Origin of the sequence: Streptomyces spiralis, assembly GCF_014654675.1 — a bacterium.
Taxonomy (GTDB): Bacteria; Actinomycetota; Actinomycetes; order Streptomycetales; family Streptomycetaceae; genus Streptomyces; species Streptomyces spiralis.
In genome coordinates this window covers 1-41,298 of record NZ_BNBC01000018.1, presented here as the reverse complement: position 1 = coordinate 41,298, position 41,298 = coordinate 1, and the positions used below count along the sequence as shown (strand labels likewise).

Here is a 41,298-nt window from a genome sequence, read left to right as displayed (position 1 = left end):
GGGGACAGGATTTGAACCTGCGACCTCTGGGTTATGAGCCCAGCGAGCTACCGAGCTGCTCCACCCCGCGTCGGTGAATAGAACACTACGTGACCGGCGGGGAAAGAAGCAAATCGTTCACGGGGAGCGTCGCGCACATCACGCCGACAGCTCCTCCCGCAGCGCGTCCCTGAGCCGTGCGGCCCGCTCCGCGACCTCGGCCGGGCCCAGCGCCACCGCGCGGTCGGCCCACCGCTGCCCCTCCGCGAGCTCCCCGCGGCGCGCGTAGACGAGGGCCAGCCGCAGCGCCGCCCGCCCGTGGCCCGCGTCGGCGGCCCGGGCCCACCACACGGCGGCCTCCGGCTCGCTGCCCTCCCGCGCGAGCAGCAGTCCCAGGTTGAACGCGCCGTTGCGGGACCCGGCCTCCGCCGCCGTCCGGTACCAGCGTGCCGCCTCGACCACGTCCCCCCGGGCCGCGGCCAGCATGCCGACCCGCACCTGCGCGCGCCGGTGCCCCTGGGTGGCCGCCCGCTCGTACCACTCCTCGCACTCGGTCTTCTCGTGGATCACCGACTCCCCGAGCTCGTGCGCCGGCACCGGCGGCCGTCGCGCGTCGAGCACCGTCGCCAGCCGGTAGGCGGCCTCGGCGTTCCCGCCGCCGGCCGCGCAGCGCAGATGCCGCTCGGCCTGCCGCTCGTCGCCCGCACGCAGCCGGGCGATCCCGACCTGCAGTGCCGCCTCCGTGTGCCCGGCGGCCGCCGCCCGCTCGTACCAGCGCAGGGCCTCGGACTCCAGGTCCCGCCCGGCGTAGAGGATCCCCAGGTTGAACGCTGCGTCCACGCTCCCGGACTCCGCGGCCCGGGAGAACCACGGTTCGGCCCCGCCGGTGTCCCCGCTCTGGAGCAGCAGGACGGCCAGCGCGTTGGCCGCCTCCCGGTGGCCTGCGTAGGCGGCGCGCCGGTACCACTGCTCGGCCTGCGCGGTCCGTCCCTGCTCGGCGCAGAGCAGCCCGAGGTTGTAGGCGCCGTTCACGTCGCCGGCGTCCATGGCCGCCCGGTACCAGCGCTCGGCGGTCTGCGTCTCGCCGCGCTCGGCGTGCAGCGCGCCCAGCGCGTTCGCCGCGTTGCCGTCCCCCTCCTGGGCGGCCCGCAGCCACCACACGGCCGCGCTCTCGATGTCTCCGGCGTCGCGCAGCAGGAACCCGAGGGCGCAGGCGGCCCGGGCCTCGCCGTCCTTGGCGGACGTCAGGTACCAGCGGCCGGCCTCCTTCAGCTCGCCCCGCTTCTCCAGGATCGCGCCGAGGTGCAGCGCCGCGCGCCGGTGCCCGCGCGCCGCGGCCTGCCGGTACCACTGCTCGGCCTCCGCAGGCAGGCCGCTCCTTTCGGAGTCCGCGCCGTCGCGGTCCGCGCCGGTGGAACCGGCCCCGCGCGAGCCGGTGCCACGGGCGCCGGCACCGCCGTCCGCGGCGCACTCGTCCGCCGCACGCCGGTCGAGGGCCCTCGCCAGCCGGTACGCCGCCTCGCGGTGGCCGCGCTCGGCGGCGACCCGCATCCAGCGCTCGGCGCCGGCGTCCGCGCGGTGCTCCAGGAGGTCGGCGAGCGCGTAGGCGCCCAGCACATGGCCCTGCTCGGCGGACTGGCGCAGCCAGTACTCGGCGGCGGGCTCGTCGCCGCGCTCGCGGTGGTGCCGGCCGAGCGCGTGCGCGGCCGCGGCGGAGCCGGCGACGGCGGCGATCCGCCACCAGCCCGCCGCTTCGTCGGCGTAGCCACGCTGGTGGAGGAGGACGCCCAGGTTGTTCGCGGCGGCGCGGTCACCGGCCGAGGTGGCGGCACGCAGATGGGGTTCGGCTCCGTCGAGGTCGCCGCGGCGCAGCAGCATGGCTCCGAGAACGCTCATCGCGTCGATGTCGCCGGCCTCGGCGGCGAGCCGGCGGCGCGCCAGTTCGGCCATCTCGTCGGCGGCCTCAACGGTCTCGTCCGTGGTCGCGTCCCCGATCCCCTGCGGCCCCCGGGTCCCCTCGAGGCCCTCGGGCTCCCCGCCCGTCCCGGGATCGGAAGCCTGCACAAATCGCCCTGTCTCGAACAGAGTTACCTTGTCCCCCATAACGTTCATCGTCGCACCACCTGCAAACTGGGTACATCCGGTATACCGCAGCCAGTGAGGTCACTTCAGCGTTTTGTCGACATGCCCACAGAGAGACAAGTCAAACACAGATCGCCCAACTCCCCACGGCGGCACGGCGGTCCCTCCTGTCGGCACATGCGTTCGCAACCCCACCGCCCGTCGTACGCACACGTCGAGGGCCCGGATCCGCTCCCGGACCCGGGCCCTCGACTCGGCACGAGCGATCAGCTGCCCGTCGTACCGCTACCGCTGTCCTTCTTGTCGCTGCCGGCGCCGTTCTTGGCACTGTCGGTGCCGTTCTTGGCGTTGCCGCTCTGCTTCTCCGCCTGGGCCTGGGCATCGGCGGCCTGCTTGAGCGCGTCCTGCAGCTCCTTCTGCGCCTTGCCGTACGCCTCCCAGTCGGTCGGCTTCTTGTTCAGCGCCGTCTGGCCCTCGTCGAAGGCCTTCTGCGCGTCCTTCAGCGCCTGCTGGACCGTCGGGTTGCCCGAACTCGGCGGATTCGTGGTCCCGGTGCCGGGCGGGGGCGTCGAACCCGGCGCTCCGAAGATCTTGTCGAGGGCCTGGCCGAGCGTGTCCTCGAACGCGGTGGCGCCGCCGTAGGTCACCAGGACCTTCCGCAACAACGGGTACTTGAGCTGACCGCCGCGTACGTAGACCGGCTCCACATAGAGCAGTCCTCCGTCGAGCGGAATGGTCAGCAGATTGCCGTACTCGATCTCCGAGTCGCCGTTCCTGACCTGCCGGACGAACTCCGTGATGTTCTGCTGCGAGTTGGAGTTGAACTGGCTCTGGACCTGCTTGGGCCCGTCCGCCGTGGTGCTCGTCCGCAGCTTCAGGATTCTGATCTTCCCGTAGTCGGATGTGCCCGCCTGTGAGTCGACCGCCATGAAGGCGCTGAGGTTGTCCCGGCCGTTCGGCGTGTACGTCGTCGTCAGCGAGAACGCCTGGGAGTTCTGGTCGGGCATCTTCATGGTCAGGTAGTACGGCGGCACCGCGTCGCCCGACTTGTTCGTCGGGTCGTCCGGCACCTGCCACACCTCGCTGCCGCTGAGGAAGGTCTGCGCGTCCTGGACGTGGTAGCGGGTGAGCAGCTCGCGCTGGACCTTGAACAGGTCCTGCGGGTAGCGCAGATGGGACATCAGGTCCGGGGAGATGTCCGACTTCGGCTTCACCGTGTCCGGGAACGCCTTCATCCAGGTCTTCAGCACCGGGTCCTCGGTGTCCCACTGGTACAGCCTGACCTCGCCGGTGTAGGCGTCGACGGTGGCCTTCACCGAGTTGCGGATGTAGTTGACCTGGTTCTGCTGGGCCACCACCGCGCGCGAGTTGTTGGTCGCGGTCAGCGAGTCGGCCGTGGTGTCACCGAGGGTGGTACGGGAGGCGTACGGATAGCCGTTCGTGGTCGTGTAGGCGTCCACGATCCACTGGATGTGGCCGTCCACCACCGCCGGATAGGCGTCGCCGTCGATGGTCAGCCAGGGCGCGACCGCCTCGACGCGCTCCTTGGGCGTGCGGTTGTACAGGATCCGCGAGCCGTCTCCGATCGCGCCGGAGTAGAGGATCTGCGGTTCGCCGAACGCCAGCGCGTACGCGGCCCGGTTGACGGGGCTGGACAGGCTGACGCCGCTCTTGCCCCGGTAGCTGGTGGTCTTCTCGCCGTCGTTGTCGGAGTAGTCGATCTCCTTCTGGGGACCGCCGACGATCGAGTACGTGGTGGTCTTCTCGCCGTAGTAGACCCGCGGTTCGTACCTCGGCAGGTCACCGGCGGGCGGCAGGTTCTTCTCGGTGAAGACGGGCTCTCCGTTGTCCGCCTCGGTGCCCTTGGCCGAGACGACGCCATAGCCGTGGGTGTAGCGGAAGTGGGTGTTGATCCAGTTCTGCTTGACGCCGGAGAAGTTCAGCTCGCGCAGACCGACGACCGTGTCCTGGACCTTGCCGTCCTTGGTGGGATAGCGGTCGACGTCCAGATTGTTGGGGAATGCGTAGAAGCCCTTGACCTGCTGCAGTTGCTGGAACGTCGGCGAGACGATGTTGGGGTCGAGTATGCGGATGCTCGCCGTCTTGTCGACGTCGTCGCGCAGCGTCGACTTGTCCTTGGTCTTGCTCGTCCCGTCGTAGGGGGCCACCTCGGTGTCGTCGATGCCGTACGCCTGGCGCGTCGCCTCGATGTTCTTCGCGACGTACGGGGCTTCCTTGGCCTGCTCGTTGGGCTGGACCTGGAACTTCTGGACGATCGCCGGGTACAGGCCGCCGATGAGGATCGCGGAGAGCACCATCAGGCCGAAGCCGATGACCGGCAGCTGCCAGGTGCGCCGCCACAGGGTGGCGAAGAACAGCAGCGCGCAGATGACCGCGATGCAGAAGAGGATCGTCTTGGCCGGCAGGTAGGCGTGGGCGTCGACGTACCTCAGACCGGTCCAGTTGTCGGTCGCCTTGAAGTCGCTCGACTTGACCGCGAGTCCGTACCGATCGAGCCAGTACGCGATCGCCTTCAGGGACACGAAGACGCCGAGCAGCACCGACAGGTGACCGGTCGCCGCGGCCGTGGCCCGCGCGCCGGGGCTGGTGACCCGCAGCCCGCCGTACAGGTAGTGGGTCAGCGCCGCGGCGATCAGGGACAGGATCGTCGCGGCGAAGCCGAAGCCCAGCAGGAAGCGGTACCAGGGCAGGTCGAAGGCGTAGAAGGACACGTCGAGGTGGAACTGCGGGTCCGTCTTGTGGAACGGGACGCCGTTGACCCACAGCAGCCAGGTGCGCCACTGGCCGGCGGCGGAGGCGCCCGCGATCAGGCCGACCAGTGCGGTGATGCCGCACAGCAGCCACTTCTTGTACGGCGCGATGCCCATCCGGTAGCGGTCGAGGTTCTGCTGCTCCATCGACATGGCGCTGAGCGGGGGCCGCAGCCGGTGCGCGAGCCAGATGTTGAAACCGACGGCCACCGCCATCAGCAGTCCGAAGACGAAGAACAGTCCGATCTTGGTCCACAGGGTGGTGGTGAACACGGACGAGTAGTGCACCGACCGGTACCACAGCCAGTCCGTCCAGAAGCCCGCGAACATCGTGAACGCCATGCCGAGGACGGCCAGGACGCCCAGGGTCATGAGCAGGACACGGGCTCGCCGGGACGGGCGGCCGACTCTCATCCGCGGCCCGGACGGGCCTGAGCCGCGGTCCGGCATCTGGAAAGCCAAGGTGCGCACCTCGAAGTTCGCTGGTGGTTCGCTGTCGTTGTGTCTGGCCCCCGTGCCCGCGGACCGTACGGTGTGCCCGTGGTCGACGCGGGCACACACCTATGAAACTTACTGACGGTTTACTCGGTTCCCGATTCCGGCCGGGAACGAGGCAGGATTGTGACCATGTCCAACACTCCCATGGCAGCGAGCCCGCTCACCCGGGCGGTACTCGAGATCGACGAGTACGCCTCCGGCCTCGGCTGGGACCAGCCCGCTCGCCTCTTCGCCCTCGTAGACACCGCGCGGCTGCGGGCCGAGGAACCCGTCCTCGCGGCCCAGCTCGGCCTGGAGGACGAGCAGCAGACCTCCGGTCTCACCCCGATCGAGCAGGACGAGATCCCTGCCGATCAGCCGCTCGACGAGTTCCTCGGCACGATCGCCTGGCCCGACGCGGTGGCCGGCTGCGCGCTGACCGTGGAGCGGCTGATGCTGCCCCCGTCCGCCGAGACACAGGTCCCGCAGGGGCTGGACGAGGAGAAGCTGGCCCGGTGGGTGGCCGACCACCCCGAGCGTCAGGAGGTACGGATGACGGTGGCGGTGCTGCGCGACGGCGCCCGGGAGTCGGCCCTGCGGCTGCGCGAGAAGGACTCCTCCACGGAGGTGCTCACGGGCGCCGACCTGGTGCCGGGGCTCGCGGAGGCACTGACGGCGACGTTCGAGGACTGAGTACGTGACCCGGGGGCGCCCCTGATTGCCAGGGGCGCCCCTCGTCTCAGCCCTTGGTCGTGCACTTCGGCAGGTCGGCGGTCTTCCCGGAGCGGATGTCCTTCAGGGCGCCGAGGGCGTCGCCGATGGTGTCGACCTTCACCAGGGTGAGCCCCGAGGGGGTGTCCTTGGCAGCGGCCGCGCAGTTGTCGGCGGGGGTGAGGAAGTACTGGGCGCCCTTGTCGCGCGCGCCGACGGTCTTCATCTCGATGCCGCCGATCGGGCCGACCTTGCCGGCGTCGTCGATCGTCCCGGTGCCGGCCACGAACTTTCCGCCGGTCAGGCTGCCCGGGGTGAGCTTGTCGTAGATGCCGAGGGCGAACATCAGACCGGCGCTGGGTCCGCCGACGTCGGCGAGCTTGATGTCGATCGTGAACGGGAACGTGTGGTCGGTTCCGGCGGAGATCCCGACGATGGCGCGCTTGGCGCCGGTGTCGTGGGACTCGGCCGTGGTGATGGTGACCTTCTTGGTGGTGGTCGCCGTTTTGTTCTGCTTCTCCGCGGCGGCCTGGTCCTTGGCGGGCACGACGGTGAAGACGACGTCCTGGCCGGGCTTGTGCCGGGTGACCAGCTTCGCCACGTCGGAAGGCTGCTTGACCGCGGTGCCGTCCACGGCCTTGATCACGTCACCGGCGTGCAGCCTGCCCTGCGCCGGGGTGCCCTTGACCACCGTGGAGACGATCACCCAGGACCGCACCGGGATGCCGAGCTCCTTCAGCGCCGCCACCTTGGCGCTCTCCTGGGACTGGCTGAACTCCTCGGCGTTCTCCTGGGTCGACTGCTCCTCCGTCTTGCCGTCGGGGTAGAGCGTGTCGTGCGGGACGACCTTGTCGTCGTGCGCGAGCCAGCCGTAGACGGCCTCGACGAGGTTCATCCGGTAGTCCGCGCTGGTGACCCGGACGGTGGTCATGTTGAGGTGGCCGTCCGTCGGGTACGTCTGGTGCCCGGTGATCTGCAGCACCGGCTCGCCGTCGTGCTCGTCCAGCGTGTTGACCGTCGGACCCGGGGACATCTCCGAGTACGGCACGGGGAGGAAGACCCCCGCGCACAGGAGCGCGATCAGCATCAGGGTGGAGGCGAGCATCGTCGCGGTGCGGCGTGGCATGAGTCGACAGTACGGGACGCGCCTGTCAGAGCACCGTCAGGGCCGTCGTACGGAGTCCTGGCGCGCGGTCTTCGCGCGCAGTTCTCGCACGGCCTTACGTGCCGGACGTGGACCTCTCCATGGCCTCACGGAAACGGGCGTACCCGTCCAGCTCGGGACCGTCGCTGCGCACCTTGCGGGTCCGGTTCGCCCAGATCCCCCACAGTCCGGCGGCTATCGCAGCCACCAGTGGTATCAGCAACCAGGCGAGCGCCGCCATGCCGACCTCCCGACCCCAACCGAGCGACCCCAACTGACTGATCAGCAGATTAACCATCCGCACTGACAACGCTCGGGCCAGGGGGTCGGTTACGCAACCGGAGCCGTGACGGAAGGGTACGGCGGGGTCAGGGGGCCGTCGACGGTGGGGTCGGCGGCCGCCGAGGTCGGCAGGACGTGGCGTCAGCGGCCCAGGGGGCGGGGCGTCGTCGGCAGACCGCCGGGAGTGCCGTCAGCAGGCGCCGACCCACTCCTCGGTGCCGTCCGAGAACTTCTGGTGCTTCCAGATGGGCGCCTCGTGCTTGAGGTCGTCGATCAGCTTCCGGCAGGCCTCGAACGCCTCCGCGCGGTGCGGGCACGACACGCCGACGACGACGGCGAGATCCCCGACGCTGAGGTCACCCACACGGTGGACGGCCGCGAGCGCGCGCACCGGGTACTCGGCGGCGACCTTCTCGGCGATGCGCCGCATCTCGGCCTCGGCGCTGGGATGGCAGGAGTAGCCGAGCTCGTCGACATCGGCACCCCCGTCGTGGTTGCGCACGGTCCCCACGAAGAGCGCGGTGCCGCCGGCGGCGTCGTCCCCGACGGCCTTGAAGACCTCGTCCAGGGAGAGCGCCGTCTCGCGGACGGCGATCAGCTTGATGGGATCGTCGGCGGCGTGCTCGCCGGGGTGATCGTTGGTGGGTGCCATGCCTCCATCGTGCCGCACGCCCGCGAGCACGCGGAATAGCGTCATCGCCCGGCACGCGCGTGTGCCGGTTTGGAGCCTTCTACGATCCAGGACCCTGGCCGCGGACCTTCGTGCCCGCGGCGCACCCCGCCGGCCCCGGGCTCACATCCGCCGCCGGGCCTTGCGCGCCCGCCGCACCACGGCGGCCGCGCCCAGCAGGGCGACCGTCGCCCCCGCGGCACCCGCCGCCGTCGCGTCCTTGCGCCCCAGCCGCCGACCGGCCACCGTGTGCCGCCCGGCGACCTCCTCCAGCAGCTCGGCGAGCACGTCCTCATTGGTCCACTTCGGCCGCCACCCCGCGTCGTGCAGCCTGCTGCCGCTGACCACCCAGGGGTACATCGTGTACGCCAGATCCCCCGCAGGGGACGGGGTGAGCCCGATCCGGTGCAGCCGCGCCGCCGCCCCCAGCGCCACCGCCGAGGGGAGCTCCATCCGCCGGATGCCGCTGAGCTCCTCGACCTCCTCCTGCTCCAGCCATCCGTCGCAGCCGACGGCCAGCTCGCCGTCGACCTTCTCCAGCACGGCGTACTCCAGCGCACTGCACAGGTCCTCGACGTGGCAGAACTGCCAGGCGGGCCGCGAACCGGCCACGACCAGCAGCCGCGGCGACTCGAAGTACCTGGTCAGCGCGGTGTCGGTGCCGCCGACCAGCACGGCCGGCCGGACCACGGTGACGTTCAGGCCGGGGTGCGCCCGCGGCGCGCGGCGCGCCAGCCGCTCGACCTCCAGCAGGTCCCCGACGCCGGTCGCCTCGGCGGTCGCGCGCAGCTCGGCGTCCTCCGACAACGGCAGCTCGTTGTCGGGCAGCGCCCCGTACACCATCGAGGACGTGCACAGCACGACCCGGTGCACACCGGCCGCCGCGGCCGCGGTGAGCACGGTCTGCGTCCCCCGGACGTTGTAGGCCGTCCGGGCGGCGGGATCGGTCTCCAGATCGAGGTCGAGCGCCAGGTGCACCACGACGTCGGCGCCGCGCAGCTTGTCGGCGATCGCCGGGTCCCGCACGTCGAGGATGTGCCACTGCGCCGCCGCGCACTCCCCGCGTCGCTCGTCGATGGCGATGACCTGCCTGACCTCGCCGGACGCGGCCAGCCGCTCCGTGAGCAGCGCGCCGACGCCGCTCGCGGCTCCGGTGACCGCGACGACGGGCCCGCGCACGGCGGGAGTGCTTTCAGGGTTTCGCGCTGCGCGAACCTGCGGATCTGGGGAACTCACCGGGCGTCTCCAGCGGTTGTCTTCCATACGGGCGCGAATGACGCGTACGTACCAGGTGGCTCCATCCTGCCGCAGCCGCTGTGTCGGCGAAGCACCGAGGCCCGATGCGCCCGCGGTGTCTACGCTGGGTGGTGTTGTCGGGCAGCCGCGCCGCCGGAAGAACCGGTGGCCTTACCAGCCGAGGAACCCCGTGAGTGACACCCCATTCGGATTCGGCCTTCCGCCGGAGGAGCCGGACGACGGCGACGAGGGCAAGAAGAAGGACCAGGAGAGCGGTGGTGGGCAGGGACCGGCCAACCCGTTCGGTTTCGGGCTGCCCGGAGCCGGAGGCCTTGGCGGGCCCGGCGCCGACAATCCGCTCGCAGCGATGTTCGGCTCGCTGAACCCCACCGACCTGGGCGCCGCGTTCCAGCAGCTCGGCCAGATGCTCTCCTACGAGGGCGGCCCGGTGAACTGGGACATGGCCAAGCAGATCGCCCGCCAGACGGTCGCCCAGGGCACCTCGGACGGCACGAAGGACGCGAGCGTCGGCCCCGCCGAGCGCACCGCCGTCCAGGAGGCCGTCCGCCTGGCCGACCTGTGGCTGGACGACGTGACGTCCCTGCCGTCCGGCGCCGCCTCCGCGGTGGCGTGGTCCCGGGCGGAGTGGGTCGAGGCGACCCTGCCCGCCTGGCAGGAGCTCGTCGACCCGGTCGCCGAGCGCGTCGGCACCGCCATGGGCGATGTGCTGCCCGAGGAGATGCAGGCCATGGCCGGCCCGCTGATCGGCATGATGCGCTCCATGGGCGGCGCCATGTTCGGCACGCAGATCGGCCAGGCCGTCGGCGTGCTGGCCGGCGAGGTCGTCGGCTCCACCGACATCGGCCTGCCGCTCGGCCCGGCCGGCCGGGCCGCACTGCTGCCGGTGAACATCGAGAAGTTCGGCAAGGACCTGGGCGTCCCGCTGGACGAGGTGCGGCTGTACCTCGCCCTGCGCGAGGCCGCCCACCAGCGTCTGTTCGCGCATGTGCCGTGGCTGCGCTCGCACCTGTTCGGCGCGGTCGACGGGTACGCGCGCGGGATCAAGGTGGACACCGCCAAGCTCGAGGACGTGGTCGGCCAGTTCGACCCGCAGAACCCCGAGCAGCTGCAGGACGCCCTTCAGCAGGGCATGTTCCAGCCGGAGGACACCCCGGAGCAGAAGGCCGCCCTGGCCCGTCTGGAGACCGCTCTGGCGCTCGTCGAGGGCTGGGTGGACGCGGTGGTGCACGCCGCGGCCAAGCCCCGTCTGTCGTCCGCGGACGCGCTGCGCGAGACGCTGCGCCGCCGCCGGGCGTCGGGCGGGCCGGCCGAGCAGACGTTCGCCACGCTGATCGGTCTGGAGCTGCGTCCGCGCCGTCTGCGTGACGCCTCGCGTCTGTGGGCCTCGCTCACCGACGCGCGCGGGGTGGAGGGCCGCGACGGTCTGTGGGCCCACCCGGACATGCTGCCGACGGCCGCCGACCTGGACGACCCCGACGGCTTCGTGCACCGTGAGCAGCTGGACTTCTCCGAGCTGGACAAGATGCTCGGCGAGGCCGCGGGCGGCTCCGCGCCGAAGCCGGACCTGCACAAGAAGGACGACGGCGGCCAGGAGGACGACGGCGGCCGGGAGGACGACGGCGGCCGGGAGGACGGCGACGGCAAGGGCGACGACGCCGAGTGAGCCTCCACGACGACGCGGCCCTCGTGCTGAAGGGGTACGAGGGCCAGGAAGAGCTGCGCCAGACGTATCTGGACCATCTCGCCGCCCACCCGGACGGCATGTGGAAGGCCTGTACGGACGGGCACATCACGGCGAGCGCCCTGGTGGTCGACGTCGAGCGCGGCCGGGTTCTGCTCACCCTCCACAAGAAGCTGCGGATGTGGCTGCAGATGGGGGGCCACTGCGAGCCGGGCGACGCCACCCTGGCGGCCGCCGCACTGCGCGAGGCCACGGAGGAGTCGGGCATCGCGGGGCTGGCCCTGCTGCCCGGCGGTCCGGTCCGCCTTGACCGGCACCTCACGCCGTGCGCCTGGCACCTGGACGTCCAGTACGCCGCCGTCGCCCCTCCCGGGGCCGTGGAGGCCATCAGCGACGAGTCCCTGGACCTGCGCTGGTTCGCCCCCGAAGAGGTCCCGGACGTGGCCGACGAGTCGGTCGTACGCCTGGTGGAGGCGACACGCGCCAGGCTCTGAGCCGGGCGAACGGGTAAGGGGCGGCCGCCATTGCGGTCACCCCTTACCTCGGCTCTGGCTCCAGGCGCCTCGGCTCAGCTCCAGACGTTGCCCTGGTTCTGTCCCCGCGCGCCCTGCTGGCCCATGCCGAACTGCGCGGCGATGCCCTGCCCGATCACCGCGTTCTGCGGCGGCAGCAGCTCGCTGGGCTGGACGAGCGCGTAGCCGCTGCCCATGAAGCTGAGCTCCCAGCCCTCGCCGGTGTTGCCGCGCCGCCGCCACACCCCGGAGGAGTGCGTCTGGGCCTGCATCTGCACCCGCAGACCGGTGGACCAGGCCACGATCGCGTCGGCGTCGCAGTTGACGTACTTGTCGGGCGTCACCTGCATCATCAACGGAGCGCCGGAGGTCATCAGGGCGACCTTGCCGCGGCCGGTGATGTTCAGCTGGTACTTCCCGGAGCCGGAGATGCCGTACATGCTGTCGACGGCGATGACCTCGTGGTGCAGCGAGGAGTCCATCGCCAGCACATAGCTGCTGTCGACCGTCAGGCCGTCCTGCTCGATGTCCATGACGTGGACGTACTGGGAGAGGTTGGCCAGGTAGACCGTGCCCTGCCCGTGGCAGCGCATGAGGTCCAGGCCCTCCCCGGTACGCGCACGCGCATAGGCCTGGTTGCTGCTCTGGTACTCGGCGTCGAACTCGACCAGACCCTGGTAGGCGACCATGGTGCCCTTGCGGGCCAGGATGTCGTCGTGGCCCTCCATGGTGACGCGCAGCATCTGCTTGTTCTGCAGGCTCCAGCGCTCCTGGGTCTGGGCGTCGTTGAACGCGAAAAGCGGGCTCTGCATGGTGTTCTGTCTCCCCCTCAGCCCCGGATCCGGAGGCGGTCGGTGCTGTCCTCGCTGGGCTGCACGACGACGATGCCCTGGCCGGAGAAGGCCATCTGGTACGCCTCGCCGCTGCCGCGGCCGATCAGGGACTGCGCCTTGAAACTGCGCTTGCCCTTCACCTTCAGGTTCGGGGACCAGGCGACGAGCGCGTCCGGGTCGACGTAGGTCTCGTCCTCGCCGCTGCCGCAGTCGACGACGATCGGCTTGCCCCGGGAGGTGAGCGCGACCCAGCCCTGTCCGGAGATCTTCGTGTTCCACAGGCCCTGCCCGGCGAACTTCGCCAGGCCCTTGACCCGCTCGACGCCCCACTGGAGGTTCGCGTCGAAGGCCAGCAGGTTGGTGGCGTTCACCGAGATCGCGTCGCCGCCCAGATTGATGACGACGACGTTGGCGCCGTAGTCGGCGAGGTAGAGCAGGCCGTCGCCGGAGCACTTCATCAGGGGCGCGCCCTCGCCGGTGATCCAGTCGCGGGCGATCTGCCGCACAGCCGGCGGGTTGGGCTCGTACTGGATGAAGCCTTCGTAGGCGACCATGGATCCCACGCGCGCGAGGAGGTCGTTCCCGGTCTGCATGGCGACCTTCAGCATGTGGTTGCCGTGGTTCTCCATGCGGGCGGTGACGGGTGCGGGGGCGTAGCCCGCGAGCGGCTGGTTCATGACGGGCTCCCTCTAGACCTCGTAGGGCTGGACGACGACGAAGTTGCCGGGTGCGGCCCGGAACTGCAGGTTGACGCCCTCTCCGGTGTGGCCCGGGTAGGCGTTGCGGCGCATGCGCACCTGGCTGGAGACGATCACCTGCGCGGCGGCGGACCAGGCGACGACGGCGTTGGAGTCGACGAACGTCGTGGGCGTCACCGGCAGCACCACGGGCGTGCCGTACGTCTTGACGACGATGGTGCCGGTGCCCTGGAACTGCATCGTGAACAGGGCGCCTCCGGGGATGCCGTGTCCCTCGATGCGGCGGACCTCGTACTGGAGGCCCTCGTCGAAGGCGAGGACGTTCTCCGCGGAGACGCAGATCGCGTCGCCCTGCAGTTCCACGGGGTGCAGATGCGTGGAGTTCTCCGCGAGGAACACCTGGCCCTGGCCCGTGCAGCGCATCAGCTGCATCTCCTGGCCGGTGGCGTTGCCCACGATGCGGCCGGCGAAGCCCGCGCCCTTGTAGCTGAAGTCGACCTTGCCCTGGTAGAGCACCATGCTGCCCTGGCGGGCCAGCACGGGCTGGCCTCCCATGCCGAGATCGACCCGGATCAGCTTGCTGCTCTGCGGTGTCCAGCGCTGGCCGGTGGGCGTCTCCTTGAACTGGTGCAGCGCGGCGGCCACTCCGGTGCCCTGGGGAGCGCCCTGCGGGACTCCGTACGGCGCGGGCGCGCCCTGGCCGGGAACCTGTCCGTACGGCTGCGGGCCGTAGCCCGGGGGCGGGGTGGGCTGACCGTATCCGGGAGGCGGCGTGGGCTGGCCGTATCCAGGAGGCGGGGCGGGGGCCTGCGGCGCCTGGGGCTGGGCGTAGCCGGGCGGCGGGGGCGCGCTCGGGGCGCCGGCCTGGTGGCCGTACGGCGGCTGCTGGCCCGGCCGGCCGTAGGGTGCGGGGGCCGGGGACGGGGGCGGGACGGTGCCGCCCGGCGGGGCCATGGGCGCCACGATGGTGGGCGCGGCGTGCACCGAGGGCGAGGGCGGCGGGGTGGCCCCCGGGGGCGGAGCGAAGCCTTGCGCGGCGGGCTGCGGCGCGGGGGCCGGGGCGGGCGCAGGGGCGGGTGCGGGCGCCGGGGCCACGGGCGCGGCGGGTCCGGCGGGGGCACCGAAGGCCGGTGGCGGGGAGGTCTGGGCGGGCGGGGCGAAGCCCGGAGCGCCGCCCGTCTGCGGCTGCTGCGGGGCCGGTGCCGGAGCGGGAGCCTCCTCCTCCAGGACCTCGCCGCCGAAGTTCTTCAGCAGCGCTTCCAGACCGCCGTCGAATCCCTGTCCGACGGCGGCGAACCGCCACACGTCCTTGAGGTAGATGTCGCCCAGCATCACGGCGCGTTCGGTGGAGAACTCCGAGCCGCTGAACGCGTACCGGGCCACTTCCTCGCCGCCCGCCACGATGCGCAGGTATCCGGGGCCGATCTGCGACATCTGCCCCGCGCCGTCGACGGTCGCCGTGAACGACAGCTTCTGGATCTGCGCCGGGATCCGGTCGAGCGTGACCCTGAAGGACTCCGTGTCGCCCGCCTGCGCGCCCAGCAGCTGAATGGCCTCCTCGGGGGACTTCGGCTGGTTGAAGAAGACGAAGTACCGGTCGTCCGACAGCCGTTCGTCGGCGTCGAGGCCGAAGCAGCTGATGTCGAAGGTCAGTCCGGGGCCGGAGATCTGGACGCCTACGTACAGATCCGTGCCCGCGGTCAGGTCACTGATCCTGGCCTTGTGGCCGCGTTGGAATTCCCTGGGCATGCGTAACGACCGTCCCCCATCCCGAATACGAGTGCGTCGCGCCAGGCTAACGGCAAACTCCGACACCGGACCAAGCCGGTACAGACCCGGTACACAATCCCCGCCCGCCTGTGCCGTACGCGGACCGGTCGGCCGCCTCTCCGGTCTCGCCCCTCCCTGCCGCCTCGTGGGCCGCCGTTCGGATCGCCGGTGGGCTGCTCCCCCGCCGAGGGCGGGCGGTCACTCGCCGCGCGCGGCCGGCAGATGCGGCAGCCGACCCGCGGCGACCACCCCTTCGAGATAGCCCCGGGCCCGCTCGGTGCGCGGATAGGCCTCGAGGAGCCGCCAGAAGTCGGGACCGTGGCCGGGGACGAGCAGATGGGCCAGCTCGTGCAGGAGGACGTAGTCGACGACGTACTCGGGCATGCCCTGCAGACGGTGCGAGAGCCGGATGCTGCCCTCCGCCGGGGTGCACGATCCCCAGCGCGTGTTCTGGTTGGTGACCCAGCGGACCGAGGCCGGCCGTGCCCGGCCGTCGAAGTACTGGGCGGACAGCCGCTCGGCCCGCTCGGCCAGCTCACTGTCACCGAGCGAACGCCGGCTCTCCTGGGCCGCCAGCTTGTCGAGCATGACGTTCACCCAGCGCCGCTCCTCCGCCTCGGACATCCGGGCCGGGATGAGCACGATGGTGCGATCGCCCTCGCGGTACGCGGAGACCGTCCTGCGGCGACGGGTGCTCCGGCGGACCTCGATCGCGCTCGCCGCCGAGCCGCTCGGCGGCGGGCTCGTCTTGCTGCGCTGTGGCGCTCCGGCACGGTGCAGTGGGTCGGCGGACACGCCCCGACGTTACCGGGTGTACGCGGCGGAAGTCCCGGGTCCCGGACGGTTCCGCACCGATCCCCCACCGAGCGTCTGATTCGTACGACGAATATCCCCTGCCTGTGGACAACTTTCCGCGCCGGCCGGCCGGGCCGGGCATGCTGGCACTCGTCGGCGGAGCGATGACCGGCTCCACCGGCGCCCGGGGAACGCACCGGACCCTCTCCCCGGGCTGCTGTCCACGCTGTTTCCTTGGGTTTCTTCGGCTACGGGGGCCGCACATGCATCCGATGGTGAAGCCCGCGCTCCGGCGCGGCTGGCGCGATCTCAACACCGTGCAGTTCGGGATGACTCCCGCGCACGCGCTGACACTCGGCCCGGTCGACACGGCGACGGGCAGTTTCCTCGAGCTGCTCAACGGCACACGCGGCCTGCCCCTGCTGCGGGAGGAGGGGCGCCGCATGGACCTGCCGGAGGGCCATGTCGACCGGCTCGTGACCCGGCTGGCCCGCGCCGGGCTCCTGGACGACGCCCGCGGCGGGGGCGCGGCGGCCCGCGCGCTGCGGGAGAAGAAGGAGGTCTTGGACCGGCTGCGGCCGGATCTGGCCTCCCTGTCCCTGGTGGCGCGGGAACCGGGCGAGGCGATCGACCGGCTGGCCGCCCGGCGTGATCTGCGCGTACAGGTGCGCGGGGCAGGCCGGGTGGGTGCGGTCCTGGCGGCCCTGCTATCCGGCGCGGGCATCGGTGAGGTCGACGTGCTCGACGGGGGATGCGTCGAGCCGTGGGACGTCGCCCCGGGCGGGCTGCCCGTCGAGGCCGTCGGGGAGCGCAGGACCGCCGCGGCCCGCCGGGCCGTGCGCCGGGCGGCCCCGGACCGTCCGGCACGCCGCGGCCCCGGGGCGCCGCACGAGTCCCACGTGTCCCATGAGACCCGTGAGTCGCATGAGTCATACGAGTCCTACGGGGACGGCGAGCCGGGCCACTCGCTGGTGATCCTCGCCCCGCGGGACGACCTCACCGTGCACGCGCCCGACCCGGTCGCGGCGGCCGCGCTGATCACATCGGGCACCCCTCATCTGTACGCCGGTGTCGTGGAGGCCACGGGCGTCGTGGGGCCTCTCGTCCTGCCCGGTCAGACGGGCTGCGCCGAGTGCCTGCACCGGGGCCGTACGGACCGGGACGAGACATGGCCGCGCCTGGTGGCCCAGTGGCGGTCCGGCAGGCGGCGCCATGTGCGCCCCTGTGACCTGGCCCTCGCCACGACGGTCGCCGGGCTGGCGGCGGCCCAGGCGCTCGCCTTCCTGGACGGGGAGTCGCCCTCCGGCGTGGGTGTCCGCTGGGAGGTGTCCGCGCCCGGTCTGAACTGGCGCGCACGGCCGGTGTGGCCGCATCCGGACTGTCCGTGCGGAGCCGGGCGGAAACCCGTGGCGGAGGACACCTCAAACGAAGGTGCGTCACGCGAGACAATGGCTGGGCAACGGCCGTCATCGACGCCCTGCCGACGGGCAGACGCGGCGCGGCTTGCTGGGACTTGGAGGGCGCATGTCTGATCTTCCCCGGAAGGCGGTCACCCGGACCGCCAAGCTCGCCGCGCTCCCGCTCGGCTTCGCCGGGAGGGCGACCTGGGGACTCGGCAAACGGATCGTCGGTGAGTCCGCGGAGCTCGTCGGCCGGGAGCTGCAGCAACGCACGGCCGAGCAGCTGTTCAAGGTGCTCGGCGAGCTCAAGGGCGGGGCGATGAAGTTCGGGCAGGCGCTGTCCGTCTTCGAGTCCGCGCTGCCCGAGGAGGTCGCCGGCCCCTACCGGGCGGCGCTGACCAAGCTCCAGGAGGCCGCTCCGCCGATGCCGACCCGCACCGTGCACGCCGTGCTGGAGGAGCGGCTCGGCGCGGACTGGCGTGAGCTGTTCGAGGAGTTCGAGGACAAGCCGTCCGCGGCGGCCTCGATCGGGCAGGTGCACCGGGCGGTGTGGCACGACGGCCGGGAGGTGGCGGTCAAGGTGCAGTACCCGGGCGCCGGCGAGGCCCTGCTGTCCGATCTGGGGCAACTGAGCCGGTTCGCGCGCCTGCTGGGGCCGCTGATCCCGGGCATGGACATCAAGCCCCTGATCTCCGAGCTGAAGGACCGTGTCTCCGAGGAGCTGGACTACGGTCTGGAGGCGCAGGCCCAGCAGGCTCACGCGGAGGAGTTCGCGGGGGATCCCGACGTGGTCGTCCCGGCCGTCATCCATCAGCGCGACCAGGTGCTCGTCACCGAGTGGATCGACGGCATCCCGCTGTCGGAGGTGATCGCGGACGGCTCCCGTGAGCAGCGCGACCGGGCCGGCCAGCTGCTGGCCCGCTTCCTGTTCTCCGGCCCGGTCCGCACCGGTCTGCTGCACGCCGATCCGCATCCGGGCAACTTCCGTCTGCTGCCCGGCGGGCCCGAGGGCGAGGACGACTGGCGTCTGGGCGTGCTGGACTTCGGCACCGTCGACCGGCTGCCCGGCGGTCTGCCCACGCCGATCGGGGAGTCCCTGCGGATGACCCTGGACGGACAGGCCGAGGCGGTCTACGAGCTCCTCTGCGAGGAAGGCTTCGTGAAGGAGTCGATCGAGCTCGACCCGGACGCGGTCCTCGACTACCTGCTGCCGATCATCGAACCGGCCCAGGTGGAGGAGTTCACCTTCACCCGGAGCTGGATGCGCAACCAGGCGGCCCGCATCGCCGACCCCCGCTCCCCCGCCTACCAGCTGGGCAAGCGACTCAACCTGCCCCCGGCGTACCTGTTGATACACCGTGTGACGCTCAGCACCATCGGGGTGCTGTGTCAGCTGGGGTCGACGGTGCGGCTGAGGGAGGAACTGGAGGAGTGGCTGCCGGGCTTCGTCCTGGAGCCCGAGGACGTCCTGGACTCCGACGATGTCCTGGACTCCGAGGACGAGGAGTCCGCCGTCGAGGCCTGAGCGAGGCGCGGAGGCACGATCGAGGAGGGCCGAGCCGGGAGTCCGGCGGGTTCACCACCAGGCCGAGTCGAGCCGGCTCTCGATGGAACGGAGGTTCTCCCGGGAGCAGGCGTCGCAGAAGTAGCAGCGGACGCCGTTCTCCACGGAGCAGGTCCACGTGGGGGGAAGGTCCTCGGCCGGGGTGGCGCAGCGCGTGCAGACCACGGGCGGGCGCTGCGCGGTGGGGCCGCCGCGGCCGGGTTCTCCGGGAAGACTCGTCACCCGGCGACGATACCTCCGCCGCCCTGGAACGGCGCGTGCAACGCACCGCGGGGGCAGGTCCGCATCTCAACGGACCTGCCCCCGCGGGAGAGTTCACCTCCCGGCCGGGAGGCCACCGCCAGGCGGTGTGGGCGGTCAGTGCATGACCGCCATGGCGAGCGCACGGCGGGCGCGCAGCGAGGCACGCTCGGCGCGGCGCTGCATCCGGCGGGCAGCCACCAGACGCATGGCCTGGCGTTCCTGCTCCGCCTCCCGCAGTCGTTCGTGCATATGCGCACGAGCCATGGCTTCGGGGATGAGTTGCATCTCTCGGGTCCTGTTCTGACGCGAGTCGTTCGCGCCGGTGGTGGTGACGTCTTCGGTCGCGGAGCCTGCGGGCTCGCTGGTGGACGGCTTCATCGGGGCCTGCTTCTGGGGGTCGTGCGTGAGGGGGCGGTCGATCGTTCCTGCGGTGTTCATGCGGTGACCGGGTTCTTGCGCGGGCGGCCACGCGGCCGCTTCCGGGCGACGACAACACCCTGGACGAACAGCTCGCCACCCCAGACGCCCCAGGGCTCACGCCGCTCCTTGGCGCCGGCGAGGCAGGCCTCCATCAGCGGGCAGGTACGGCAGAGGGACTTGGCGTACTCCACGTCCGCCGGCGACTCGGCGAAGAAGACCTCCGGGTCGTAGGAGCGGCACGGGACGGGTACGCCGAGGTTCTCGATGGCGTCGTCGAGCGCGGTGAGCGCGGTGAGCGGGATCAAGGTGGGGTCCTCCGTGAGACCGGGCTTGGGGATCGTGTCGGAAGGCGGTACGGACGGGGCGTGCGCTTCGAGTTGCACGGTTCGTCTTCCTCGTCTGGTCGGTCCGGCCGGTCGGCCGGGTGTCGGCTGGGTACCGGGTTCTTTTCTTGTCCCGAGGCCCCTTCGGTCCGCCGTCCCCGTTCGGGGAAAACAGAAGGGCCGCGGATCCCGGGTGGGGTTCCGCGGCCCTGAAGGCGCCGGCCTGATCGGCGATCAGGCTGGATCACTCCAGGGTTTCGGCCCACGGAAGGCCCACATCAGGTGGTGCTGCGTCGTCTGCTTCCGGACTCCGGCACCGGCCGCCGTAAAGGCATAGGCCTGCGCCTGTGCCGCTACTGCTTCCAGTGCCTTGGTCGGTCGCTCATTGCGCTCACGGATGGGAAGACCCGCGAGAGACACAGGGGAGGCCGGACGCACGGCACGAATGCCGGACAGACCGGTGCCCTGGTCCGAGACGCCGAGCATGCACAGGGAGGCGACCGAGCGATCGGTCATTTTGGCGGTGCTGAAGAAGCTGCTCTTGATGCTGATCACTGGACTCGCCTCCTCTCGGCGTCTAGGGGACTGGGGTGCCAGTCCGTTCGGATGTGCAAGTACAACACGGAATCAGGGCCTCAGGAAGACCGCTGTTCCCGTGACCAAGAACCTATGGGGATTGACGGGGCGTGCGCAAACTATTTTTTCGACGAGTTCGTATCAGTCCTCAGCCTCTTCGGTCGCACACGGCTGGCCTGCGCAGATGGCGAGAACATCGGCCCCGTGACGGCGCAGCTTGCGCATGCCGACCCCGGGGATGCGCGCGAGCTCCCGCTCGTCGTCCGGGACCGCCTCCGCGATCGCCATCAGGGTTCTGTCGGTGAAGACGCAGAACGCGGGCTGCCCGGTGCGCCGCGCCTGTTCCGCCCGCCACTCGCGCAGCCGCTCGTAGAGGCCCTCGTCCATGTCGGAGGGGCAGTCGTCGCAGCGCATCAGCTTCATCTCGCCGGCGTCGGTCAGCGTGCGGCCGCAGACTCGGCACCGGGCCGGGGACCGCTGGACGCGCCGCGGCACCGCCTCCGGCGCCCCCGCGGTCCTCCCGGACACCGCGACTCCGCGCTCGATGCCGCCGGTTGCGCCGATCGTGGCACGGCCGGCCGCGGCGGCGGACCCGGGACGCAGTCCGTCGAGGAAGCGGCTGGGGCGGCGGTTGGGACGGCCGCCGGGCGAGCGGCACAGCGACCAGGAGACGTGCAGCCGCTCGCGGGCGCGGGTGACGCCGACGTAGAGCAGGCGCCGCTCCTCCTCGACCTGCTCGTCGGTTCTGGCGTAGCTGATCGGGACCATTCCCTCGGAGACGCCGACGAGGAAGACGACGTCCCACTCCAGCCCCTTGGCGGAGTGCAGGGAGGCCAGGGTGACGCCCTGCACGGTGGGAGCGTGCTGGGCGTTCGCCCGCTCGTCGAGTTCGGCGACGAGATCGGCGAGGGTGGCGCCAGGGTGGGCGGCGGCGAAGTCCTGCGCCAGGTTCACCAGGGCGGCCAGCGACTCCCAGCGCTCCCTGACGGCGCCCGAACCGGCCGGGGGCTGCGGGGTCCAGCCCTCGCCGGAGAGGACGGCACGCACCTGCGACGGCAGGTCCACGGCCTCGTCGAGCAGGGAGTCGTTGGACCCGAAACGGGCGGCGCCGCGCAGGGCGACACCGGCCTTGCGCACCTCGGGGCGGTCGAAGAAGCGCTCGGCGCCCCGCAGCTGATAGGGCACGCCGACGTCGGCGAGGGCCTGCTCATAGGTCTCGGACTGGGAGTTCGTCCGGAACAGGACCGCGATCTCGCTCGCCGGGACCCCGGAGGCGACGAGGTCCCGGATGCGGCGGGCCGCGCCCTCCGCTTCGGCGGGCTCGTCGGTGTACTCGGCGAATTCGGGCTCCGGTCCGGCGGCCCGCTGGGAGACCAGTTCCAGCCGGTGGTCGGCGGCACGGCCGCGGGCCTGGGCGAGCAGTCCGTTGGCCAGGTGGACCACCTGCGGAGTGGAGCGGTAGTCGCGGACCAGCTTGACCACGGTGGCGCCGGGGTGGCGGACACGGAAGTCGAGAAGGTGGTCGGGGGTTGCGCCAGTGAACGAGTAGATGGTCTGGCTGGCGTCGCCCACGACGCACAGGCTGTCCCGGTCGCCCAGCCACAGCTCCAGCAGGCGCTGCTGCAGCGGGCTGACGTCCTGGTACTCGTCCACGACGAAGTGCTGGTACTGCGCGCGGACCTGTTCTGCGATGTCGCGCCGGTCCTGCAGGATGGCGACGGTCAGCAGCAGGACGTCCTCGAAGTCGATGAGCGAGCGGTCCCGCTTGAGGTCCTCGTAGACGGAGTAGAGCTGGGCGATCTCGGCCGGGTCGCGGGGGGCCTCGCGGCCGGCCTTCGCGGCTGCGAGGGCGTAGTCGGCCGGGACGGTCTGGGTGACCTTGGACCATTCGATCTCCGCCGAGACGTCCCGCAGCTCGCCCCGGTCCAGGCGGACACGGCAGGCGGCAGCCGCGTCCGCGACGAGCTGGATCTTGCGGTCCACGAGCCGGGGCATGCCGCCACCGACGGCTTTCGGCCAGAAGTACTGCAACTGGCGCAGGGCGGCCGAGTGGAAGGTGCGGGCCTGGACACCGTGTGCGCCGAGCTGACGCAGCCGGCCCCGCATCTCGCCGGCGGCGCGGTTGGTGAAGGTGACGGCGAGCACGCTGGAGGGCTGGAGGATCCCGGCCCGCACCCCGTACGCGATGCGGTGGGTGATCGCGCGGGTCTTGCCCGTGCCGGCGCCGGCCAGCACGCACACCGGACCGTGCAGCGCGGTGGCGACCTCGCGCTGCTCGGGGTCGAGCCCTTCGAGCACCGCGTCGGCAGAGTCCGGTACGTGCGGGAAGAGGGTGGAGTGCGTTGCTGCTGTCACATGGCCATGCTGCCAGGTCGTGGGAGACGGGTGAGCCCGTTGTCCACAGGTGGGCCCTTCCGGTCGTACCAATGCGACTGGCGTCACGCGGCCGGGCCCCATACCCCCGGTGGGAATGCCGTGCCCGTGCCGTACGTTCCCTCTCTGCGACCATGACGTCCCGACCGCCGAAGGAGCGCGAGACATGCCGGGCACTGTGACGATGTACAGCACCACGTGGTGCGGCTACTGCCGCCGGCTGAAGAGCCAGCTGGACCGCGAGGGCATTGGGTACACCGAGATCAACATCGAGCAGGACCCGGAGTCCGCGGCCTTCGTCGAGAAGGCTAACGGCGGCAACCAGACGGTCCCGACCGTGCTCTTCGCCGACGGATCGACGCTGACGAACCCGTCCCTGGCGCAGGTGAAGCAGAAGATCGGCGTCTGAGTCCGGCGCCCCGGACCAGGTGACAAGGCGGCCCCCGAGATTCTCGGGGGCCGCCTTCGTCGTGGTCCCTCAGACGACGCTCCTGGTGGGCAGGGGCTTGCCGTACCAGAGTTCGATCAGCCGGGCGGCGATGGAGATGCCGTACGGGGGCAGGACCTCGCCGGAGTCGAAGGCGGCGGTCAGCTCCTCGCGGGAGAACCAGCGGGCCTCGTGGATCTCGTCACCGTCGACGTTGATCTCGATGGAGGTGGCACGGGCCATGAAGCCCAGCATGAGGCTGGAGGGGAACGGCCAGGGCTGGCTGGCGACGTACTCGACCTGGCCGACGGCGATGCCGACCTCCTCGTGGACCTCGCGGCGCACCGACTGCTCGATGGACTCGCCGGGCTCGACGAAACCCGCGAGCGTGGAGAAGCGGCCCTCGGGCCAGTGCACCTGGCGGCCGAGGAGGATGCGGTCCTCGTCGTCGGTGACGGCCATGATCACCGCCGGGTCGGTGCGCGGGTAGTGCTCGGCGCCGCAGGCGGGGCAGCGGCGGATGTGGCCGGCTGCGGCGATCACGGTGCGCTCGCCGCAGCGGGAGCAGAAGCGGTGCAGTCGCTGCCAGTTCTCCAGGGCCACCGCGTGCACCATCAGGCCCGCGTCGCGGGGCGGAAGCAGCAGTCCGGCCTCGCGCAGGCCCGCCGGACGGGCGGACTGGTCCATGCGGCCGGGCAGGGAGTCCTTCTGGAGCGCGAAGTAGCTCACGCCCTCCTCGTCGGTGCCGAGGAAGTAGCGGTGTGCCTCGGTGAGGGGGGCTTCGAAGGACGGGGTCATGACGAGTTCGGTACGGCCGTCGGGCGTCTCGTCGATGAGCACCTGGCCGCCGGAGACCACGAAGCAGCGGGTGGTGGGGTGGCTCCATGCCGCGGCGAGCCAGGCCTCGTCGAGCCGGTGGTGGGCGGCCCGGTCGATGCCGCTCGGTGCGGTGAGCGAGATGGGTCGGTCGGCGGTGTGGTCGGTCCAGGTGGTCACGAGTGCTTCCAACTCCCCCGGTGGAACGGTGGTTTCGGCGACGGTTCAGCGGGACGTACGGCGGGAGGCGACCGGGTCCGGCGGTGCCTGGAGGTGCAGGGCGGCCTCTCCAGTGTGCCCCGCGCCGGAGGGTGGCCCGGACGGCGGCCGCCGGTCAGGGCGCATCGCGCCAGTGCTCGGCGAGATCGCCCCACAGGTATGCGCTGGTCTCGACGCCCTTGAGGAGGAGGTCGAGCTCGACCTTCTCGTTCGGGGCGTGCCAGCCGTCGGACGGGACGGAGATGCCGAGGAAGAGGACGGGTGCGTCGAGGACCTCCTGGAGGTCGGCGGCCGGTCCGGAGCCGCCCTCGCGGGTGAAGCGGACCGGGGTGCCGAAGGCACGGCCCATGGAGCGGGCCACGGACCGCAGCGCCGGATGCTCCAGCGGGGTCAGGCAGGGGCGCGTGGCCGCGCCGAACACGGTCTGGTGCCGGATCCCGTCGGGCACGTGCTCGTCGACCCAGGCGCGGACGGCCTTCTCGATGTGGTCGGGGTCCTGACCCGCGACCAGGCGGAACGACAGCTTCACCATCGCGGTGGACGGGATGATCGTCTTGCTGCCGGGGCCCTGGTAGCCGCCGCCGATGCCGTTCACCTCGGCGGTGGGGCGGGCCCAGACGCGCTCCAGGGTGGAGTAGCCCGCTTCACCGTGGGCGGCGTGGGACTTGGCGGTGCGCAGCCACTGGTCCTCGTCGAAGGGCAGTTCGGCGAAGAGCTCACGCTCGCGCTCGGTGAGCTCCACGATGCCGTCGTAGAAGCCGGGGACGGCCACGCGCGCGTGCTCGTCGTGCAGGGCGGCGACCAGGCGGGCGGCCGCGGTCGCCGGGTTGGGCACGGCGCCACCGAACGAGCCGGAGTGGATGTCCTGGTCGGGGCCGGACAGCCGGATCTCGCACTCGGCGAGGCCGCGCATCCCGGTGCACACCGTGGGGGTGTCCTCGGACCACATGCCGGTGTCCGAGACGATCACCGCGTCGGCGGCGAGCCGGCCGGCGTGGCGCTCGACCAGCGCCCGGAAGTGCGGGGAGCCGGACTCCTCCTCGCCCTCGATCAGCAGCTTGAGGTGCACGGCCGGGGTGGTGCGGCCGGTGGCGGCGAGGTGGGCGCGGACACCGAGTGTGTGGAAGAACACCTGCCCCTTGTCGTCGGCCGCCCCGCGCGCGTAGAGGCGGTTTCCGCGGACGACCGGCTCGAAGGGCTCGCTGTCCCAGCCGTCCTCACGGGCGGCGGGCTGGACGTCGTGGTGCCCGTAGACCAGGACCGTCGGGGCGTCGGGGTCGTCGGAGGGCCACTCGGCGAAGACGGCGGGGGCGCCCTCGGTCTGCCAGACCTCGGCGGTGGTGAAGCCGGTCTCCTTGAGCTTGGTGGCGAGCCAGTCGGCGCTGTCGCGTACGTCGGGCGCGTGGTCGGGCTGGGCCGACACGGAGGGGATGCGCAGCCACTCGACGAGGTCGTCGAGGAAGGCGGTGCGGTGCTGCTCGATGTACGTGCGGACGGCGCTGTCCGGGGTCTGGCTCATGCTCCCGAGCCTATCGGCACGCGATGACATCCTGTTCGGGCGGTTCGTCACACTGTGGCTCGCCCTGCGGTTCCTCCATGAGCAGCCGCTCCAGAGCGGCCCGGTCCGGCAGGCCGTCCGGTCGTACGACCTCGCCGGTGCGCACGTACAGGAACGCGGCGCCGACCCGCTCCAGGGGGACGCCGTGCCGCTCCGCCCAGGCCAGCCGGTACACGGCGAGCTGGAGCGGGTCGGCGGTGCGCCCCCGGCCGGTCTTCCAGTCCACGATCTCGTACGTCGCCTCCTCGCCCTCGCCCTCCTTGTAGACAGCGTCGATCCGCCCGCGGACGACACGGCCGGCGATCTCCAGCTGGAAGGGGGCCTCGACGCGGTGGGGCGTGCGGTGCGCGTACTCGGTGCGCTCGAAGGCCTCCTTGAGGGCCTCCAGATCGCGTTCGTCGGCGATCTCGGCGTCGGAGCCGGGCAGCTCCTCGGGCTCCAGCATGGGCAGCGTGAGCTCTTCGAAGCGGGTCTCGACCCAGGCGTGGAAGCGGGTGCCGCGACGCGCGGCGGGTTGCGGGGGCCTCGGCATGGGGCGCGCGAGCTCCCGCGCGAACCCGTCCGGGTCGGCGGCCAGACGCAGCAGCTGCGAGGCGGTCAGCGTCGTCGGCAGGGGTACGTCGGTGACGCCCTGCCGGGCGCGCCGGAGCTCCCCGGTGAGCGCGTCGAGGTCACGGTCCCAGGAGGCGACGAGGCGGGTCTCCTCGGGGGTGAGCGGCTCGGGTGCGGGGGCGGGCTCCGGTGGGGCGGCGTGCGGTGCGGGCGCATGCCGGTCCGGCGCTGCGGCCTGCCGGTCCGGTGCGGCGGGGCCCGGCGGGGCGGCGGCTTGCCGGTCCGCTGCCGTCGCCTGGTGCGGGACCGTGGGCCGGCGCGGGGCCGCGGGGCGGTCGCTGCTCCAGGAGTCCCAGTCGCCCGGGTCGTCCTCGGAAGGGGCGTCCTCGTCGTGGGGCGGTTCATCGCCGTAGGGCGGTTCGTCGTCCTCCGGGGGCGGGGGCCAGTCCGGGTCGTCGTGGGACTCCGGGTCGTGCACGGCCGGCTGGTGGCCGTCCGCGCGCGTGGCGAGGTCGTCCAGGTGGGCCAGGACGGTCGCGGCTGCGGCGCGGCGGCGGGTCAGGGCGGCCTCGTCCAGGGGCAGCGGCCAGACCTGGTCGGCGCCGGCCTGCCGCAGGGCCGGGTTCTCCTCGCCCTCCTCGGGCTCCTCCGCCCAGGCCTCGATCTCGCCGTGCCCGGCGGCGCAGTGGTCGTACAGGGCCTGGAGGAACTCGGAGGGGCCGCGGGGCTTCTTCTGGCTCGGCCCCCACCAGTGGCCCGAGCCGAGCAGCAGGGAGCGGGGGCGGGTGAAGGTGACGTAGCCGAGGCGAAGCTCCTCGGTGTGCTGGTGGTCCTTCATGGCCTCGTGGAAGGCCTTCAGGCCGCGCGCGTCCCAGCTGTCGACGTCGGGGAGGGTGGCGGCGTCGCCGCGCAGGGTGTGCGGCAGGACCTTGCCCTGGCTGGTCCACTTCTCGCGGCCCTGGGCGCTGGGGAAGGTCCCGGTGACCAGGCCGGGGACGGCGACGACGTCCCACTCCAGGCCCTTGGACTTGTGCGCGGTGAGCACCTTGACGGTGTTCTCGCCGCCGGGCAGCGCGTTGTCCAGACCCTTCTCGTACTGGGCGGCGGTGCGCAGGAACGCGAGGAAGGCGAGCAGGGTCGCCTGGCTCTCGTTGGCGGCGAAGGAGGCGGCGACGTCCAGGAAGTTCGACAGGGTCTCGCGGCGGCGGGCGGCCAGGGCGTGCGGCGATGCGGACAGCTCGACCTCCAGGCCGGTGACGGCCAGGACCCGGTGCAGGACGTCCATGAGCGGGTCGGACAGCGAGCGGCGCAGGTCGCGCAGTTCGGCGGCGAGCCGGGCGAACCGCACGCGCGCCTCCGGCGAGAACGGCAGCCCGTCGTCGTCTCCTCGGCCGGGTGCGCCGTTCAGGGGCGTCTCCAGGAAGGTGTCCAGGGCGTCGGCGAGCGAGATCACCTCGGCCGGGTCCACGCCCTCGACCGCCTCCGCGAGGCGACGGTCCGGATCGTCGTCGGCACCCACGCGCGCGTGCGCCACGAGCAGCCTGGCCCGGCGTCCCAGGAGCGCGAGGTCGCGTGGGCCGATCCGCCAGCGCGGGCCGGTCAGCAGCCGCACCAGGGAGGCGTTGGCACCGGGGTCCTGAAGGACCTCGCAGACGGCGACGAGGTCGGCGACCTCGGGCAGGTGCAGCAGCCCGGACAGACCGACCACCTCGACCGGGACGTCCCGGGCGACCAGGGCGCCCTGGATCTCGGCGAAGTCGGTCGCCGTACGGCACAGGACGGCGATCTCACCGGGTGCCTTCCCCGTCCGTACGAGGTGGGCGATGGAGTCGGCGACCCATTCGATCTCCTCGGCGTGGGTGCGCAGCAGCGCACACCGCACCAGCCCGTCGCGCTCGGCCCCGGGGGCGGGGCGCAGGGCTTCCACGCCCGCGTGCATGGCGCGCAGGGGCGCGGCGAGGCCGTTGGCGAGGTCGAGCAGGCGGCCGCCGCTGCGGCGGTTCTCGCTGAGCGCCTGGCGGGTGGCGGTAGAGCCGTCGGCGTGCGCGAAGTGCTCGGGGAAGTCGTCGAGGTTGGCGACGGAGGCGCCGCGCCAGCCGTAGATGGCCTGGCAGGGGTCGCCCACGGCGGTCACGGGGTGGCCCGTGCCGCCGCCGAAGAGGCCGGCCAGCAGGATGCGCTGGGCGACCGAGGTGTCCTGGTACTCGTCCAGGAGGACCACCCGGAAGTCCTCGCGCAGGATGCGGCCGACCTCCGGGAGCTGGGCGAGGCGTGCCGCGAGGGCGATCTGGTCGCCGAAGTCGAGCAGGTCCCGCTCGCGCTTGGCGGCCCGGTAGCGGAGCACCAGCCCGGCCAGCTCGCGGCGGGCGGCGGCGGTGTCGGGGACCTTGCGCAGGTCGGCGTTGGACAGCTTGGCGCCTTCGAGGGTGCGCAGCAGCCCGCTGTCCCAGGTGCGCAGGTCCTCGGGGGTCACCAGGTGTTCGGCGAGCTCGGCGTCGAGGGCGAGGAGGTCGCTGACGAGGTCGGGGAAGGAACGGGTCAGCGCCGGGAACGGGCCCGGTGCCTCCCGCAGCACGCGCGCGGCGAGCTGGTAGCGGGTGGCGTCGGCGAGCAGGCGGGTGGTGGGTTCGAGCCCGATGCGCAGGCCGTGGTCGGTCAGCAGGCGCCCGGCGAAGGCGTGGTAGGTGGAGATCACCGGCTCGCCCGGTGGGTTGTCCGGGTCGATGACATCGGGGTCGGTGACGCCCGCCTTGATCAGGGCCTTGCGGACGCGCTCGGCGAGCTCGCCGGCAGCCTTGTTGGTGAAGGTCAGGCCGAGGACCTGTTCGGGGGCGACCTGGCCGGTGCCGACCAGCCACACCACGCGGGCCGCCATCACGGTCGTCTTCCCGGACCCGGCTCCGGCCACGATCACCTGCGGGGCGGGCGGCGCGGTGATGCAGGCCGTCTGCTCCGGGGTGAACGGAATCCCGAGGAGCTCCTTGAGCTGCTCGGGATCGGTGATACGGGCGGGCACGTCGAGAAGGCTAGCGGCGACCACTGACAACCGATGCCGGAGTCACTCTCAGGGGCGGAGAAAGCGCAGGTCAGCACGCATGGTGCAGTGCGTCACGTGCGTCACTCGACGACGTGGCGTCCCTCCGGCCGGGCGCTGCACGAGGCCCGGAAGGCGCAGTGCGCGCAGTGCTGGCCGGCGGTGGGCGTGAACCGTTCGTCGAGGACCTTTCCGGCGGCGGTGGCCAGCAGCTCGCCGACCCACTCGCCCTCCAGCGGCTCCTGGGCCTGCACCTTGGGCAGGCTGTCGCCGCCGTCCCGTTTGGCGGCGCCCTGGCGCAGCTGGACGAGTTCGGCGCCGCCGGGCTCGGGGCGCCTGCCGTCGAAGGCGTCGTCGACGGCGCCTTCGCGGACGGCCAGCTGGTAGACGGCCAACTGCGGGTGGCGGGCCACCTCGGCTCCGGTGGGCGCCTGTTTGCCGGTCTTGAAGTCGACGACGTAGGCGCGGCCGTCGCGGTCGGCCTCCACGCGGTCCATGGAGCCGCGGATGCGCACCTGGTAGTCACCGGCCCCGAGGGTCACGTCGAAGTCGTGCTCGCTGGCCACCGGGGTGCGGCCGGAGCGCTCGAGGACATGCCACTGCAGGAAGCGTTCGAGCGCCACGCGCGCGTGCTCCTTCTCCTGGGCCGACTTCCAGGGCGCGTCGAAGGCGAGCGCGTTCCACACCGTCTCCAGGCGTTCCATGAGGACGGCGAGGTCGGCGGGGGTGCGTCCGGAGGCGACCTCGTCGGCCAGGACGTGCACCACGTTGCCGAAGCCCTGGGCGGCGGTCGCGGGGGCGTCGGCCTTGACCTCGCGGCCGAGGAACCATTGCAGGGCGCAGGTGTTGGCCAGCTGGTCGAGGGCGCTTCCGGACAGCACGACGGGCTGGTCGCGGTCGCGCAGCGGCACCTTGCTCTCGGTCGGCTCGGCCATGCCCCACCAGCGGTAGGGGTGCGCCGAGGGCACCAGGGGCCGGCCCTCGTCGTCGGCGAGCGCCGCGAGCCGGGCCAGCCTGCGTGCGGCCGCCTGCCTCAGGGCGTCGGACACGCGCGGGTCGACGGTGGTGGCCCGCAGTTCGGCGACCAGTGCCGCCACGGACAGCGGGCGGTGGGGGCGGCCGGTGACGTCCTTGGGTTCGACGCCGAGTTCGGTGAGGAAGCGGGACGGCTGGTCGCCGTCGTCCGCGGGTGCCTTCACCGCGGTCACGACGAGCCGGTCACGCGCGCGCGTGGCGGCCACGTAGAACAGCCGGCGCTCCTCCGTCAGCAGGGCCCCGGGGGTGAGCGGCTCGGCGAGGCCGTCGCGGCCGATCCGGTCGGCCTCCAGCAGGGAGCCCCGGCGGCGCAGGTCCGGCCACAGGCCCTCCTGGACGCCCGCGACGACGACCAGGCGCCACTGGAGGCCCTTGGAGCGGTGGGCCGTCATCAGGCGCACGGCGTCGGGGCGTACGGCGCGCCGCGTGAGCGTGTCGGCGGCGATGTCCTGGGCGTCGATCTCCTCCAGGAAGTTCAGGGCGCCCCGGCCGCCGGTGCGTTCCTCGGCGCGGGCGGCCGTCGCGAACAGCGCGCAGACGGCGTCCAGGTCCCGGTCCGCGTTGCGGCCCGCGGCGCCGCCGCGTCGGCTGGCCCGCTCCAGGCGCTCGGGCCACGGCGTGCCCTCCCACAGGTCCCACAGCGCCTCCTCGGCGGTGCCGCCGCCCGCCAGGCGCTCCCTGGCCTTCCTGAGCAGCGCGCCGAGGCGCTGGGCGCCCCGCGCGTACACCGGGTCGTGCGCGACCAGGCGCTCGGGTTCGGCCAGGGCCCGCGCCAGCAGTTCGTCGGAGGGCGGCGGCAGGGGGTTGCCCGCGGCCCGTTCCTCCTCGCGCAGCGCGCGGCCCAGGCGGCGCAGGTCGGCGGTGTCCATCCCGGCGAGCGGCGAGGCGAGGAGGGTGAGGGCGGTTTCGGTGTCCAGCCAGCAGGAGTCCGCCTCCGGTTCCTGACCAGGCTGCTCTTCCTTCTCCTCGCCTGCTTTGTCCTCCTGCCCTGCTGTGTCCTCCTGCCCTGCTGTGTCCCCGCCGGGACGCTGTCCCGCCTCCGCCGTCGCCACCGCGCGCAGCGCCGTCAGCAGCGGCGCCACCGCAGGTTCGTGGCGCAGTGGCAGGTCGTCGCCATCGACCTCCAGGGGCACCCCGGCGGCGGTCAGGGCCCGGCGGAGGGTCGGTATGGTGCGGGCGCCGGCGCGCACCAGGACGGCCATCTCGCTCCAGGGGACCCCGTCCTCCAAGTGGGCCCGGCGCAGGATGTCGGCGATGTTGTCCACCTCGGTGCCCGGCGTCGGGTACGTCTGGACCTCGACGCGACCGCCCTCCCGTGCCGGGATCAGCTCGCGGTGGGCGCGGACCTTGTCGGCAGGGAGCCGGGTGAGCGGCATGCGCTGGGTCAGCAGGCGGGTCGCGGCCAGCAGTGCCGCGCCGGAGCGGCGGGACGTGCGCAGCACCGCGACGGGCGCGGGGCGGCCGTCCGGGCGCGGGAAGGTCTGCGGGAAGTCGAGGATGCCGTTCACGTCCGCGCCCCGGAACGCGTAGATCGACTGGTCGGGGTCGCCGAAGGCGAGCAGGGTCCGGCCCTCCCCGGCCAGTGCCCGCAACAGGCGGACCTGGGCCGCATCGGTGTCCTGGTACTCGTCGACGTAGACGGCGTCGTACTGCGCGGCGAGCTGCTGGGCCACCTCCGGACGGCGGGCGAGGAGCACCGCGCGGTGGACGAGTTCGGCGTAGTCGAGCACGCCCTGGAGGTCCAGGACGTCGAGGTACTCGGCGAGGAAGGCGGCCGCGGCCTGCCAGTCGGGGCGGCCGATGCGGCGCGCGAAGGACGCCAGCGCGTCGGGGCCGAGGCCCAGTTCGCGGCTGCGGGCGAGGACCGCGCGGACCTCGTCGGCGAAGCCGCGGGTGGTCAGGCAGGCACGCAGCTCGTCGGGCCAGCGGACGTGCGCGAGACCCAGTCGCTCCAGGTCGACCTGGCCCGCCAGGAGCTCGCGGACGGTGACGTCCTGTTCGGGGCCGGACAAAAGCCGCAACGGCTCCACGAACAGCCCGCTGTCCTGGTGGGCGCGGACCAGGGCGTAGCAGAAGGAGTGGAAGGTGGTCGCCCGGGGGGCACGGGCGGCCCCGGTGCGCAGCGCCATGCGGTCGCGCAGTTCCATGGCCGCCTTGCGGCTGAACGTCAGCACCAGGATCCGCTCGGGGTCCTGGCCGCGGGCGATCCGTGCGGCCACGGACTCGACCAGGGTGGTGGTCTTGCCGGTGCCCGGGCCTGCGAGGACGAGCAGCGGGCCGGCCCCATGGTCAACCACAGCGCGCTGTGCGGCGTCCAGACGAGGGGGATCCGGCTTGGCCGGCGGGGTACGTACCAGTCGGTAAGCGCCACGGCTCCCCTGTCGCACCTCGGGGTGCGGCAGGCGCCTGGTGGAGGAAGAGGAGCTCACGTGGTTCGCCGGTCCTGGTGGGTGTGCTGGGGTCTGTCACTGCCGGCGCGGGGCGCCGCGGTCGTGGGGGCGGACCGCCTGCCGTGGAGGGCGGTGGCCGCGGAGTGAGGGGGACACGTCCAGCCGACGCTACGCCGACGCCCGGTGCGGAAGCAGGGCTTCCCCTTCTTCCCTCGGTGCACTGGGAGCGCTGCGGACGCTGCCGTCACGTGTGTCCCTCGATGCACGAACGTACGGCATTGCACGTGCGTGCCCGGATTCGCCCGTACGGGTGGCCGCGGGCTCCCCATCGGCCCGTCGGATGGCGGAAGCTGTCAGGTGTGACCCTGCTCACGTTCGCGGCCGTCGCCGTCCCAGCGGGCCCGCCTCATGTCCAGGCGCGGCAGGTGGTTCTCGGCCGCCCTGCTCGCCTCCTTCAGAGGCGTGCCCTCCGTGCGGTAGTGCGCGAGCGCCCGCAGTTCGTGCCCCGGCAGCAGGACACCGTCGGCGCGCACGACACGCCACCACGGGACGGCGCCGCCGTAGAGGGCCATCACGCGGCCGACCTGGCGGGGGCCTCCCTCCTCCAGCCATTCCGCGACGTCCCCGTACGTCATGACACGGCCCGGCGGGATCAGCTCGGCGACCTCGAGAACACGCTCGGCGTACTCGGGCAGCGCCTCATCCCGTTCGGGGCGGCCGTCGTCCGGAAGGCTCACTTCGCTCATCCGTCCCATCCTGCCCCACCCCACCGACAGCGTGACCGGCTCGTGACGCGGTGTGCCCCTCGCTCCCGCACGGCGCTTGGGGCAGACTGTCGGATCCCGCATATGCACCCTCATGTCCCCGTGTGTCGGTGGGGCATGCCACCATCGTGCGGGCGGTGACCGGTGATACGAGACCAAGAAGAGACCATGAAGCAGCAGGGTGTGCATCCCGACGACGCGGAGGGCACCTCTGGGGCTTCATCGCGCCCGGACACCGAAGGCACGGGCGGCAGGGACGGCGCGGACACCACGGACGCCCCTGAGACCCCCACGCCGGCTCCGGCCGAGAAGAAGCCGGACGAAATCGCAGACGTGGCCCACATCGACGAGCTGGAGGGCGACGAACCGCTGCTCCCCGCGCGCGTGCACCGCCCCTCGGACCTGATGCGGCTGCTGGTGGGTGTGCTCGCCATCGTCGTACTGCTCGCGATCGCCGCATTCGCGCACGGCACCACCTCGGGCCTGGAACAGGACATCAACAAGGGCACCGGCCAGGCGCCCGACCTGCTCATCAAGATCGCCGGACTGGGATCCAGCATCGCGATCCTGCTGGTGCCGGTCGCCTTCGCGATCGAACGGCTGATCAAACGGGACGGGCTGCGGATCGCCGACGGCGTGCTGGCGGCGGTCCTCGCGCACGGGGTGACGCTGGCCACCGACCTGTGGGTGGCCAAGGGAGCCCCGCACTCGATCCAGGAGGCGCTCACCCAGCCCTCCCCCGGCGACATCCACGCGCTGACCGACCCCGTGCACGGCTATCTCGCCCCCGTCATCGCGTACATGACGGCGGTGGGCATGTCCCGCAGACCGCGCTGGCGCTCGGTGCTGTGGATCGTGCTGCTGCTCGACGCGTTCTCGATGCTGGTCACCGGCTACACGACACCGTTCTCGATCATCCTGACGGTGCTGATCGGCTGGTCCATCGCCTACGGCACCCTGTACGCCGTCGGCTCACCGAACGTCCGTCCCACGGGACGGACGCTGATGGCGGGGCTGCGCACGGTCGGCTTCCGCCCGGTGAGCGCGGCCCGCGAGGAGCTGCCGGAGACCGCGGACATCGGCGACCGCGGCCGGCGCTACTTCGTCACCCTGGAGGACGGCCCGCCGCTGGACGTCACCGTCGTCGACCGTGAGCAGCAGGCGCAGGGTTTCTTCTACCGGGTGTGGCGCAACCTCACACTGCGCGGCTTCGCCACCCGCAGCAGCCTGCAGTCCCTGCGCCAGGCCCTGGAGCAGGAGGCGCTGCTCGCGTACGCGGCGATCGCGGCCGGCGCCAACGCCCCCAAGCTGATCGCGACCTCCGAGCTCGGCCCCGACGCCGTGATGCTCGTCTACGAGCACACCGATGGGCGCACGCTCGACTCGCTGCCCGACGACGAGATCACCGACGAGCTGCTGCGCCACACCTGGCAGCAGGTGCAAGCGCTGCAGTCCCGGCGTATCGCGCACCGCAGACTGGCGGGGGACGCGATCGTGGTGGATCGTTCCGGCAGCGTGATCCTCACCGATCTGCGCGGTGGCGAGATCGCCGCCGGTGACCTGCTGCTGCGCATGGACGTCGCCCAGCTGCTGACGACGCTCGGGCTGCGGGTGGGGGCGGAGCGCGCCGTGGCGTCCGCCGTCGGCGTGCTGGGGCCGGACGCGGTCGCCGACTGCCTGCCGATGCTGCAGCCGATCGCACTGACGCGCTCCACGCGCGCGACACTGCGCAGGCTGGCCCGGGAGCGGGCGCAGCGGGAGCGCGAGGCGGTCCTGGAGGCGTCCCGGAAGGACAAGCAGGCCCGGCTGGAGCAGGCCGCCCAGGACACCACCGGAAGCGTCACCGGGGTCGTCCTCGACAAGCCGGACAGAAAGACGGAGAAGAAGGCCGAGCGGGCCGAGGCGCGGGCGCAGAAGCGGGCCATGGACGAGGCCCTGGACGAGGCCCGCGAGGAGGATCTGCTCACCCAGATCCGCCACCAGGTGCTGCGGATCAGGCCGCAGGCGCCGGTCGAGCCGGCCCGCCTGGAGCGGGTGCGGCCCCGCACGCTGATCAGTTTCATCGCAGGTGCCATCGGCGCGTACTACCTGCTGACGCAGCTCACGCACATCGAGTTCGGCACCCTCTTCGCCAACGCGCAGTGGGGCTGGCTGGCGGCCGCGGTGCTGTTCTCGGCGCTCAGCTACGTGGCGGCGGCCATGGCGCTGCTGGGGTTCGTGCCGGAGCGGGTGCCGTTCCCGCGGACGGTGGCGGCCCAGGTCGCCGGGTCGTTCGTGAAGATCGTGGCGCCGGCGGCGGTCGGTGGTGTGGCCCTCAACACGCGCTTCCTGCAGCGCGCGGGCGTGCGTCCGGGGCTCGCGGTGGCGAGTGTCGGCGCGTCGCAGCTGTTCGGGCTCGGCTGTCACATCCTGATGCTGCTGTCGTTCGGCTATCTGACCGGCACCGAGAAGACGCCGTCGCTGTCGCCGTCCCGGACGGTCATCGCGGGGCTGCTGACCGTCGCCGTGCTGGTGCTGGTGGTCACCTCGGTGCCGTTCCTGCGCAAGTTCGTCGTCACGCGCGTACGGTCGCTCTTCGCGGGTGTCGTGCCGCGCATGCTGGACGTGCTGCAGCGGCCGCAGAAGCTGATCACGGGCATCGGCGGCATGCTGCTGCTGACCGCCTGCTTCGTGATGTGCCTGGACGCCTCCATCCGGGCGTTCGGGGACGAGTCGACCTCACTGAGCATCGCCAGCGTCGCCGTCGTCTTCCTGGCCGGCAACGCGCTCGGCTCGGCCGCCCCGACTCCTGGCGGCGTGGGCGCGGTCGAGGCGACCCTCACGGTCGGTCTGATCGCCGTGGGCCTGCCCAAGGAGGTGGCCGCTCCCGCGGTGCTGATGTTCCGGCTGCTGACGCTGTGGCTGCCGGTGCTGCCGGGCTGGCTGGCCTTCAACCATCTGACGCGCAAGGGATCCCTGTAGCTCAAGGGCTTCCTGCGACTCAAGATGCGCTTTGTGGCAAGCGGGTCGTGACTACTCCGGACGGCTCGCGTCGCGACGCGAGAGGCTGCCCTCGGCGCGAGGATGGAGACATGCAGAGCCCCCGCGGGCTGCGCGCAGCCGCCCTGACCGCAACCGCCGTCCTGCTCTCCGCGCTTGCGGTGGGCTGCGACGGCAACACACCCAAGGAGGGCCCCGACGGCGGGGATCTCACGGCCCAGAAGCTTCAGTGGACGGCCTGCCCCGCCCCGTCGGAGTCCGAGGGCGGCGGCGCGGCTCCCTCCCCGCTGCCTGGCGGCGCCAAGTGGCAGTGCGCGACCATGAAGGCGCCCCTGGACTGGAGCAAGCCCAAGGGTGACACGATCGACATCGCGCTGATCCGGGCGCAGGCGAGCGGACCCGGCAAGCGCATCGGGTCGCTGATCTTCAACTTCGGCGGTCCGGGTGGATCCGGCGTGAGCGCGCTGCCCTCGTTCGCCCCGGACTACGCCAAGCTGCGCACCCGCTACGACCTGGTCAGCTTTGACCCGCGCGGGGTGGGCCGCAGCGCGGGCGTGCGCTGCGAGAGCGACGCGCAGCTCGACCAGTACTTCCAGCAGGACGCGACGCCCGACGACCAGGCCGAGCGGAACGCGTACCTGAAGAACGTCGAGCAGTTCAACGCGGGCTGCGAGAAGAACTCCGCGAAGGTCCTCCCGCATGTGCGCACCACCGACGCGGCCCGCGACATGGACCTCATGCGCCAGGTCCTCGGCGACCCCAGGATGTACTACTTCGGCATCTCCTACGGCACCGAACTCGGCGGTGTGTACGCCCACCTGTTCCCCCGGCACGTGGGCCGCGCCGTGCTCGACGGGGTCGTCGACCCCACCCAGACCCCCGAGCAGACCTCGCTCGGCCAGGCCCGCGGGTTCCAGCTGGCCATGGACAACTTCGCGCACGCCTGTGTGTCCGACACAACCACGAAGTGCCCCATCGGGAACTCCGCACAGGACGTCGAGAACCGCATCGCGGCGCTGCTCAAGAAGCTCGACGCCAAACCGATCCCCGGGATGTTCCCGCGTCAGCTGACCCAGAGCGCCGCGACCAACGGCATCGCCCAGGCCCTGTACTCCAAGGAGCTGTGGTCACCGCTCACCGAGGGACTGCAGCAGGCCTACGCCGGCGACGGCAGGATCCTGATGCTGCTGTCCGACGCGCTGAACGGCCGCAACGAGAACGGGGAGTACAGCAACCTCACCTCCGCGAACGTCGCCATCAACTGCTCCGACGACAAGCAGCGGTACGACACGGCCTACGTGCAGCGGAAGGTCCCCGAGTTCCGGGCCGTCTCCCCGCTGTTCGGGGACTTCCTGGCCTGGTCCATGCTCACCTGCGCCGACTGGCCGGTGCCCGGCGCGGCCGACCATCCCGACGTGAGCGCGCCCGGGTCGGCGCCGATCCTCGTCGTCGGCAACACCGGCGACCCGGCGACCCCGTACGAGGGCGCGAAGAAGATGGTGGACGCGCTGGGCAAGGGCGTCGCCGTCGAACTCACCTACAAGGGACAGGGACACGGCGCGTACGACAGCAAGAACAAGTGCGTGCAGAACGCGGTGAACGCCTACCTGCTCGACGGCAAGGTCCCGGCGGCCGGGACGGTCTGCTCCTAGCCACAAAAGTCCAGGTCAGACGGTTATCCACAGGCCCCCACGGACGCGGTGGCGGCCGCCTACCATGGCCTGACGTGCTTGCCCGCGGCCGATCCGCGGGAGTCGGGGAGGGGGGATGCGCCATGCCGCGTCTCATGCAGTGGACGGCCGTGGTCGCCGCAGCGGTGCTGCTGGCCGGGTGCGGCAGCGGGTCAAACGGTGGAGGCGGGGACACCGGCGGAGAGGGGAAAGGCCGCTCCAGCCCGGCGGCCGCACCGACGACGTCGCCGGAAGACGCCGCGTCGTCCCGGCCGCTGCCCGCCTCGCTCACCGCGCAGCGGCTCGACTGGGGCCGCTGCAAGGCCGGCTCCGGCTCGCCCGCGCCGGGCGCCGACTGGCGGTGTGCGACGCTCAGGGCACCGCTGGACTGGTCCCGGCCGGACGGCGAGACCATCGGCCTCGCCCTCATCCGGGCGAAGGCCACCGGTGAGCGCACCGGTTCGCTGCTGTTCAACTTCGGCGGTCCCGGCGGCTCCGGCGTGGCCACACTGCCCGCGTACGGCTCCGCGGTCGGCACCCTCCGGCAGCGGTACGACCTGGTGAGCTGGGACCCGCGGGGGGTCGGCGCAAGTGAGGGCGTCCGCTGCCGCGACGACCGGCGGATCCAGGCCGCCGAGGCGATCGACGCGACACCGGACACCCCGGCCGAGGAACGGACCTACCTCGATGACGCGGCCGACTTCGGCAGGGGCTGCGCCAAGGCCGCCGGAAAGCTGCTCGCACACGTCTCCACGACCGACACGGCCCGCGACATGGACCTGATCCGGCAGGTCCTCGGTGACCGGTCGATGCACTACTTCGGCATCTCCTACGGCACCGAACTCGGCGGTGTGTACGCCCACCTGTTCCCGCGGCAGGTGGGGCGGCTGGTGCTGGACGCGGTCGTCGACCCGAGCGCCGACTCGGTGGGCCACGCCATGAACCAGACCCTGGGCTTCCAGCGGGCGCTGAACGACTACCTGAAGTCCACCGGCGAGGACCCCGCGCGGGGCTCCCGGAGGATCGCCGACCTGCTGAAGCGCCTCGACGCCAAGCCGCTGTCCACACCCTCCGGGCGGAAGCTGACGCAGACGCTGGCACTGACCGGCATCGTCACCCCGCTGTACAGCAAGAACAGCTGGCCGGCGCTGACCGATGCCCTGGACGCTGCGGAGAAGGGGGACGGCTCCGGACTGCTGTCGCTGGCCGACGCCTACAACGAGCGCGACACCTCGGGCCACTACGGCACGACGACCCACGCCCAACGGGTCATATCGTGCCTGGACGACAAACAGCGGCCGACCCCCGAACAGACGAAGAAGCTGCTGCCCCGATTCGAGAAGATCTCGCCCGTCTTCGGCGAGTACATGGCCTGGGACACGGCGGGCTGGTGCCACGACTGGCCGGTGCCCGGACAGTACGACACCCCTGAGGTCAGCGCGCCGGGGGCAGCCCCCATCCTGGTGATCGGCAACACCGGGGACCCGGCGACCCCCTATGAGGGCGCGAAGAAGATGGCGGACGAACTCGGCAAGGGCGTCGGAGTCGAACTCACCTGGAAGGGCGAGGGCCACGGAGCCTACGGCAGCGGCAGCGACTGCGTGGACTCGACAGTGAACGCCTACCTCCTGTACGGCTCGGTGCCGAGAAACGGCAAGGTCTGCTCATGACGACGACGGGGTCCGCGGGCACCCATGGCACCCACGTACCCCGTCGGCAGCGTCACCCCGGTCCACTCGTGCACGGCCAGAAGCCCGAGAGTCGCGGACGAGTCCGACAACCACCGGATCACCGCCTTGAGCCAGAGGGTTTCGTTTGAATCACAGAGGGGCCTTACTGCCACGGAGGGCCTATACGTAGGCGGCCTCCAATGATCGACTCGGAGTGTCGAGGACAGGCTTCTGGGGAGGGGGCGCGGGGATGGGGGAGGGCGCAGCCGTGCGCACCGCCGAGGAGAGATCTCAGTCGTGCCCGGAGTGCGGGGCGGAGATCCGTGCGGATAGCAGGTACGTCGCCTGGTGCGCGGCCTGTGACTGGAACGTGGACCCGGAAACGCCGCATCAGGAGCGGAACCGGCTGGACAGGGCGCGGCGTGCCCTGTCGCGACGGCACGGCGAGAAGCTCCTGGCAGAGGTGACGGCCGACGGGAGCCTGCGCGCCCGACGCGACGCCTCCTCGCTGCTCGCCTTCGCAATCACCCTCGCCGTACACGGCGTCACCGTGGCCCTCGCCTTCGGCGGGGTCTGGTGGCTGGTACGCGAATGGGGCGGTGTGGGCATGGTACCGGGATTGCTCCTCCTGGCGGTCGCGTGGTCCCTCAGACCGCGGGCCGCGCGGTTGCCCAAGGCGGACCTGGCACTGCACCGTGGCGATGCGCCCGAGCTCTACGCGCTGGCCGACGAGGTCGCCCGGGTGGTCGGCACCCGCGGTGTCGACGAGGTCAGGGTCGACGCGAACGTCAACGCGAGTGTCATGGTCCACGGTGTGCGCGGGCGGCGAGTGCTGACGCTGGGGCTGCCTCTGTGGGAGATCCTCACGGCGCAGCAGAGGATCGCACTGCTGGGCCACGAACTCGCCCACTACAGCAACGGCGACACACGCCAAGGTCTGGTGGTGTCGACGGCGTACCGCTCACTGACCACCTGGCACTACTACTTCACCCCGATAGCCGAACCGTCCGTCACCGAAATGCTCATCAACCTGCTCTACATCGTGCCCCGTCTGCTCCTCCAGGGCGTGCTGTCGCTGCTGGACCACCTGACGCTGCGGGCCACCCAGCGAGCTGAGTACCTTGCCGACCGCGCGGCCGCCCGCGCGGCGTCCACCGAGGCGGCCGTGGGCCTGATGGACCGGCTGCTGGTTGGTGAGTCCGCCGCCGTCGCCCTCCGACGGGAGGCCAGCCAGGCCGCCCTCGCCGGACCGCGCGGCACCCGAGCGGTCGAGGCCGAGCCGGAGGAAATCTGGGAGCGGCTCAGAACTCACATGGCATCAATCCCCGACTACGAGTACGAGCGGCAGCGACGTGTCGGCGTTCGGCGCGGGCACAGCGTCGACGCGACCCACCCGCCGACACACCTCAGACGTACGTGTCTGCTCATCGGCCCGTCCGCACCCGCTGCCGTGGTGACGGACGACGAACGGCAGCGCCGAATCGCCGCTGAACTCGCCGGGGCCCGCGTCGCGGTGGCCCGTCGCATTGTCCGAGACGGCTTCGACGGCTAGTGCCCCGGCAGGCAACGTTTGCCCGTCAAGGAGCGGCGTCCGGTGCGTGCTCTCGGCGTGCTGGCCGGAAG

At 72.0% G+C, this 41,298-nt stretch carries 30 protein-coding genes; 10 read left to right on the top strand and 20 right to left on the bottom strand.

The window, feature by feature from the left end:
• Positions 1–138 precede the first annotated feature (138 nt).
• Both IE318_RS19710 and IE318_RS19705 read right to left on the bottom strand, forming a co-directional pair.
• On the bottom strand, positions 139–2,091 hold the full coding sequence (locus tag IE318_RS19710) for a tetratricopeptide repeat protein (RefSeq protein ID WP_189902156.1): 1,953 nt from the start codon (positions 2,089–2,091) through the stop codon (positions 139–141).
• A gap of 236 nt (positions 2,092–2,327) precedes the next feature.
• Positions 2,328–5,282, bottom strand: coding sequence for a UPF0182 family membrane protein (locus IE318_RS19705; RefSeq protein ID WP_189902315.1), 2,955 nt, complete (start codon positions 5,280–5,282; stop codon positions 2,328–2,330).
• Positions 5,283–5,459: 177 nt separating this feature from the next.
• Here IE318_RS19705 and IE318_RS19700 point away from each other — a divergent pair, with 177 nt between their 5' ends.
• The gene (locus IE318_RS19700) at positions 5,460–6,002 is read left to right on the top strand and encodes a PPA1309 family protein (protein ID WP_030179182.1); all 543 of its coding nucleotides are present in this window, start codon (positions 5,460–5,462) and stop codon (positions 6,000–6,002) included.
• 46 nt (positions 6,003–6,048) lie between these two features.
• Here IE318_RS19700 and IE318_RS19695 read toward each other — a convergent pair whose 3' ends face one another.
• From IE318_RS19695 to IE318_RS19680, 4 genes are all read right to left on the bottom strand, one after another.
• Positions 6,049–7,146, bottom strand: coding sequence for a YlbL family protein (locus IE318_RS19695; RefSeq protein WP_189902154.1), 1,098 nt, complete (start codon positions 7,144–7,146; stop codon positions 6,049–6,051).
• Positions 7,147–7,240: 94 nt separating this feature from the next.
• Positions 7,241–7,405, bottom strand: coding sequence for a hypothetical protein (locus IE318_RS19690; RefSeq protein WP_189902152.1), 165 nt, complete (start codon positions 7,403–7,405; stop codon positions 7,241–7,243).
• Positions 7,406–7,636: 231 nt separating this feature from the next.
• Positions 7,637–8,098, bottom strand: coding sequence for a molybdenum cofactor biosynthesis protein MoaE (locus IE318_RS19685; RefSeq protein WP_189902150.1), 462 nt, complete (start codon positions 8,096–8,098; stop codon positions 7,637–7,639).
• 141 nt (positions 8,099–8,239) lie between these two features.
• Positions 8,240–9,352, bottom strand: a complete 1,113-nt coding sequence (locus tag IE318_RS19680; RefSeq protein ID WP_030179187.1) for an SDR family oxidoreductase — start codon at positions 9,350–9,352, stop codon at positions 8,240–8,242.
• A gap of 190 nt (positions 9,353–9,542) precedes the next feature.
• On the opposite strand from IE318_RS19680, the gene IE318_RS19675 reads away from it, so the two are divergent.
• Entirely contained in the window at positions 9,543–11,036 is a 1,494-nt protein-coding gene (locus tag IE318_RS19675; protein WP_189902148.1) for a zinc-dependent metalloprotease, read from the top strand.
• Positions 11,033–11,548, top strand: coding sequence for an NUDIX hydrolase (locus IE318_RS19670; RefSeq protein ID WP_189902146.1), 516 nt, complete (start codon positions 11,033–11,035; stop codon positions 11,546–11,548). The genes IE318_RS19675 and IE318_RS19670 overlap by 4 nt, the downstream gene beginning before the upstream one ends.
• Positions 11,549–11,622: 74 nt before the next feature.
• Here IE318_RS19670 and IE318_RS19665 read toward each other — a convergent pair whose 3' ends face one another.
• The 4 genes from IE318_RS19665 to IE318_RS19650 form a co-directional block, all read right to left on the bottom strand.
• Positions 11,623–12,378, bottom strand: coding sequence for an AIM24 family protein (locus IE318_RS19665; protein WP_189902144.1), 756 nt, complete (start codon positions 12,376–12,378; stop codon positions 11,623–11,625).
• Between the two features lie 17 nt (positions 12,379–12,395).
• Positions 12,396–13,076 carry an AIM24 family protein gene (locus tag IE318_RS19660; RefSeq protein WP_189902142.1) on the bottom strand — a complete coding sequence of 227 codons (681 nt, stop codon included), beginning with the start codon at positions 13,074–13,076 and terminating at the stop codon, positions 12,396–12,398.
• Positions 13,077–13,088: 12 nt separating this feature from the next.
• Complete coding sequence (locus IE318_RS19655) at positions 13,089–14,846, bottom strand: TerD family protein (protein WP_189902139.1); 1,758 nt, start codon at positions 14,844–14,846, stop codon at positions 13,089–13,091.
• A 219-nt stretch (positions 14,847–15,065) separates the two neighbouring features.
• Positions 15,066–15,662: a M48 metallopeptidase family protein gene (locus IE318_RS19650; RefSeq protein WP_189902136.1), complete on the bottom strand. Its 597-nt coding sequence runs from the start codon at positions 15,660–15,662 to the stop codon at positions 15,066–15,068.
• 263 nt (positions 15,663–15,925) lie between these two features.
• Here IE318_RS19650 and IE318_RS19645 point away from each other — a divergent pair, with 263 nt between their 5' ends.
• Both IE318_RS19645 and IE318_RS19640 read left to right on the top strand, forming a co-directional pair.
• Positions 15,926–17,194 carry a TOMM precursor leader peptide-binding protein gene (locus IE318_RS19645; RefSeq protein WP_189902134.1) on the top strand — a complete coding sequence of 423 codons (1,269 nt, stop codon included), beginning with the start codon at positions 15,926–15,928 and terminating at the stop codon, positions 17,192–17,194.
• Positions 17,187–18,587, top strand: coding sequence for an ABC1 kinase family protein (locus IE318_RS19640; RefSeq protein ID WP_189902132.1), 1,401 nt, complete (start codon positions 17,187–17,189; stop codon positions 18,585–18,587). The genes IE318_RS19645 and IE318_RS19640 overlap by 8 nt, the downstream gene beginning before the upstream one ends.
• A gap of 51 nt (positions 18,588–18,638) precedes the next feature.
• On the opposite strand, the gene IE318_RS19635 is transcribed toward IE318_RS19640, so the two are convergent.
• From IE318_RS19635 to IE318_RS19615, 5 genes are all read right to left on the bottom strand, one after another.
• Positions 18,639–18,848: a hypothetical protein gene (locus IE318_RS19635; RefSeq protein WP_189902130.1), complete on the bottom strand. Its 210-nt coding sequence runs from the start codon at positions 18,846–18,848 to the stop codon at positions 18,639–18,641.
• A gap of 135 nt (positions 18,849–18,983) precedes the next feature.
• Positions 18,984–19,307, bottom strand: a complete 324-nt coding sequence (locus IE318_RS19630; protein ID WP_030183344.1) for a putative WhiB-interacting protein — start codon at positions 19,305–19,307, stop codon at positions 18,984–18,986.
• A complete protein-coding gene (locus IE318_RS19625; RefSeq protein ID WP_030183342.1) occupies positions 19,304–19,672 on the bottom strand; it encodes a WhiB family transcriptional regulator in 369 nt (122 codons plus the stop codon). Before IE318_RS19625 ends, IE318_RS19630 begins: the two co-directional genes overlap by 4 nt.
• Positions 19,673–19,846: 174 nt before the next feature.
• On the bottom strand, positions 19,847–20,167 hold the full coding sequence (locus IE318_RS19620; RefSeq protein ID WP_030183339.1) for a hypothetical protein: 321 nt from the start codon (positions 20,165–20,167) through the stop codon (positions 19,847–19,849).
• 162 nt (positions 20,168–20,329) lie between these two features.
• On the bottom strand, positions 20,330–22,645 hold the full coding sequence (locus IE318_RS19615) for an ATP-dependent DNA helicase UvrD2 (RefSeq protein ID WP_308438581.1): 2,316 nt from the start codon (positions 22,643–22,645) through the stop codon (positions 20,330–20,332).
• Positions 22,646–22,727: 82 nt separating this feature from the next.
• Here IE318_RS19615 and IE318_RS19610 point away from each other — a divergent pair, with 82 nt between their 5' ends.
• Positions 22,728–22,970 (top strand): mycoredoxin, encoded by a 243-nt coding sequence (locus tag IE318_RS19610; protein ID WP_030183332.1) that lies wholly within the window; start codon positions 22,728–22,730, stop codon positions 22,968–22,970.
• A gap of 69 nt (positions 22,971–23,039) precedes the next feature.
• Here IE318_RS19610 and nudC read toward each other — a convergent pair whose 3' ends face one another.
• The 5 genes from nudC to IE318_RS19585 form a co-directional block, all read right to left on the bottom strand.
• Positions 23,040–23,984 carry an NAD(+) diphosphatase gene (gene nudC, locus IE318_RS19605; RefSeq protein WP_030183328.1) on the bottom strand — a complete coding sequence of 315 codons (945 nt, stop codon included), beginning with the start codon at positions 23,982–23,984 and terminating at the stop codon, positions 23,040–23,042.
• Between the two features lie 154 nt (positions 23,985–24,138).
• The gene (locus IE318_RS19600; RefSeq protein WP_189902126.1) at positions 24,139–25,542 is read right to left on the bottom strand and encodes a dipeptidase; all 1,404 of its coding nucleotides are present in this window, start codon (positions 25,540–25,542) and stop codon (positions 24,139–24,141) included.
• Positions 25,543–25,552: 10 nt separating this feature from the next.
• Positions 25,553–29,149: an ATP-dependent helicase gene (locus tag IE318_RS19595; RefSeq protein ID WP_189902124.1), complete on the bottom strand. Its 3,597-nt coding sequence runs from the start codon at positions 29,147–29,149 to the stop codon at positions 25,553–25,555.
• Positions 29,150–29,250: 101 nt separating this feature from the next.
• Positions 29,251–32,631 carry an ATP-dependent helicase gene (locus IE318_RS19590; RefSeq protein WP_189902122.1) on the bottom strand — a complete coding sequence of 1,127 codons (3,381 nt, stop codon included), beginning with the start codon at positions 32,629–32,631 and terminating at the stop codon, positions 29,251–29,253.
• A 314-nt stretch (positions 32,632–32,945) separates the two neighbouring features.
• The gene (locus tag IE318_RS19585) at positions 32,946–33,338 is read right to left on the bottom strand and encodes an MGMT family protein (RefSeq protein ID WP_189902120.1); all 393 of its coding nucleotides are present in this window, start codon (positions 33,336–33,338) and stop codon (positions 32,946–32,948) included.
• Positions 33,339–33,524: 186 nt separating this feature from the next.
• Here IE318_RS19585 and IE318_RS19580 point away from each other — a divergent pair, with 186 nt between their 5' ends.
• The 4 genes from IE318_RS19580 (at position 33,525) to IE318_RS19565 (ending at position 41,227) form a co-directional block, all read left to right on the top strand.
• On the top strand, positions 33,525–36,317 hold the full coding sequence (locus IE318_RS19580) for a lysylphosphatidylglycerol synthase domain-containing protein (protein ID WP_189902118.1): 2,793 nt from the start codon (positions 33,525–33,527) through the stop codon (positions 36,315–36,317).
• A gap of 110 nt (positions 36,318–36,427) precedes the next feature.
• Positions 36,428–37,987 carry an alpha/beta hydrolase gene (locus tag IE318_RS19575; RefSeq protein WP_189902115.1) on the top strand — a complete coding sequence of 520 codons (1,560 nt, stop codon included), beginning with the start codon at positions 36,428–36,430 and terminating at the stop codon, positions 37,985–37,987.
• Between the two features lie 122 nt (positions 37,988–38,109).
• Positions 38,110–39,675 carry an alpha/beta hydrolase gene (locus IE318_RS19570; protein WP_189902113.1) on the top strand — a complete coding sequence of 522 codons (1,566 nt, stop codon included), beginning with the start codon at positions 38,110–38,112 and terminating at the stop codon, positions 39,673–39,675.
• 250 nt (positions 39,676–39,925) lie between these two features.
• Positions 39,926–41,227, top strand: a complete 1,302-nt coding sequence (locus tag IE318_RS19565; protein WP_189902110.1) for a M48 family metallopeptidase — start codon at positions 39,926–39,928, stop codon at positions 41,225–41,227.
• The last annotated feature ends 71 nt before the right edge of the window (positions 41,228–41,298 follow it).

Coding starts and splice junctions, on each gene's coding strand:
- IE318_RS19710 (WP_189902156.1), bottom strand. CDS start 2,091: ATGAACGTTATGGGGGACAAGGTAACTCTGTTCGAGACAGGGCGATTT.
- IE318_RS19705 (WP_189902315.1), bottom strand. CDS start 5,282: ATGCCGGACCGCGGCTCAGGCCCGTCCGGGCCGCGGATGAGAGTCGGC.
- IE318_RS19700 (WP_030179182.1), top strand. CDS start 5,460: ATGTCCAACACTCCCATGGCAGCGAGCCCGCTCACCCGGGCGGTACTC.
- IE318_RS19695 (WP_189902154.1), bottom strand. CDS start 7,146: ATGCCACGCCGCACCGCGACGATGCTCGCCTCCACCCTGATGCTGATC.
- IE318_RS19690 (WP_189902152.1), bottom strand. CDS start 7,405: ATGGCGGCGCTCGCCTGGTTGCTGATACCACTGGTGGCTGCGATAGCC.
- IE318_RS19685 (WP_189902150.1), bottom strand. CDS start 8,098: ATGGCACCCACCAACGATCACCCCGGCGAGCACGCCGCCGACGATCCC.
- IE318_RS19665 (WP_189902144.1), bottom strand. CDS start 12,378: ATGCAGAGCCCGCTTTTCGCGTTCAACGACGCCCAGACCCAGGAGCGC.
- IE318_RS19660 (WP_189902142.1), bottom strand. CDS start 13,076: ATGAACCAGCCGCTCGCGGGCTACGCCCCCGCACCCGTCACCGCCCGC.
- IE318_RS19655 (WP_189902139.1), bottom strand. CDS start 14,846: ATGCCCAGGGAATTCCAACGCGGCCACAAGGCCAGGATCAGTGACCTG.
- IE318_RS19645 (WP_189902134.1), top strand. CDS start 15,926: ATGCATCCGATGGTGAAGCCCGCGCTCCGGCGCGGCTGGCGCGATCTC.
- IE318_RS19640 (WP_189902132.1), top strand. CDS start 17,187: ATGTCTGATCTTCCCCGGAAGGCGGTCACCCGGACCGCCAAGCTCGCC.
- IE318_RS19630 (WP_030183344.1), bottom strand. CDS start 19,307: ATGAACACCGCAGGAACGATCGACCGCCCCCTCACGCACGACCCCCAG.
- IE318_RS19615 (WP_308438581.1), bottom strand. CDS start 22,645: ATGGGGCCCGGCCGCGTGACGCCAGTCGCATTGGTACGACCGGAAGGG.
- IE318_RS19610 (WP_030183332.1), top strand. CDS start 22,728: ATGCCGGGCACTGTGACGATGTACAGCACCACGTGGTGCGGCTACTGC.
- IE318_RS19600 (WP_189902126.1), bottom strand. CDS start 25,542: ATGAGCCAGACCCCGGACAGCGCCGTCCGCACGTACATCGAGCAGCAC.
- IE318_RS19585 (WP_189902120.1), bottom strand. CDS start 33,338: ATGAGCGAAGTGAGCCTTCCGGACGACGGCCGCCCCGAACGGGATGAG.
- IE318_RS19580 (WP_189902118.1), top strand. CDS start 33,525: ATGAAGCAGCAGGGTGTGCATCCCGACGACGCGGAGGGCACCTCTGGG.
- IE318_RS19575 (WP_189902115.1), top strand. CDS start 36,428: ATGCAGAGCCCCCGCGGGCTGCGCGCAGCCGCCCTGACCGCAACCGCC.
- IE318_RS19570 (WP_189902113.1), top strand. CDS start 38,110: ATGCCGCGTCTCATGCAGTGGACGGCCGTGGTCGCCGCAGCGGTGCTG.
- IE318_RS19565 (WP_189902110.1), top strand. CDS start 39,926: ATGGGGGAGGGCGCAGCCGTGCGCACCGCCGAGGAGAGATCTCAGTCG.